This window comes from Rhizobium sp. BK399 (assembly GCF_014194695.1).
Lineage (GTDB): Bacteria > Pseudomonadota > Alphaproteobacteria > Rhizobiales > Rhizobiaceae > Rhizobium.
Window position 1 is genome coordinate 57,672 of record NZ_JACIAH010000017.1, and the last position, 57,346, is coordinate 115,017.

Consider the following 57,346-nt stretch of genomic DNA (forward strand, 5'->3'; position numbering starts at 1 on the left):
CGAATTCGTCTCCCTGGTTGGCGCGTCCGGGTGCGGCAAGAGCACGCTTCTTTCCATCGTCGCGGGCCTGCAGGGATTTGATAATGGCGTCCTTCTGACGGATGGCGCTCCGATTGTTGGCCCGGGGCTCGATCGTGGGGTCGTCTTTCAATCCTATACGCTCCTGCCATGGTTGACGGCGCAGCAGAACGTCGAATTCGCCCTGCAGGCGGCCGGGATGAGTTCCGCCGAATGCCGGGATGTCGCTCGCCATCACATCGAGCTGGTCAAGCTGGACAAGTTCGCCGATGCTTTTCCCTCGCAACTCTCGGGCGGGATGAAACAACGCGTCGCCATCGCGCGTGCCCTCTCCTACCGTCCGAAAATGCTGTTGATGGATGAGCCATTTGGCGCGCTTGACGCACTGACCCGTCACCAGATGCAGGAGCTTCTAACCCAGATCTGGGAGGAACACCGGCTGACCGTTCTCTTCGTTACCCATGATGTCGAAGAGGCCGTCTACCTCTCCGATCGCATTCTTGCGATGAGCATCAATCCCGGGCGCATCAGTACGACCTTCAACGTCGGGCTTGGACGCCCCCGAAATCAGGAGATGATTTCAACGACGGAATTCATCGCGCTCCAAAAGGAAGTGCTCGCTGCCATCCGTGCGGGCTCCCAGGGCGAACTGGAACATTGAACCCCACGGAGGCCGGCTCGCGGCATCGGCCTCCTTCGTCACTATTCACAACCAAACCTTCCCATCAAGTTCAGCATGATGCGTCCGACGTCGTTATCCTGCGACGGGTTTGGCAGCGCACCGATCCAGGCCACGGAGCCCGTCGAAAAGACAACGCCCCCGCCTTCATGCTGATAGATCGTCATGTCTGCCCGCCGAAGGGCAGTTCGCTCGGCTTCGCCGCCTGCGACCCAAAGATCGGGCCGCACCTGGAAGCTCTCGTCAAAGCCATCCGCAACGGCGAGGCGAACGAGATTCTTTGGTGTCTCCTCCGAGCGGATGACCGCATCGATCTCGTAGCCGGCAGCACCTCCAAGCACGCCGCCTTCGGCTCCGAAGGTATTGGATAAAACGCCGTCAAAGAGCCACGCATAGTTGCCATAGTGGCTTTCCTCGAGCCGCCGATAGGGTCGAGACTTGCCGAAGCTCATGATCACGTAGGTGACGCCGACAAGAGCTTGCGGATGATGAAGGCCGCGATCCTCCCAGTTTCCACCGGGCTCGCCGGTCATTGCGAGATGGATTTCGCCCGGTCTGCCCGACCAGATGTCGTTCTTCCCGCGCCGCAGCTCCATTTTGTCGCCCTGGAACGCTACGACCCAATAAAATCCGTTTCCACCGAGGTAAGCAAGGCTACCGCCGGAACTGAGATATTCCTTCAGCCCAGTCATCATGGCCGATGACCAGTATTCCGGATGACTGCCTGTCAAAAGCAGTCGATAAGGCGTGATGGCTGCTCTTCCTTCGTCATCGAGATCATGGTCAGTCAGGATGTCGACATCAATTCCATGGCGGCCGAGAAATTTCAGAAGCTGCAAATCGACCGGAAGGAGATGCGGCGAGTTCGAGAGGGGATAGTGATAGTCTGCGCGAAGGGTGGCGCGAGGCCGCCGACTGCTTGTGAGGCTGACCCCGCTCATGTCGCTGTGGACGTCGTAAAGGCTCAGGAAATTGTTGTCGATTGCGAAAAGGTGGGAACGATCGCTGCCATGCCACGGATACCGGTCCGGCGGCAGCTGTTCATCCGCGTATGCGAGATAGGTGGCGGTCGGCAGGAGCACGGCAACCGATGACGTAGGAGCTTGCGGGCGAACAAAGAATGGAAGCTGCTCAACCCCTCGGTCCGTCTCTATTGCGACGGCATAGACGCCCGGTCGTGCGTCCGCCGGCACCGATATGACGAGATCGGCTGCCCAGTCGAAGCCGGCAAAGTCGTCATCGTGCAGATGGATCGCGTCAAAATGATCGGCGTCGACACGCGGGTCGTGAATCTCGCCGGTAAATCGAGGTGAGGCAACCGCAAAAGTCGGAGCATTGCAAATGCGAAGGTCTGGCCCGCCACCATCCATAGGCTTGAGGCTCTCGACAGGGCCACGAACCGGGAAGCACCAACGCAATTTACCGGATGCGGTCTTAAGACTGATCCTCCCGATGCGTGCGTTGAGCGTCAGTTGCGCGTGTGAGGCCTCGGCGCCAATATGGATGGTGGCTGGTTTTGGCAGGCCAGATGTCCTGCTCTCCACTTCCCTTCCACCGTGATGGGGCGAAAGCCTTAAACACAGTTCCCCGGCATGGAACGAGAGGGATAGACCGTACCAGGTCTCATTGGCGATCGTCGCGACGTCCGTGCCATTGGCCTGTAACCGTCCATCACGATCGATGGTCAGCAAGAAGCCCGGCCAAGTGATGACGGGCTTCACGACATCATTGGAGGTGAACAGAATCTCGACATCAAGGACGAAATCCTGACCGACATCGAACATCGGAATTTCGACCCAGGAGCCGAGGTCGTATGCTTTTACCTCAAAAGACCGAGATGCCTTCCTGACTGTCCAATTCAGGTGCTCGTTCTTATCCCGGTCAATTGTCACGACCGTGGCCTGCGCCGTTGGGTCGGCACAGGAAACATGACACGCTACCCAGCCTCCTGCGCGCACGCTCCACGGCTCAACGTAGCCGACCGCAGGCATCGCGCTATGATTCAATCTTCGTCGCATCGCGTTCCCGTCTCTTCGTGACCGGCTCCTACCAAATCAGACGAGACCAATCCTGCACGAAATGCCTCAATGGCGAAATCAGCGCCTTCGGCATTGCCGGCGGTCAGTGGCTGCAGCTCACCGTACGGCGTGACGTCAGGCGTTTGCCGGAACCGTTCCGTCAGGTGTTAGGCTATCGACAGCTTCCGGAAGAGATTTCGATAGCCGTGAGATAATCTCGTCGCGGTCCAGTCCGGTCTTTCGTTGCAACTCTGCCAGTAGCTCCGGGCCCAGCGCCTGCACCAGCTCCGGGTGATCGATCGGCTGATTTGGACCTTGATTGACCCAGGAGCCCGCCACCTCTCCCTTGCCATTCTTCGAAAATTGATCAAGCAGACTGCCAAGCCCATCGCTCACGACTGATCCAACCGAGCCGCCCTTCAACAAATCTCCAACACCACCCGGCCTGAACAAGCCGCCCAGCAGTCCCCCCAATCCGTTATCAGCGCCGCTCGCCTCGGTGCCTCCGGCAGGTTGTCCCGCGGTTCCTTGCCCGCTGTCGACAAGCTTTCGCAGAATTTCCTGGATTTTGTCCCTGTTCTGGTACCCAGCCACAGCCAATACGCCCAAAAGGGCTGTCAAATTCCTGTTCATGGAGCGCTCCTTGTTTTGCCGCAGGTCCAAGACTTCGAGTCCGGAAATCGAAGTCGGTCCCATAATTCCTGCACTGCGGGTAAGTTCCGAAAATCCAGTCATTGCGGTGTGTTGCTCGACGAGGGCCTTTCGTCGTCTCGCGAAGCGAAGCTTCGATAGCCCAGCCGTTCGTGCGGCAAAGCCCGCCAATTTTCGGACATCAGAACGCGGTGCCGTTGTGCCGTCGACCTCGACCGTTGAGGGGTCGCACCGAACGTTCATCGCAGCTCAACGAATGGCCTACGATTGCCAACAGCGTATGACATGCTCCCCAATCGCGGAGATCGCCGTGAGGTACCGTTTCAGAGTCTTTGCTTGGTCGCTGCGCTCTTGCCGTCGGAACTCTTGGAACGCTCTTCGAAGCGATCGGCACCTTTTGCCAGATCCGACCCTTTCTGAGCTTCAACTTTTTTCTCTTCCTTGGCGGCGTTCTTCCGCAATCCGCGTGCGGAGTCTCTACCTTTTTCGGTCTTGGCTTCCTCGATACCCATTTTGGTCTCCTCTGCGTCTCTCGCAGATTAACGAGTGGCCATTGACTTCGTTCCTGCCCACATCCGCCGCATAGAGGCCAAATCAGAGGTGAATTTTCTCAGACCTGCGACAAGTTTGAAACTAGACGAAAACCGCATCGCCAAGACGGATTGCCCCTGGCTCATCCGGTCGGCAATAGACCCCCATATTGCGGTTCCCAAATTTCATCACGTTCCGGAGAATGTCGGGATCGTTTTCCAGACCATCCTGAGCGATGATCGTAAAACCGCATCGTTTGGTTGGCGCGATTACCGTCGCGGCGACATTTCCAAGACGAACAGGCGCGTCGATCCAGTGCAGTTCGGCAAACCCGGAAAGATCGGCCTCAGCCTCCAGATAAATGTTGGGTCGGAACCTACGTCGGTCAGGATTTCCACTGGGGTGGATCTCCTTCAGATGGTCGACCGAAGCGCTTGTCAGAAGATGCAAGGGTGATACCTCGTACCGGTCAGCCGCAAATAAAGCGTCGCCGGACGCGGACCCCGTTCTCTCATATGGTCTGACCGCCACCTCGAATTCAAAGAAGCTCGTGAGCGCCTCCAGCAGCCGCGGCGCAGTGATAGGAAACCAGTTGTGGCCGGGCACTTGGACTTCCACATCACCATCCGACGCGGTCCGCGACTTGACAAAGACCGCTCTTTGCCAGCGCTTTTCACGCTCGGGATATGCGACCACACCCGTCGCCGCATCGACCAGGGCAAACTGACGATCACCGACAAGGCCAGTCGCCGTAAGCCTACATTGTTCGATCTGTTCGCCCGTAGTTGAACTGACTGGATATCGCCACAGCTCACGGATCGTTCCGACCTTGCGCATCCATTGAATCCCCATTGCAGAGGCCCGAACCTGTGTCGGTGTCTGGCCAAAGATGCGCTTGAACGTGCGCGTGAAGTGAGAGGCATTCTCGTAGCCGACGTCAAGAGCAATTTCGATCAGCGACGTCTTCGATTGCACCAATAGCGCCCGCGCCCTCTCCATGCGCACGCGTGTGTAAGCCTGTGCGGGAGACTTCCAGCCTTGATCAGAAACAATCGCTCAAGTTGTCGCCGTGACAAACGAACCGAGGCTGCGAGCCTCGGGATCGTCATCCCACCCTCGATGTGCTGTTCCATCATGATCATCGCGGCTTTCACGCACTTGTCTTCATAGTCATCGTGCAAAGGGCGCCGGGCTGGATGTCGCCGGCGGAACGCGCCTTTTCGATCTGCAGGACTTCCAGGGCATTTCTCTCGGCCTCGCGACTGATATACCGGAGCACGAGGACGGCTGCGATATCGGCGGCGCTGCTTCCGCCGGCACAGGAACCGCGTTGCCGATCCAGGTTGAATATCCGATCCGATCGCACGGCAAGATCGGGAAAGCGTTCGCGAAATTCCTTGTAGTGCAGCCAGCTCACGCATGTCTCATGCTTCGTCATCAATCCAGCCTCGGCAAGGATGAATGAGTCGGTGCAGAGACCGATCAACGGGATCCTGGCCGCATCCGCACGCTTGGCGAAAGCGATCGTGTCGCGATCGACCGGATCCATGGCTGTCAGAAGTCCCCCAACAACAACAATGTCATCAAACTCGCCGGATCGACGAAATCCGGGGTCGGGGCCACCTGCACGCCGCAGCTGGAGGTGATCAGATGCCTGGTACTTCCAAGCACCTGCCAGTTTGCGGTCACGCGTCCCGAACGGTCGTGCTCGTCGCTCGCAGGCCTCAGCGTATCGACGAAGAGCGCAAACGCTGAAAGCGTAAAGGATCGAGCGAGCACGAATCCGACCTTCAGACGGCTGGCGGATTTGCCGACCGCGTCTCCCTGCCTGTAGTTGGTAGCTCATCGAGCTCACTCGCGCAGCGCGGTTTGCCTCCAGCTCGATGAAGCCTTCTCCAGCCATCTGGCGCATCAGTTCTCGCACCGGGGGGCGCGACAAGCCGAATTCTTCGCTCAGCGCTACCTCGTCAAGGACAGCACCCGGGGCAAGCTCCATGATCCGCATAGATCACGGCCACCGACGCGGCGGACCGAACCGGACCGATCTCGCGAGGGCGATTAGCTCAGTTGGTAGAGCGCCTCGTTTACACCGAGGATGTCGGGAGTTCGAGTCTCTCATCGCCCACCAGATTCCTCACAAATGTTTCAAAATAGATGCGTCGTATCACAGACGCGCCTCGCGATATCGTGTTTTCTCGTTCCGGTTGGCAAGGTATGCAGTGGCAAGGGGGACAGCCTGAGGAGGCTTAACCCGGAGAGGGTTTCGGCCTGCCATGAGCACCCTGTGACTGCAGTCATCGCGATCACTATGACGATGATTGTGAAGCCGGAGCCAGAAGACTTCTCGGGCCCCGCCCGAGCTTTTTACTCGACGTTCTCCTCGGTCATGGAAGCGATAGAAAGTTCAAGCTTCCATCGAGCTCCTTGCTGGAATGGACAAGGGCCACGCGCGCCTCTCGGCCTCTATCATGAACGGCGTCGTCGCCGCGCCGGTGGTGGTCGGTGACCTGTCGCATGGGTCCCCATAGATCAAGCAATGCATGATCGCGCTACATCACACGATTGATATGCATTCGAGACTTGAGTTGCATTGGCCGTCACGCTGCTTGGGCCGCGTGCTTGGATGCAAGGCTTGGGTCATGCATCCGATCCGCTCCCATCCCGGGGAAAAATCTGGCGCGAGCTCTACAATCCGAGGTCAGAAAGACCAGGATGGTCGACCGGTCGAGGGCCGCCACGGTCCCACCTGTACTTGCGCTCCTGTTCCTTGATCGGCAGATCGTTGATGGAGGCGTATCGGCGTCGCATCAGGCCGTTGGATGCAAATTCCCAATTTTCGTTACCATAGGATCTGAACCAGTTGCCCGAGTCGTCATGCCATTCGTATGCGAACCGCACTGCTATCCGGTTTTCGTGAGCCGACCATAGTTCCTTAATAAGTCGGAATTCCAGTTCGCGCGCCCACTTGCGCGTGAGGAAGCCAACGATTGCTTCGCGACCGGTGACAAACTCGGCGCGATTGCGCCATTGGCTGTCCTCGGTATACGCGAGCGAGACCTTATGGGGATCGCAGGTGTTCCATGCGTCTTCGGCACCCCTCACCTTCAAAACGGCACTTTCGATGATGCAAGGAGGGAACGGTGGGCGTTCTTCATGCATTTGCATACCCCTTCCGCTTCGATCGCCGATTTGCTGCAAATATATTGCCAATGAATTTTTGCAGGTCCTAGGTTCTCAGCCAAATATTGGTGCTTGGACCCCGCTGCAATGGGAACGGTGTTAGGGCTGCCAATCCCGATCGATGCGTGCCTCCTCTGTGAAAGGCTGTGAGCGGCCAACCATCCCTTCTGTGGACGCAGCAACACCATGCAGGCAGCAACTGTCAGGGGCGCAAAATCGAGATAAGAGGCGCCCAGAGCGGTGGATTGAACGAGCAGCCAGGTCCGTCCGCTTGCCACGTCCGGCCAAGGTCGTAACACAAAACTGGACGCTTGGAGGAAGGACGTTTCTGCCGAAACCCGTGTACATTGACCAACAGGCGTGGGAACGAGTATCACAGGTGTCGGCGACGCCTTTCGGGCGAAACAGCGCGCCCATCCATGAGCTCACGGGCGCGCCTCGAAGAGGAGCAAATGTTGACCGACAGCCTTACGAATTTTCGGGTAACGTTGGCCTCACGCCCTGTTGGCGAGCCGACCGAAGCGAATTTCAGGATTGATCGGCGGCCGGTGCCCGAGATTGCCGAAGGAGAGATCCTGCTTCAGGTCCTGTACCTGTCGCTCGACCCATATATGCGGGGTCGGATGGATGCCGCCAAGTCGTACGCCGCTCCCGTAGCCATTGGCGACGTCATGGAAGGTGGAACGGTCGCGCGCATATTGAAAAGCCGGAATCGCAGCTACACGCCTGGTGAGATCGTACTCTCTCATTCCGGTTGGCAAAGCTATGCAGTGGCAAATGGCGACGGCTTAAGGAAGCTCAACCCTGAGAGTGCGCCCATATCCACAGCTCTTGGGGTTCTGGGCATGCCGGGCTTTACGGCCTACGCCGGTCTTCGCAATATCGGCAAGCCGATGGCCGGGGAAACCGTTGTCGTGGCGGCGGCCAGCGGGGCAGTCGGATCCGCCGTCGGGCAGATAGCCAAGATCAATGGCGCGCGCGCCGTTGGGATTGCAGGCGGCAAGGAGAAATGCACATTCGTTCTCGACGAACTTGGTTTCGATGCTGTTATCGACCACACCAAGGCGGATTTTGCTGACGCGCTCGCCGCCAGCTGTTCCAATGGCATTGATGTCTATTTCGAGAACGTTGGCGGCCCGATCTGGGATGCGGTATTTCCCCTCCTCAACGATTTCGCCCGCGTACCCGTTTGCGGCCTGATTGCACACTACAACGGCGAGGTTTCTGCACGACCGGATCGGCTGACTGACGTCATGCGGACAATCCTTCGCAAGAGCCTGACCATTCGTGGCTTCATTCAGCGCGAATTTGCCGACCAGCGACCGGAATTCTACCAAGAGGCATCAAAATGGATTGCCGAAGGCCGCCTGAAATATCGTGAAGATATCGTGGATGGCCTGGAGAATGCGCCAAGGGCATTCATAGGCCTTCTGAAGGGTCGAAACTTTGGCAAGTTGATTGTCCGCGTAAGCGAGTGAGTGGACAGTCAGCTGTCAAGAGACCCTATGTCCGAGCCGGCCGCCTTATCGCCTTGGCCATTTACGACGAGTGGTCGCGACACAACAGATGGGAGTGGTCGACCAGCATATTCCGCCGTCGCTAGATTTGCCGCCCGCAAATCGGACTTTACCTGTGCCAGCAGAGCAGCCCACCAACTGACTGCGATCGGTACGCTCGGCCGCTCTCGGGCTTTTCGAAGCGGTCAGGCGGACCGCTCTACCTCCGGCAACACCTCGAAGAGATCGCCGACGAGACCGTAGTCGGCGACCTGGAAGATTGGCGCCTCCTCGTCCTTGTTGATGGCGACGATGACCTTCGAATCCTTCATGCCGGCGAGATGCTGGATGGCGCCTGATATGCCGCAGGCGATGTAAAGGTCAGGTGCCACGACCTTGCCGGTCTGCCCGACCTGCCAGTCGTTCGGGGCGTAGCCGGCATCGACGGCGGCGCGCGAGGCGCCGACGGCGGCCCCGAGCTTGTCGGCGACCGGCAGGATGACTTCCTTGAACTTCTCGGCCGAGCCCAGCGCCCGGCCACCCGAGATGATGATCTTCGCCGAGGTCAGTTCCGGACGCTCGGAGGCCGACAGCGCCTCCTTGACGAAGGTCGAGAGACGAGAAGAAAGGGCTGCCGTCGAGATCTCCTCGACGGCAGCAGTTGGGCCTTGGGGACCGGCCTGGGAGAACGAAGCGGTGCGCACGGTGATGACCTTCCTGGCGTCGGTCGCCTTCACCGTCTGGATGGCGTTGCCGGCATAGATCGGCCGCTTGAATGTGTCCGCCGAGACCACTTCGATGATCTCCGAGACCTGGGCGACGTCGAGCAGGGCGGCAACGCGCGGCATGACGTTCTTGCCGGTCGAGGTGGCGGCGGCAATGATCGTATCATAGCTTGCCGCGAGTGAAACGATCAGTTCGCCGAGCGGCTCGGCCAGATTGTTGGCAAGCGCGTCGCTTTCGGCGAGCAGCACCTTGGAGACACCGGAGAGCCCGGCAGCCGCATTGGCCGCTGGTTTGGCGCCCTTGCCGGCGACGAGCACGGTGACGTCGCTACCCTGCTCCTTGGCAATCATAGTTGCTGCCGTCAGCGCCTTGGCGGTCTGGTCGGAAAGGTGGCTGCCGTCGTGATCAGCCAGAAGAAGAATGGCCATGGATATGTCTCCCTTTCTCGAACCCTAGAGGACGCCGGCTTCGGTCTTCAGCTTCTCGACCAGCTCGGCGACCGACTTGACCTTGACGCCCGCCTTGCGGCCGGACGGCTCTTCGGTCTTCAAGACCTTCAGGCGCGGCGCGGTGGAGACGCCGAAATCGGCGGGGCTTTTCTTGTCGAGCGGCTTCTTCTTCGCCTTCATGATGTTCGGCAGCGAAGCGTAGCGTGGCTCGTTGAGGCGGAGATCAGTGGTGACGACGGCCGGGAGCTTGACGTCGATGGTCTGCAGGCCGCCGTCGACTTCCCGCGTCACGGTTGCCTTGCCATCACCGATTTCGATCTTCGAGGCGAAGGTTGCCTGCGCGGTGCCAAGCAGTGCCGCCAGCATCTGGCCGGTCTGGTTGGAGTCGTCGTCGATCGCCTGCTTGCCAACGATGATGAGGCCCGGCTGTTCGGCGTCGGCGACGCCCTTCAGGATCTTGGCAACGGCGAGTGGCTCGACGGCATCGTCGGTCTCGACCAGGATCGCCCGGTCCGCGCCCATGGCGAGTGCGGTGCGCAGCGTCTCTTCAGACTTGGCAGGACCGATCGACACGACAACGACTTCCTCGGCCTTGCCGGCTTCCTTCAGCCGCAACGCCTCCTCCACCGAGATCTCGTCGAACGGGTTCATCGACATCTTCACATTCGAAAGCTCGACGCCTGTGCCGTCCGGCTTCACGCGGATCTTCACGTTGTAATCAACCACCCGTTTCACGGGGACGAGAATTTTCATGAATGCACCTGTTCGTTAGAGTTTGGAAACGAGCCATCGCTTGTCTTCCCTGCGGTACCGAAAGATTCGACAAGTCGCATTCTTGGTCTACAGATCCTTTGCTATGCGCAGGCCATCGTAGATGGCCGCATGGGTATTGCGCGCCGCCACCGCGTCGCCGATCCGGAAGAGCTGGAAAAGTCCTTCCCTATTGCGGACCACCGACTGCGGCTTGCCTTCCAGGAGCTCGTCATAGGAGGTCTCTCCGAGATTGCTCGAAAGCGGCTTGAGGTCGAAGTAGAGCTGATCGAGCGGGATCGTCCCGTGGTTGACGACAATCTGGTCGACGATGCGCTGTTTCGACACACCGCCGTAATCGCTGCCGACCATGGCGACAATCTGGTTTCCCTTCCTTTCAGCGGATTCGAGGCGGAATGTAACTGTGAAGGTCACGTCCAGCTTCTGAAGAGATCGCATGTAAGGGACGAGGTTCATGGCCATGACCTCGGGGGCGAAAGAACGATCGGGCGTCATGATCTCGACCTTCGCGCCCGCCTTGGCCAGGAATTCGGCGGCCTGGAGACCAGCGTGGTCTCCGGCATCGTCGAAGACGAGGACATTCGTGCCGGGCTTCACATCTCCGGAAATGATATCCCAGGACGACACGACAAGATCGTTGCCCCTGGTCAGAACCTCGGTGTGAGGCAGGCCGCCTGTCGCGATGATGACGACGTCGGGTTTCTCCGCCGTGATCGTGTCTGTCTCTGCCCACGTATTGAAATGGAAAGTGACACCGAGTTTTTCGCACTGGGCCATGCGCCAATCGATGATGCTGATCATCTCGCGGCGGCGTTCGCTCTGGGCAGTCAGCCGGATCTGCCCACCCGGATTGCTTGCCGCTTCAAATACGACGACCTCGTGACCGCGCTCGGCGGCGACGCGAGCCGCTTCGAGACCAGCCGGCCCTGCGCCGACTACCACCACTTTCCTGGGGACATCGGTCTTCGGGATCACGTGGGGCATCGTTTGCTCGCGTCCGGTTGCCGCGTTGTGGATGCAGAACGCCATGCCACCCTGGTAGATCCGGTCCAGACAGTAGTTGGCACCAACGCACGGCCGGATGTCTTCTTCCCGTTTCTCGATGATCTTGCGGACGATATGGGGATCTGTCATGTGCGCGCGTGTCATGCCGACCATGTCGACCTTCCCGGCCGCAATGGCGTAACGCGCCGTGGCAACATCCGGGATCTTTGCCGCATGGAAGGTCGGAAAGTTTGTTGCCGCCCTGATTTCGCCGGCGAAGTCGAGATGGGGCGAGTTGGCCATTCCCTGGATCGGAATGACGTCAGTCAGACCCGGATCAGTATCGATATGCCCGCGAATGACGTTCAGGTAGTCGATGAGGCCGCTGTCGCGAAGTCTGCGGGAGATTTCAAGACCTTCCTCCTTGCCAGTGCCGCCGGGAAGGCGTTCGTCAGCGGTGTAGCGGACGCCGAGGATAAATTCGTTCCCGACCCTTTCTCGCATCGCCCTGAAGACGTCGAGACAGAAGCGCATGCGGTTTTCGAGTGACCCTCCGTACGGGCCATCGAGTTCGTTGGTCAGCGGCGATGCGAACTGATCGATCAGATGGCCGTAGGCCTCGAGCTCCACGCCATCCATGCCGCCAGCCTTCATGCGCTCGGCGGCGTCGGCAAAGTCCTTGATGATGCGCTCGATATCCCAATCTTCAAGCTTCTTCGGAAATGCCCGATGCGCGGCTTCACGATGATGGGATGGGGCAACGACCGGGAGCCAGTCCCCCTTATCCCAACGCGTTCGCCTGCCAAGGTGGGTGAGCTGGATCATGATCGCAGCACCCTGCTCGTGGACGGCGTCCGTCATCTCCCTCACCCAGGGTACGATCTCGTCCTTGTATGCCAGAAGATTGTTGAAGACAGGCGGGCTGTCCTTGGACACGGCTGCAGAGCCGGCCGTCATTGTCATCGCAACGCCACCCTTGGCGCGTTCGACCGTATAGGCCCGGTAGCGCTCTTTCGGCATGCCATCCTCTGGATAGGCTGGCTCATGGGATGTCACGATGATGCGATTGCGCAGTCTGAGGTGCTTGAGTTGGTACGGCTGCAGGAGGGGATCGTTCGACATCTGTCGTGCTCCGAATTAGCAATCGGTCAGGACGCTAGGTGGAATGTACATATGTGTCAACATTGAAAACATGAGGGTTAAATTTTATTGACAGTAATGTACATTTTAATTGTGTTGACCTTAACCATTTGCTAGGAGTTGCTCATGGACCAGAGTTTGAGCGACAGTGGCTGGCGTGGATCGCAGGAGGGATGGCTCGAGGCAGCCTATGACGTCCTGCTGGAGTCTGGCATTGATTCCGTGAAGATCCTGCCTCTGGCAAAGAAGCTCAACCTGTCTCGCACGAGCTTTTACTGGTTCTTCAAGGATCGTGAAGAACTTTTGGCCGGACTGGTTGCTCGCTGGCGCGACAAGAATACAGGGTCGATCGTAAAGCAGTCCGAAGCCTATGCGGAAACCCTGGCGGAAGCGATGCTGAATGTCTTCGACTGCTGGCTGGACAGCCGACTGTTCGACAGCAAGTTCGAGTTTGCCGTGCGCAGCTGGGCATTACAGTCCGACGAGATCCTGCGGGAGGTCCAAGAGGCGGATCGAGCACGGATGGATGCGCTTGCCATCATGTTCAAACGCTTTGGGCATTCCGAAATCAGCGCTGATGTTCGCGCCCGGACGACCTACCTTGTGCAGATTGGCTATATCTCGATGCAGTCAAACGAAAGCATCGCACTGCGCATGAAGCGCATCCCTGAATACATCGCGATCTACACGGGCGAAGTCCCTCAGCAGCGAGAGCTTGACCGGTTCTTCGCCAGACACGGCTACAAACCAGGCTAGGGAACGAGATGAGCGGAAAGGTTAGGATCGGGATCATTGGCGGCGCCGGATGGCTTGGCGGTTCCATCGCAGAAGCGATCCTAGCCGCCGGCCTCGCCGATCCCGATGATCTGACACTGTCTTATCGCCGCTCGCAGCCAGATCGCTTTTCCGCGTCGCACTGGACACAAGACAATCAACGTCTCGCGGACAGCTCGGATGTCTTGATCCTGTCGGTACGTCCGCAGGACTGGGGCTCCGTCCCTGTCACAATGCGAGGGAAACTTCTGATTTCGGTCATGGCCGGCATCCCCCTCTGCGCGCTTTCAGAACGGCATGCGACCGAACGGGTTGTCCGAGCCCTCCCCAATGCCGCTGCCGAAGTCTCCCTATCCTATACGCCCTGGATCGCCTCAGCTGGCGTCGATGCCGTTGATCGCAGCCTCGTGCGCAAAATCTTTGGCGCGTGCGGCGTCGAAGATGAAATGAAAAGCGAGAGCGACCTTGACTACCTCACGGGCATGTCGGGCACCGGACCGGCTTTCCCTGCGCTTCTTGCCGCAGCCATGATGGGGCATGCGATTGATCAAGGTTTGCCAGCGGATGTTGCTCGAAGAGCCGTCCTGACGATGCTGATTGGCACGGGGCGCCTGCTGGAACGACGGCAGGACTGTCCGACCGAAATCGTCAGCCGCTTTCTAGAATACCGCGGGGTGACCGCTGCTGGCATCGACGAGATGCGAGCATCAGGATTCGACCAGGCTGTGTTCAATGGACTGGCCGCAGCCTTCAGGAAATCGGTGAGTATGGGAGACGCTTCCTAACGACCGTTGAGGTGGGTTCGCGGCGCCCCGCCCAAAGATAAACGCCGCTAAAAAAGGGAACGATAATGAACAAGTTATTGGCTTCTACGTGCATGGTATTCGGGCTGCTGGGAGCGGCCTCCTACGCAAATGCGGCGGACTGTGGCAGCGTTACGATCGCGAGCATGAATTGGCAGAGCGCGGAAGTTCTGTCGAACCTCGATAAGATCATCCTGAACGAGGGATATGGTTGCAGCGCAGAAATCACCGTTGGCGACACCGTTCCGACCATCACCTCAATGGCCGAAAAAGGCGAGCCAGACATTGCTCCCGAAGCCTGGATCGATCTTCTTCCGGATGTCGTGAAGAAGGGCACGGATGAAGGGCGCATCGTCAAGGTCGGCTCGCCACTTCCCGATGGCGGCATTCAGGGTTGGTGGATCCCGAAATATCTGGCAGACGCCCATCCGGATCTGAAGACGATCCCCGACATGCTGAAGCACCCGGAACTGTTCCCGGACGCCGAGGATGCGTCGAAGGGAGCAATTTACAACGGACCGCAGGGCTGGGGCGGCACAGTGGTCACCTCTCAGCTCTACAAGGCGTTTGATGCTGAAAAAGCAGGCTTCAAGCTTGTCGACACCGGTTCTGGTGCCGGTCTCGATGGCTCGATCGCAAAGGCCTACGAGCGCAAGCAGGGTTGGGTCGGCTATTACTGGGCCCCGACTGCGTTGCTTGGCAAGTACGAAATGGTGAAGCTCGACGCCGGTGTTCCAGCCGATGCCGCCGAGTGGAAACGCTGCAACACCGTTGCAGACTGCGGCGATCCGAAGCCGAACGCTTGGCCGGTCGACACGATTGTCACGCTGGTTGCAAAGCCCTTCTCCGAAAAGGCGGGACCTGATGTGATGTCCTACCTCGAGAAGCGTTCGTGGAGCAATGATACGGTCAACAAGCTCATGGCCTGGATGACCGACAATCAGGCGAGCGGGGAGGACGGCGCCAAGCACTTCCTGAAGGAAAACAAGGACATCTGGACAAAGTGGGTGTCGGAAGACGCTGCGAAAAAAATCGAAGCCTCGCTTTGATTGGTTGAATGGGCGGCGCGTTTGGACACGCGCCGCCACTTCACAAGCCGGAAAGTAACCAGGAGACTTGTCACGGCTCTTTCAGAGAAAAGGGGAACCGCATGGAATGGTTTTACAAATTTCCGCACATGAACGACGATAGTCTTCGTGACCTCAAAAAGATGATCGACGACGGATTTCGAGGTTTCACGAGGGCATATGGCGACTCCATCGAGACCTTCTTTTCTCCGTTGCAGCACTTTCTGATCGCTGTTGACCGGTTCATGACCCAGACGCCGTGGCCGATCATAACACTGATGGTCCTCGTGATCGCATGGCTGGGAAGCCGCAGCCTGAAGATTGTGCTCGGCTGTCTCGTAACGCTGCTGCTCATCGGCTACTTCGACATGTGGGACGACACCATGCGGACCGTCTCGATGATCTTCGTCTGTACGGTCCTGTCGATCGCACTTGGCCTGCCGATCGGCATTCTGATGGCACGATCGGACCGGTTCCAGCGCGTTGTCCATCCAATCCTCGACGTGATGCAGACAATGCCGAGCTTCGTCTACCTGATTCCTGTTGTCATGCTGCTCGGGATCGGACGCGTGCCGGGTCTCATCGCTGTCGTGATCTATGCGATCCCGCCGATGATCCGATTAACTGACCTCGGCATCCGGCTGGTCGACAAGGACGTCCTTGAGGCCGCCGATGCCTTTGGCGTTTCGAATTCCCAGAAGCTCTTCAAGGTGCAGATGCCGCTGGCCCTCCCCACCATCATGGCCGGGATCAATCAGACCATCATGATGGCGCTGGCGATGGTCGTGGTGGCCTCGATGATCGGCGTCCAGGGCCTTGGACAACCGGTGCTGAAGGCGATTGCCAATCAGTACTTCACCCTCGGCATTTTCAACGGCCTTGCCATTGTCGGCATCGCAATCATCTTTGATCGAGTCAGCCAGGCATACGGCAAGCGGCTCCAGAAGCATCGGGAGATCGTCCATGGCTGATCATGTTTTTGGCGGCATCAGGATCCGCCATCTGTTCAAGATCTTCGGTCCGAACGCGCGGTCCCATATTGAGGCGGTTCAGAAAGGCCTGACCAAGACCGAATTGAACCGGAAATACGGCCACGTGCTCGGCCTGCGCGACATCAATATCGAAATGCCGTCGGGCTCGATCCAGGTCATCATGGGCCTTTCCGGTTCGGGAAAGTCGACGCTCATTCGGCATATCAACCGGCTGATCGATCCGACCGCCGGCGAAGTGCTCGTCGACGGTGTCGACGTGGTCAAGATGGATGAATCCGAACTCCGGACGTTCCGCCGGCACCAGACGGCTATGGTGTTTCAGAAGTTCGCGCTCCTGCCGCATCGCAACGTCCTCGACAATACGCTCTTTGGTCTCGAGGTCCAGGGTGTAGAGCGTTCGAAGGCCGTCGACGTCGCCATGCGATGGCTGGAGCGTGTGGGTCTGAAGGGCTTTGAGGAGAAGTACCCGAACCAGCTTTCAGGTGGCATGCAGCAGCGCGTCGGCTTGGCTCGCGCCCTTTCGAATGACGCGCCGGTGCTCTTGATGGATGAAGCCTATTCGGCACTCGACCCGCTGATCCGCACGGATATGCAGACTGTTCTCATCGACATCCAGCAAGAGATAAAGAAAACCATCGTCTTCATCACACATGATCTCGATGAGGCACTGAGGTTGGGGGATCAGATCGCCATTCTGCGCGATGGCGAAATCATCCAGCAAGGCACAAGCCAGGACATCGTGTTGCGGCCGGCCGATGAGTATGTCGCCAATTTTGTGAAGGAGGTGAACCGCGGCCGCGTCGTCCAGGTGAGTGCCATCATGAGCCCCTTGCGGGCCGGTGCTCCCATCGGTGGCTACACCATCGACGCCTCGACGACCGTTGAGGAGGCCGTTCGCCAGCTTGCGTCGGTTCCCGAAGGCGATGTGACCGTCATCGGTGAAGGATCCCGTCCTGTTGGCGTTGTCACGTTCCGCCAACTTGCAACTGCAATGGTCAACTCGGACACTGCCCAACCGCACGAGGGTGTCATTGCCCTCGTCCGGTGAGGCTATAGCAAAATATCTGACCCTCGTGCTCGCCGAACGCGAGCATGAGGTCTCGTGACCGGTCAATTTCAGTGGATCGCGGTTTTGCGATCGAGATCCCTGGAAGCAAGTTCTCCTGAAAGGCGTTCTGGGTGTGCTCCACCAGGCTCCCATCTCCCTGCCCTCTAGCCCGTTGACACCCAAGACCCCTCGTTTAACCCAAGCAGTGACCTGCCTCCGGGAGTGGCTATGCCCGAAACATTTCCCCGCCTCTTCAGCCCGCTTCAGATTCGTGGGCATACGCTTCGCAATCGGATTGTCTTTGGCGCCCATACAGCCAACATGGCCTTCGATGGGCTGCCGACGGAGCGCCATGTCTCCTACTACGCTGAACGTGCAATCGGCGGCGCTGCAATGATCGTCGTCGAACCGATGCCGGTCCATGCGTCAGCCGTTCTGACCCGAGGAAACTTCCGGCACTCTGATGACAGTGTCATCCCGCATTTCGAGAAGGTTGTCAGCGCCATAAAGGACAATGGCGCAGTGGCGATCCAGCAGCTCTATCACGTCGGAGCGCACGGTGATTCCGACAACTCCTTCCACCCGCACTGGTCGCCATCAGGTCTGCCGAGCTACCACGACAGTGACGGCTCGCATCCGATGACCGAGGCCGAGATCCTCGAGACGATCGACGGCTTCGTCCAGGCCGCACGACGATGCCACGAGGCCGGCTTCGATGGTGTCGAGGTCTGGGCAGCCTATCTTGGCATGGTCGACCAGTTCTGGACGCCCTGGAGCAATCGACGCGACGACCAGTGGGGAGGTTCGCTCGAAAACCGAACGCGCATGTCTCGCGAGATTCTTGCGCGGATCAGGGAGACCTGCGGACCGGACTTCATCATAGGCATTGCAGTCAGCGACGAGCCGGATGTCAAGGCGGCCCTCCAGCGAGACGAGCTTGCGGAGATTGTGAAGCTTCACGACGATCTCGGTCTTATCGACTACGTCACGTGTGGATCGGGCGGCTACCTCGATTTCTACAAGCTGATGCCGACGTTCATCTATCCCGAAAAGCTCGGCGCCGATCTTGCCGCATATCTCAAGAAGGTTGTCAAAAACGCCGTCGTCATCGCCGAAAGCCATATCCGGACCCCTGAAAATGCCGAGACCGTCCTTGGCGAAGGCGCATCCGACCTTGTCTCACTCGTTCGTGGGCAGATCGCCGATCCCCATTTGGCGCGCAAGGCAAGCGAAGGGCGTGCCGACGACATCCGGGGCTGCATATCCTGCAATCAGATGTGCTGGGGGCGCCGGTCGAGGGACTACTGGATAAGCTGTCTGATCAACCCTTCAGCGGGGCGTGAATTCGAATGGAACGGCGATCGCTTTAGCAGGACATCAGACCCAAAACGCGTCCTTGTCATCGGTGGCGGGCCGGCAGGTCTTGAGGCCGCAAGAGTTGCGGCGGAACGCGGCCACAAGGTCGTCCTCTCCGAAGCCGGAACGCGTCTGGGTGGCAACTTTCTGCTTGCAGGACTGCAGCCGAGGCGCGCGCAGATCCTTGATCTGCTCGCCTGGTATGAACGCCAACTGGAAAAGCTCGGTGTTGAGGTCAGGCTGAATACCTATGTGGAAGCCGATGACATCGACCCATCAAAGGTGGACGTCGTCATCGTTGCGACCGGGTCCTATTCGCCGGAGACCGGATTTCAGAAAGCCTTACCAACGATGGAAAGGATGCCCGGCTTCGACAAGAGTGGCGTTTTCACCGTCGAAGCCGTCATGGCCAGACAGGCAAGGCCAGGCAAACAGGTGCTTCTGCTGGATGAGGCCGGTGGTTGGCGCGGCTGCGGAACGGCCTGGAAGCTTGCGGAGGACGGCCATCGCGTTACCATCGTCACACCCGATCCGCTTGTCGGGAAAGAGCTTCAGAGAACGGCTGCCGATGTGCCGATGCGACAAGCCCTGAAAAAGCTTGGGGTTCAATGGACTACCGAAGTCAGCATCGTCGAATGGCACGGAAACGGCGCGACTGTTCTGGACCACAACAGCGGTGAACACAGCTTCATGGAAGCGGACGCACTTGTTATCGCGACGACCAATCACGCAATGGACTGGCTGATACCTGGCCTGACAAAACTGGGCGTCGTCGTCAGACAGATCGGCGATTGCGCGGCACCGCGGCAGGCTCCCTATGCGTTCTACGAAGGCAGGAAGACGGGATTGGAAATCTGACATGTCCGACGACGTCGTGCTCAAACGAAGGGATGCCGAGGAACTCGCCATGAAGGCTTGCCTGGCCTCCGGCGCAGACAAGTCGAGCGCACGTTCGCTCGTGAAAGCCACACTGTCGGCGGCGAGTTACGGGCCGCCAACGCTCGGCTTTCCACACCTCGTGGACTATCTCAATGGTTTCCGTCAAGGACGGATAAATTGCAACCCCACACCACGGCTGGACCGCGCCTTTCCTGCCTTCCTCGTTTCAGACGCAGATCGCGGCATCGCGCAGCTGGGCTTCGATCTCGCTTTTCCAGATCTGCTCGACGCGGCCCGTAAATTCGGGATTGCCGTCTTGACGCAGACGAACAGCTATACCGCTGGCGAACTCGGGTACTATGTCCGAAGGCTTTGCGATGAAGGCATTATCGGACTGGCCGCGACAAACGCAAATGCCATGATGGTGGCCAAGGTCGGGGGCAAAGTGGTCTACAGCACAAATCCGATGGCATTCGGATTTCCGCTCGGCGACCACACGCCGCCGCTCATTATTGACCAGGCATCCAGCGCGACCGCTTTCGTCAACATTATAAGAGCTGCCGAAGAAGGAAAAGCGATCCCCGAGGGCTGGGCAGTGGACGAAGACGGTCACCCGACCGATGAAGCCTCAAAGGCGCTGATGGGAGCCCTGTTGCCGTTCGGCGGGCGCAAGGGCGCCAATGTCGCGCTTCTGGTGGAGATGCTGGCGGCTGGTCTGTCGGGCGGCCCCTGGTCGCTGGACACGCCAGATTTCAGGTCGGGAGCTCAGTCCCCTGGGGTTGGTTTGACCGTGATCGCAATTATGCCAAGGGAAAATGCAGAAACGCAAATTGAGCGTGTCCGCGCCCAGGTTCGTCGTCTCCAGGATTACGGTGTGTTCGTCCCGGGAGTGAGCGGGAGGGACCCCGCACCGCTTCCATTGGAACTCACCATCCCTCATAATGTCTTCGAAAAGATCGGGGCCATCATCGCCACTTAGAGGAACGTTAACGCCAGCATCGAGTGGCTCGTCATGGATTGGTCCGGGTTGGTTTGCCATTCGCCGCATTTGCCTCAATTGGTAAACCCGGCTCTCCACGTGCCTTAAGCGGAGGACGAGGCACTGGATCCGATCAGGTTTTTCAGTCCGCTATGCATCAGAGAAGCGGGGGTATCAGCGACACCCGCGAAAATTTCCCGCAGCAAATCAGCCAGGAGGTTCACCACCAGTGGCGAGTGACGCTGTTTGGGTTTCAAGAGCCAAAGGTCAACTTGCCCGGCTGGCTGCAATGGCTTTCGAACCGCCCTCGAACTGTCGAGATCTAGCCCGACATACCATTGCGTGGCCCCCATTGAACAGAAGGTCATTATGTTCGACAGCTCCATGCATGATGTGAGCCTTCCTGATGCGCTTAACCATTGGTGTTTTCTCTTCGTTGGTGATCAATGAATTGTTTCGGGCGATCTCCCCGAGCTATAAGCGGCAAGCCGACCGAGTTGCCGTTAACCGCGTGTCGCTGACGAGTAAATCAACCTCCTTTCACAACAGGCGGCGTCGAATGTGCGAAGGCCTTTGCTAGCCTTGAACTCGACCAGGAATGGAGGCCGGACCCGTGAAGTCTGCGAGAAGCTGGAAGCCGTGCGCGGATGGCGAGGCATGGTTGGCTTGGTACGCGGAAGAAGATCTTCCTGCGCGCGCCACTATTGGCGTCGCTGACCTCGGTGATGCTCGCCGGTTGGTCGAAATCACGGCAAGTGCGGCCGTAAAGGAGGCCTAGCCTCGGAATCACCAGGTATCTTCCGCCCGGAGCATGCTTGCGGGGCCACTCACCTGTTCGAGGTGTGCCCCTCACCATTAGTATTAGCGGCTCTGGAAACAATTCCCTGCGACACCAAATGACATCAGGCGCTCGGCCATCGACCCCCCGATGACCAGCGCAGGTCGGCTCGCACAGCAGCATTAGCCCCGGCACGCGAGCCGGCCACCCCCTCAACCAAAGCGCGCTGATAGAGCAGAAGCCCAGGTACTCTTCCTGCAAGAGTCGCCGCTACTCCATCAGTCTTCAAAAGAGCTTCGGTCCTGCGTACGCGCTTTCCGAGCGGTACTTCCTTTCTCACTCTGCCGGTTTTAACTATTAGTGATTTGTAAAATACCACATAAAGACGAACTATCGGATTTTAACGCGTTCAGGTTTCGGAGCCGACCCCAGCCCCTCCGAAACCAAACAAGCGTACGGCTTGGGCCTAGGCGAATTGCTCCAGCCGTACGCTCCTCTGGCCTTGTGGCAGCTTAATCGAAAGGCGAACTCGCCAATAGCTGGCAATACTGCTAGGTTTGATATAGCCGCAACGTCGACGTGTTAGGGGGAGGCATGGCAAGCATCTCTACCACACCGGATTTCGTCTCCGAACTCGTTCGGGCCCTAGACCAAATCCACCTGCTCACTCCCAGCGAGCGAAAAGATCTGGTCGTCCGCGGCGTTGCCAGCATCCGCGAGCTGCAACATACACTTGATGCCAGTGGAGTGGATACACCGATGGCATCCCGCACATTGCGCGATGTGGAGACGTTGATTGCCGAGATGGACGATACTCCCAACGAACTCGTTGCCGCCGCTTTCGTCGTTTTATGTGACCAAATAAACAGGCTCCTGAGGATCTGTGAGACCACATCTGCGAACGAAGACGGTGAAGTGCCTGCCTAAGCGGTTTTTTCGTTGTGGCATTTCAAATCTCCTTTCATCTCCGCGCGCCCTGGTCGCACTCAAAATCCTGAGAGCTCGCGCTATCGCCATCCAAAAACCGGCATCACGACATGCCTGATACCTAATAGGCAAGGTCCCGCCAGACCTGATGCGCGGGAGCCTCACGCTGTCTTTCAGTGTCTACAGATAAGTGTTCGATCAAGGTCGCACTCAGGCGTTCATGTCGTTTAGTAATACGCATCGAGGTGGCGATATGCGAGATTTTGAAAACAAACGCGAAAACGACGAAACGCCAACGCCTGCACCGCTGCCTGAGGGCGAGGAGTTCTTCGACCCTTGGGAGGAAGAATTCCGCAAGAGCTTCTCCAAGGACGATAAGGACTTCGATCTTTTCTAATCCCGCTATTTCTGTCCAACGATCCGGGACAAATCGATCCTCATCCCGGCCCCGGCGGCGTTTTGCCGCTCGGCAGCTTGTGAAGCGTCGGGTATCCATGCAGGTGGAGCGACGAAGCTAAGGGAAGATTGGATGTTGATGCCTCCAATGCTTCCCAGAAGGTCGCCATCCGCCGGCATGTGGGAACGACTCGCGTCATCCGGGATTTAGAGTGAGCAAGCATCATCCACCCAGCATCGTTGGTTGCGGTCGTAGAAGGGTTAAAGCGATGGAAGTCCACACGAAACTTCTTCCGAAAAGTGAGTGGGTGCCGAATAATTCGCTGCTGCCTCTCATCGTCTACAAGTCAGCAGTCGATCCAACGGGCGACGCCGCGCAACGGTTCGAGGCCTTGTTTCAGGAAAATGGCTGGACTGGAATCTGGCGGAACGGGATATTCGATTATCAACATTACCATGTACACGCGCATGAGGTCCTGGGGATTGCGAGGGGGAAAGCTTCCGTCCAGCTCGGTGGACCTGCAGGGATCAGTTATGCTGTAAATGCCGGGGATTGCCTGGTCTTGCCCGCTGGGACGGGGCACTGCCTTGTCGCGGCAAGCGACGATTTCCTGGTGGTTGGTGCTTATCCGCCTGGCCAACATGCGGATATCAAGAGGTCAAGCGCAACTGAGGAGGAGCTCACGGCTATAAAAAACTTGCCTCTTCCCCCAACCGATCCCCTGACGGGCCATCCCGGGCCCTTGCTGAAGCACTGGCGATCACCGAACGCGGATCAGATCTGAGGCAAGGCCCGGTTCGCTTTCCCCAGTGCGTGCAGGTTCAGTCATTCCCGAGAGATTTGCTTGATGAACGTCAGTGGTTCAGGAAAGAAGACTGTCGATGCGAATTGGCAACTGCCTGACACGCTTTCCTGTCGCGTGAAACACGGCGCTCGCGACCGCTGCAGCGGTACCGACATTGCCAAGCTCACCTAGCCCCTTCACGCCAGCGGGGTTGACGTCGTTGTCGGTCTCGGGGACCAGGATGACCTTAACCTCCCCGATGTCGGCGTTCACTGGTACGAGATAATCCTGCAGGTCGCGATTGACGACACGCGCGCTCCTATGATCGAATTCGGTCGCCTCGTGGAGGGCTGACGAGATGCCCCAGATCATGCCTCCCATCAGCTGGCTGCGTGCGGTTCTGGTATTCATGATCCTTCCGCCCGCAAAGGCACCAACAATGCGCGGGACTCGGATTTCGCGCGTGCGACGATGGATGCGCACCTCGACGAATTCGGCCCCAAAGGCATATTTAATCATCTCGCCCTTCTCACCGCTCACCATCTCCATATTGCCCTTGTAGAGCTTGGAGACGGCCTCCGGAGAAGCTGTGTCCGGACGAAATTCCGTGTATTGCTCGATAACGCCGCTTCCGAGATTTTTGAAGGCATCCCTCAGGTCCTGCGAGGCGTTGCCGGCAATCAACCTGCCTCCCTTGAAGCCTATCGATCGCGGATCGCTTCCTGCCAGGGGTCCGTCGTTTGCCGTGACTACGGCTCGTGTGAGCTTGTCGCGGATTTCGCCACATGCCTTGATGATGGCTGACGATACGCTTGCAGTCGTATTGGATCCGCCAGCGACCGGGGCAGGCGGTAGGCGTGTGTCACCCATTTCCACCTCGACCACGACTGGATCGAGACCCAACTGCTCGGCGACAAGCTGAGCCGCGACTGTGCGGATGCCCGTTCCAATCTCGTGAGACGCCGTCTGTATCCGCGCGTGACCGTCATCGGTCAGCGTGATCCGGACCGCGCATGGGGCGACGTTGGAGGGATAAACTGCCGTGGCGCAACCCATGCCAATCAGCCAGTCACCATCCTGCGTGCTGCCGACCTGCGGATTTCGAGTGGACCAGCCAAATTCGCGTGCTGCCTGATCGTAGCACTCCATTAGGGACCGGCTTGAAAATGGCTTGCCCTCGATCGCATCCCTGCTCGCATCGTTAATCCGGCGAAATTCGACCGGATCCATGTCGAGAGCGACCGCCATTTCGTCCATCGCACTTTCCAGCGCGTAGACGTAAGGGGTCTCCGGTGGCGATCGCATGTAACTTGGTGTCGGTCGGTCGGCCTTCACCAGGAAGACCTTGGTCAGGACCGAGCCGTAGTTATAAATGCGTCCAGTGGTTTTCGTGCCGCCGACGACATAAGGATCGGGACGCGATGTCACCTCCCACCCCTCGTGCTGAAAGGCCAAAATCCGGCCGTCGCGCGCAGCGCCCATCCTGACATGATGACGGGTCTCGGCGCGATATGTTTGGGTCGTGAATGCCTGCGGCCGCGTCACGACGCAGCGTACCGGCCTGCCCAATCTTCGCGCCGCCAGCGCGACGATTGCCGTGCGCGGCGTGATCGGTCCCTTTGAACCGAAGGCTCCACCAATATAAGGGCTAACCACTCGCACGCGGTCGGGTTCGATCCTCAGCTGCCGGGCTATTTCGACCTTCCAGCCGTAGACATTCTGCGACGGCTCGTAGACGGTCAAATTATCACCCTGCCAATAGGCGGTCGTGGAAAACAGCTCGATCGGATTGTGGTGGTGCGTCGCCATGCCGTATTCGGCATCGATCTTTACATCCGCCTTGGCAAAATTGGCCTCGAAATCGCCGGCCTTTACGTCTTTGCCGAATTCCTCGCTTGCCTGCGCTGCAGCAACCGTTTCCGTTCCGTCCGACCCGAAACCTGTACTTGGTTGCTCTTCCTCGTAGTCGGCGTTGATGCGCATTGCCGCTTCGCGGGCGACCTCGACCGTCTCGGCCACCACAAGAGCGATAATCTGGCCGTCATGCCAAATCTTCGTATCGTGCAATGGACCGATCGATGTCGATCCGGAGGTTCCAAATTCCGGCGGCTCCAGCTCCTTGCCCACGTCCTCGTGCGTTAGCACGTCGAGCACGCCGGGAATGGCACGTGCGTCTTCGAGGTGAAGCCCCTTGATCCGGCCACAAGCGATAGCGCTCGTGACGAGATACCCATGAGCGATATTGTTGAGCGGGATGTCGGCGGGATAGGATGCCTTGCCCATGACCTTGAGCCGGCCGTCCACGCGCGCAAGTGGCGCTCCCATGTTTTCGCCTGGCGTTGGCGCAGCTTCACTCTTGCTCATAAGCTCATCTCCCGGACTTCCATCAGAGCGCGCACCAGCGTCTGCTTTCCCAATTCGACCTTGAATGAATTGTGTTCCCGAGGCTTTGCTTCCGCAAAGGCCGCATCCGCCGCGGCATTTGCGGCTTCCTCGGTCAGCGGTCGCCCCCGCAGCACGTCTTCGGCTGTTACCGCACGCCAGGGCACGGTCGCCAGTCCTCCGAGACCGATGCGCACGTCACGCACGTTTTTACCATCGAGATCGAGAGCGACCGCGGTCGAGGCCAATGCAAATGCATAGGATTGGCGATCACGGACCTTCAGATATGTGGACCTTGAAGCCCATTGAGGAATTTGGACGATGATGGCGGTAATCATCTCGTCGGGCCGCAGGACCGTTTCAATGTCAGGCCGGTCCTCCGGCAGACGATGCAGTTCAGAAATCGGGAGGCGACGGTTGGCATCCCGGCCCTGGATCTCGATCGAGGCGTCCAGCGCGATCAGGGCTTGTGCGAAATCGCCATGATATGTTGCAATGCAAGAATCGCTTACACCCAGGATCGCATGCTGCCGGTTGAAGCCGTCTATCGCCGAGCAGCCGGAACCTGGAAGGCGCTTGTTGCAGGGCCAGGAGATTTCGCGAAAATACTCGCACCGCGTCCTCTGCAGCAGGTTGCCGCCGAGCGTCGCCATGTTTCGGATCTGGCGACTTGCTGCAAGCTTCAGGCTCTCGCTCAGCATCGGGCATCGCCGGTTGATTTCGGCGTGGTCCTCCGCCTCACTCATCCGCACCAGGGCGCCAAGCCGGAGTTCCGAACCCTCGAGTGCGATCGTACGCATGGCGGTTTCCTGGATCGGGTTGATGTCCACAAGTCGAGAGGGACGATTGACTCCGAGCCGCATGTAGTCGGACATGTTCGTACCGCCAGCAATAAATTGCGACGGGGCATCGGTTGGGGGCTGCTGATTGACCTCTTCCATTGCTGAAAGAGCTTCGTGCAGCGTGTCGGCCCTCTCGTAGATGAAGGGTAGCATCAGACCTTCTCCATCTCTTCACGGGCCTGTTTTACGGCTTCAACGATGTTGGGATAGGCAGCGCACCGACAGATGTTACCGCTCATGTATTCCCGGATGTCTGCGTCGCTGTCTGCATGACCCTCCTTAACGCAGGCAACACCAGAGATGATCTGGCCGGGGGTACAGTAGCCACACTGAAAGGCATCGCAGTCGATGAACGCCTGTTGCATCGGGTGCAGCGTTCCGTCGGCAGAACAAAGACTTTCGATGGTCGTGATCTCGCGACCCTGGTTCATCGCGGCAAAGCTTATGCAGGATAACGTCCGCTCACCATCCGTCAGAACAGTGCAAGCGCCGCATTGTCCGTGATCGCAGCCTTTCTTCGTGCCGGTCAGGCCCGCGTGGTCGCGAAGGAGGTCCAGAAGCGAGGTGCGGCTGTCGACATTGAATTGATACGACTGCCCATTTATCCGCATGGATATCGCCACAGCCTCGTCTGCATTGCGCCTCTCGGATTCCTGGGCTTGCCCTGAAGCTGCGGTGGCTCCTTTGAGCGGGATGGCTGCAGCGGCAACCGTGATTGTGCCTGTCATGAGGGTTCGCCTGGTAAGGCCGGCACTTCCGGCGTGCGTGGGTGAAGGCATGCGGTCGTCCAACGTTCTTCAGATTTCGTTTGCCCGCCCCAGCCAACGAGGCTTGTCGACCGTGCGCTAACCTCTCCTCGGCGAAAGAGTTCCAAGGCGCGGTTGGTTTTTCCTGGCTTGCTTGCCCTGGCCCGAAGCCAATTTCGCTGAGTTTGCGATCTCCCGATCTGAAAACATTCTCAAGACCGACAGCGGGCGATGCCGATTGCACCTGTGCCGGCCCGATACCACGAACTCTCCACCACTTAGAGTGAGGCTTTGTGAGTTTCGATTACTATCGAGACGTAAGGCGATCAAGCGGACGGCAGCCGCGTCGGGTTCGCGGCGTCAGCTGGTCTTGCAGCTTGCGTGCTTCTACATCAGTCTTCGCAGAAGTGCGCGCAAGCCCGGCTGGCCCGCTTCGACCGCGGCATCGTTAATTGGAAACCATCTGGTTATCCGTGTCGCCTGCTCAGGGAAAGTATCGGCGACCGACGTCACATGGATGATGTGCGAGGTCACCTTGTATCGCTGCCGGTTGGTGTCCTTGACATAGGTGAAAGCACCGAACGGTCGGACTGCCACCCGACCGCGTATTCCGGCCTCTTCGAACGCTTCCCGCTCAGCGGCCGCATGGGTCGTTTCGGTACCTTCGATATGACCTTTCGGCAGACCCCAGCGCCCATTTCGCTTGCTGCCGACAAGCAGAATCTCAACGCCTTCTTCAGTGCGCCTGAGACAGACCGCACCCGCCTGTTGAATGTCCGGGACCCGGTGCGACAAAATGGATTGATACTCCGGGGTGCTCTCTAACATAGCATCGCCTCAGCTTGGCAATCACCGGCGTCCGGGGACCCTCTAGACCGGTCGGGGCTGGAGTGTCCACTGAAATGGGTTCATAGTTCAAGCGATGAAAAGTTGAATTGTTTGCCGACTAAAAACGTTCCAGGTTTACGCTGGAAAGGAGCGGGTCATGGCGGAAGTTGAACCAAAGCTCGAGCTGGTGACCTCGGACAGAGACAAATTGCTTGCCTGCGATCTCCTCGGCAAGCCGGATGAGACAATTACCCAGAACGCGGTCTAAAAACTCGAAAGTCGAAGCCGTGCTCGACCGGGGAGATGTGTCCGCCGGCGAGCACCGAAAGCTGCCTTCAGCGCTTCCAAGACCAGTGCTTCTGCCTTGATCTCCTCAAGCCTGGCTTCCAGCTCCGCCAGCTTCCCTTCAATTCCTCGACGACCGACACCATGCCAGACCAACTCCATCGACAGGGCTGGAGGTAACAATTTTCGCGGTCTGAATCTTGCGGCTTTTGCTACCTGGAAAAAACTGCGCAACGGCTGCGTTTGGTCGCGGATAGTCTCCCCGTATTCAGGATCAACTCATCTGGTCCATCCTGGACGGTCTATCATCGTGTCGTGTCACGTTGCTGTGTAACGAAAATTAAACTTAACGATTTCTTAATTAGTTATCTCTAATATTCTGATCGGAACTTCTCCCAGTTCCATGTGGCGAGACTGGCCCGCCTCGGCGGGCCTCTTTTACGCGGCTGCTGCCGTTAGATGCGGAGACCTTTGAAGCACTTCGATGCGTTGATCCGGGAGCCGACCCCAGCCCTCTTTGGATCAACGAGCATCTGGCCGGAGACCAAAGCGGAACCTCCGGCCAGATGTTTCAGGCAAATGCGGGTTCGGCTCCTCCCTGTCGTCATTGCGAAAATCATCGTCACTTTTGGCTGAAACGACGCAACAGGATCTTGGGCAGTGCGCTCCTGCGCGAGCTGCGCTCGCTCGTGTGTCTGGCTACTCGACCTAGCCCCGCGGTTGCGGGGCTCTTCGTTTGTCCGGGCTATGTGGTGACCGGGGCGTTCTGTACCACTTCTTTGAGAAGCAGCGGTCAGGGAAACAGCTCCTTTTTGGGAGCCTGCACGCCGTGCGTGCCATCATATCCATTGACCTGCGATGGCACCCAACCCTGCGGCAGGCTCGACGGTCGATAGACCTCGACTTCGAGGGGATAGCACGCCGCGGCATCCGACGAATGTTCGGACGAGCAATCGCCCCCGGGACATGCTGACATGCAAGCGAGAAGATCGATTTCTGCGAAGAACTCCAGGTAATCGCCCGGGCGCACCGGGCTCGCCTTCATGAAGTACTGCCCCGTATCCCGGGTAAAGCCCGTGCACATGAATACGTTCAGGACGTCGTGGATGTGTGTCGACGCTTCGTCCAGCGGCATTCCGGTTTCCTCTGCAAAGGCCCGTGTGAGGTTCGAATGACAGCAGTGATGATACTGTCCTCCATGGCTCAGGAGGTTATGCGTGTAGGGATCGCAACGTGTTCCTATGACGTCGTGTACTGAGCCTCCAAACGCGTCGAAGCCATACCAGTCAAGCGTATCATGGGTGATCGTCGCGATGGGCCGCAGATAAGGCAGGTTCGAGAATAGCTGGTCGCCAAGCCCGACATGAGTTCCGTTCAAGGCACGGGTTTTGCCCGTATAGAGGCGCTCGATAATGTTGTTGGCGTTGAACAGATTGAGATCGCCGACCTGCGGACCCTCGCCGCAGAGAATGCGACAAAAGTAGCCTGTCGGCACCGTCCAGCATGCGGCATCTCGCGCTGGAACAGTCACGCGCTTCACAAGCGTGAGGTCCGCGCGCAAGGCGCGGTAGGCCTTAAGATCGGGACGTGGCAGGCTTTGCACCGGATAGCAAATCACAGGAGCGATTGCCCTGCGCGCTGATGCATCTTGCGGGGCTTCAGTGACGGGTGGGGGCTTCATCCCTCGTCCTCTCCATGCTGCATATTGGGACTGCCTATTGAAGGCAGGTCAGTTTGCTCAAAATCTAGCCATGTTCGCAGAACCGATGGAGGTTTCAACAGGTTCTTTTGCCGCAGCGTTGAATTCATAGACTTATTGAATTGTCGCGAGTTCGGCGCCGAGGCCAAGAACGGCATCGATCTTGGCAATGTGACGAATACGGCCGGATCTCGGCGCGGCGATCCGCGTTTCCATTTTCATCGCCTCGACGATTGCAACGATATCGCCTTCAACCACTTCGGCACCATCCTCGACAAGCCATTGACGCAACGTTCCGGGAATGGGAGTTGTAACCGCTCCTTCGCTTGCGCGAGGCGTTTCGCCAGCGGGTTTAATGGCAGCGGCGCCAGAAACCGAGAACAGGCCAGCTGGCAGGGCGAGTTCATGTCGTCTGCCGTCGATCTCGATGAAACTGCGAACGAGACCGCTTTCGACAAGATCGACACGTGGTGCGGGCAGGATCCCTGAAAACTGCGTCTCTATCCAGTTTGTGAAGACCCCGAACCTATCCTGGCCGATAAAGTCAGGCTCGTTCACCACGGCGCGGTGGAACGGCAGGACCGAGGCGACGCCGTCGATCCGGAACTCGGCCAATGCCCGGCGTGCACGCTCAAGGGCGTGGGTGCGCGATGATCCCGTGACAATCAGCTTCGCCATCATGGAATCGTAAAGGTCCGGAATGTCAGAGCCCGTTTCGACGCCCGTATCGAGGCGAATGCCTATTCCCGACGGGGCGCGAAAGCGCGTAATCAGCCCCGGCGTCGGAAGAAAGCCTCTTCCAGGGTCCTCGGCATTGATGCGAAATTCGAAGGCGTGTCCGCGCGGTTCCGGGGTTTCCATGACTGATAGCGCCAGGCCGTCGGCGATGCGCAACTGTTCGACCACGATGTCGATGCCCGTGGTTTCCTCGGTGACGGGATGTTCGACCTGAAGGCGGGTGTTGACCTCGAGAAATGAAATGACGCCATCTTGCGACAACAGGAACTCGACAGTCCCGGCCCCGCAGTATCCGACCTCCGCGCAGATCGCTTTCGCCGCCTCATGGATGCGGTTGCGCTGCTCTTCGCTGATGAAGGGCGCTGGCGCCTCCTCGACAAGCTTCTGGTTGCGGCGCTGCAGCGAGCAGTCCCGTGTCCCGAGGACAACCGTGTTGCCATGGCTGTCGGCGATCACCTGCGCCTCGATGTGGCGCGGCTTTTCCAGGAACTGCTCGCCGTAACATTCACCCCGGCCAAACGCTTCAGTTGCCTCGCGCACGGCTGAATTGAAGAGCTCGCCAACCTCCTCCAGCCGTCGGGCGACTTTCATGCCACGACCGCCACCCCCAAACGCTGCCTTGATGGCAAGAGGCAGGCCGACCTCGCGGGCAAAGGCAACCGCGTCTGCCGCTGTAGAAATCGGGCCATTCGATCCCTTGACAAGCGGCGCTCCCACCTTTTCGGCAACGCGACGTGCCTCGACCTTGTCGCCAAGAGCCGCAATGACGTCAGGCGAAGGCCCCACCCATATCAGCCCGGCCTCAATCACGGCACTCGCGAACTCGGATCGCTCGGACAAAAATCCATAGCCCGGATGAACGGCATCGGCGCCTGAGCGTCGCGCAATCTCAAGAATCCCGCCGATATTCAGATAAGTCTCTGAAGGACGGCCCGGTCCGAGGCCATAGGCCTCGTCAGCAAGCTCTGCATGCAATGCGTTTGCATCGGCATCAGAGTAGATGGCAACCGATGAGACGCCGTAGTCGCGCGCGGCGCGGATGATGCGAACGGCGATTTCGCCACGATTGGCGATCAGCAGCTTTTTCATCAGTCAGTCTTCCTGTGTGATAGCAGCGGCCGGGACAAGTGGTTCAGCCTGCCTCTCCTGCGGATCGAAGGCGGCAATCAGATTGAAGCGGATGCGTGCGCCGATCGGGATCTGGCCAGCAAGATCGAGATGGTGGCTGGCGACAACACCGATCACGGGATAACCACCGGTCAGCGGATGGTCGGCCAAAAAAAGAACGGGTTGGCCCTCGGCAGGAACCTGGATTGCGCCATGTGCGGTCCCTTCGGAGGGAAGCTCCCCATGAACACTTCTTTCGATCGGAGCGTTCCCGGACAGGCGCATGCCGATGCGGCTCGATTGTGGTGTGACGTCCCATTCCTGTGTGCGCAGCGTTTCAATACCGGTCTGCGTGAACCAATCGGTTCGCGGCCCGGGAATGACATCAAGTGTTACAATCTCGCCCGCACGAGGCAGCCTACCAGCTTCTTGCGGGCTTTCGTCGACAGCGCAGGCAGGCTTTGAAGCAGGGACCAGCAGACTGCCTGTCTGAATGGTCTCGGGACCAACCTTCGCCAAGGTATCGGTGGCTGCCGAGCCAAGCATCGGCTCGACGAGAAAACCGCCACGTAAGGCAAGATAGCTGCGCATTCCGGCCGACGGGATGCCCAGGGTCACCTCGTCTCCCGCGTCGAGCGCAAAGGCCCGGGCAAAGGGCGCTTTGATCTCGCTACCATTGGGCGTTCGGATCGTCATGGAACAGGGAGCACCGGTCACGGCAACAGTCACCGCCCGGTCCGCCTGAAAGGCAAATCCGCCGAAGGTCACTTCGATGACAGCGCTCTCGCGAGGATTACCCAGAAGCAGATTGGCAGCCTGCATTGCGCCGCGATCGAGCGCGCCGGACTCCGAGACGCCCTGGCTCGAGCGGCCTTTCCGACCGAGATCCTGATAAAGGGCCGGCCGGTCCGACCTGGTCACCAGAAGGCCTTCCGTTACGGGCGCTGAGGCCGGTGTCTTACCCTTGACTGAAGTCACTGGAATGGCCGGGCGCTGCGCCAGATTGCGAAAGCAAACACGATCGCCTGGCGCCAGAAGAGCCGGCCGTTCACGCGCAGTGTCCCACATTTTGAGAGGGGTCGATCCGAGTAACTGCCAGCCGCCGGGACTGTCCGAGGGGTAGATTCCGCCAAACTTTCCGGCCAATGCCACCGACCCGGCAGGGACCTTCACGCGCGGACTCCTTCGTCGTGGAACGTCGAAGCCCTCATCATCGCAGGTCATGTAGGCAAAGCCCGGCGCAAAACCGGTAAAGGCGACCGTATACGTCGCCTCGGTGTGCCGGCGGATAAGTTCTTCCACCGACCAGCCAAGCAGCTTCGCCACCTCCTCGAGGTCAGCACCATCATAAGTTACCGGGATTTCAAACAGATCGCCCTGACGGACACTGCGCTTCGACAGATCCATCCGCGCAATCGAATTCGTCAGTGTTTGACGGTCCGTCAGATAGGGATCGAACTTTATCATCACGGTCCGCGCAGCGGGGATTGCTTCCACCACACCGGGAAGCGGCGTGGCAAGAAGCGCATCGAGAAGCGTCAAGGTCGTTTCGAGATCCTTGAGCTCGACGAGGAAGCCATCACTCCCGGCAGGAAGGAAGCGAAGCAGCTCACACATGTGAGGGGCCGACAAAGGACTTCAGGTCGATACCGCGTTTTTCAAAGGTTTCACGCAACGTACGTGCGATCCCAACTGCCGCCGGCGTGTCGCCGTGAACGCAGATCGATTCTGCCTCAAGCGGAATATCGATACCGTCGATGGTCGTGACCCGCTGCTCATTCACCATCTTGAGCATGCGCTCGGCAATGACTTCCGGATCATGAATAACCGAGCCTGGTAGTCTACGGCTGACGAGACTTCCGTCGGCATTGTATGCCCGGTCGGCAAAAGCTTCGGATACGACCGTCAAACCAGCGTCGCGTGCTTGCTTCACGACAGGGGCACCTGCAAGTGCCAGGAATACCAAGGCGGGATCGATCGCCTTTATGGCCGCAATGACATCCGCTGCCTGTCGCGTATCGTTGGCGATGGTGTTGTAAAGCGCCCCATGTGGCTTGACGTATCGCACCGATGTTCCGGCCGCCCGGGCGAGACCCTGCAATGCACCGATCTGATAGATCGTATCGCCGACGAGCTCATCACTCGACGGATCCATGTTGCGGCGACCAAAGCCAGCGAGATCGCGATAGCCGACATGTGCACCGACCACCACTCCGCGGTGGGCCGCTTCCCGCAAAACGCTCAATATACCGGCGGGATCGCCGGCGTGGAAACCGCAAGCGATGTTGGCGCTTGTGACGATCTGAAGCACGGCGGCATCGTCGCCCATTCTCCACGGTCCGAAACTTTCGCCGAGGTCGCTGTTAAGGTCGATACTTGCCATGTCGCACACCATTGGAGAATGAGGATTCGAGATTATTGGTCTATAACTTCTCAGGGATCAACGTCGACAAATATGATCTGACCTGCGGGCGTGGAGAGCCCGGTTGCAACGGATGTCCCGAGTTCCAAGCTCTCGAAGAGCCAGCCTCATCGAAGCCCGCTTAGCCCGCGACGTCTCGGCGCCGGTTATGTCCTTGAGGAACCGGACCCGCCTGGAGATCAGACAGCGAGGAGGCGTCCGACCCAATAGCCGACCTGGTGCTTGAAATAATCAGCCTGCTCTGTGGTTTCCCGCCAAGCCATACGGCTGTACAGCCCTCGGCACGCGATCTGGTCGACCACAGAGAGGAAAGCTATGAGGCCAACGATGAAAATCAAACCGCGCATGCCCAGACATTAGCAGAGCAGCATTTAGAAACCTCTAACGCATCCCGCAGCACGGCTTTCCCGCTCGCGTTCGCACTCAATGAAGTTGATGATCCAAGTCGAGGCAATTCAACGATCGGCCGAAAGGATTGACTTGAGCAATTGAGTGCTTCCGAAGACCTCGCCGTCAGTCCGGCAAGGTAAGTCTAATCGGTGAGGTTCGGATTCGCGGGGCAGCGGCCAAACCCCACCCTCCCTGGACTATCCGTTCTTCGATGACAGATGAGAGAGTATGTCGTGCTCGAAAAAAGAGAAAATCAGACCAAAGTCGTGCAGGCCCGCGACAGCCGATGTTGGATGTTGATCGCGTCATCCTCATAAGACCTTCATAACGGACGCCTTATACATACCATGGAAATTCCGGTTTCCGATTCTTTTTCCCTTGAAGAGTGGCCCATTCTTCGAGGGCCGTCGTATCGGCGCATGAATGTGAACAAAGATCGGTCTCCGACTCTCGAGGCGACGACCGACATGACGCGCTCCCGTCCACACCTTCGCTACAAGGTCGTATGCGTGGCGGCTGGCGACTTCTGCTCGTTTATCGATGACGCGCATGGCCATCGTAAGCACGCCAGTGATGTCTCAGAGGACCGCGGCGTATCTGGCACGTTTGAGCCGAAGTGCCGTTTGGACCGGTGCAGTCACCACCTCATAGAACCGGAACGCACCGTTAGGCATCCCGCCATCGTCCCAGAGGCGAAGATACCGAGATCCGCCACCTCACCCGGTAAGCAAACCTGACACAGACAGGCCAGCCTCAACCAGACGAGCGTATCCGCTGTGACCAAGGACCGAAAGTGCGACCAAAAGCAGGCAGGCAAGCCCTATAAAGGCAGTAACGCCAATTGCCTTTGACTGTTTGTGTTCCATACCGGTCAATATGGGAATAGCGTCACACAACGCCAGTGCGACGTCTGGACGCGCTTTGCAGCATGCGGGACCATCCGGTTGGCCGACCATCGGGTCCGACGACAAAATGGAAGTCGCCTTGATTTGGATCAACGACATCATCTACGGCGTTCAGATAGCCTCCACAGAACTTGGTCCCAGGGACCGACCTATCGACAAGGAGGCATACAGGATGGATCAATCGGTCACTCGCCAAAGAACATCGTCAATGTCCCCGGTGAAAGGTCCACCGATCACCGCCGTTGGCAGAGGTGGTGCCGACATCTTGCTCGAGCGGGCGGACGACGACCACTGGATCGTGACGATGCTTTCTCGTACAGCGCTCGAATGGGCGACAAGTGAACTCTGCTGTCCTCTTCGTGCCTGCTTCGCCGGAAGCATGAAACTGGACATCCTGAGCACCAACCGGCTGTTGAAACAGGCAAACAGTCAGGGATTCAGGACGGAATTTATCGGTCTAGGTGGTAGAGACGTCTTTTGACGCTGCTCGAGGTCGGCGGGCGGCCTTGAAGACGAAACGCGGCGACAAAGCCGATCCCGAAGATCGACGAATTGAGAGGCATCGCGCTCGGTCACCATAAGCAAACCTCATATGGGCATGACGGCTACTTATTTGCGAGGCGGAAGGCAACTGGCTATGCCCATTTTTTAAACCCGGACCTCGCTTGACACTTTTTTAGCCCCTCCATATGGTTTTGAACCAAACGGTAAAAAAAGGGGAACAATCATGACAAAAGACCTTCTCATGTCACGTCGCGCGCTCATGGCCTCAGGCATTGCACTTGGCGTCAGCGGGCTGGCCCCGATCGCGCGCGCTGCTGCCCCATTGAAGGTGGCGGGCATCCATGCCTCGCCCGTCGAGAACGCCTGGAATTCTTGTCTTCACAAGGCCTTGCAGGACGCCGCCAAGGAGGGCGTAATTGAATATGTATTTTCAGAAGGTGTTTCCGGGACCGACTATCCCCGCGCCATGCGCGAATATGCCGAGCAAGGAAACAAGCTGATTATCGGCGAAGCCTATGCCGTCGAAAAGGAAGCGCGCCAGGTGGCGGCCGATTACCCCGACACCGCGTTTGTTCTCGGATCGAGCGGCAAGGAAGAAGGCAGCAATTTCGGCGTCTTCGGCACCTGGAATTACGACGGCGCCTATCTCGCGGGGATGCTGGCAGGCAAGATGACCAAGTCGAACATGGTCGGCTCCGTTGGCGCCATGCCTATTCCCGAGGTCAACATGCTGATCAACGCCTTCGCCGAAGGTGTCAAGTCGGTCAATCCCGACTGCAAGCATCTCGTGGCCTTCATTGGCACGTTCTTCGATCCGCCGAAGGCGCGCGAGGCAGGCCTTGCCCAGATCGATGCTGGTGCCGACATCCTGTTTGGCGAGCGCATCGGAACTGCCGATGCGGCCAAGGAACGCAAGATCAAGGCTGTCGGATCATTGATCGACTATACCCCACGCTATCCCGACACCGTCTTTGCAAATGCCCTGTGGGGTTTCAGGCCCATTCTGAACGCGGCGATTGCCGATGTCGCTGCGGGCAAGCCCGTCGGCCGCAACTACACCGCCTTCGGGCTGATGAAGGAAGGTGGAAGCGACATCGTCTTTGTGAAGGGCGTGGCGCCCGCAGACGCGGAAGCGGCCATGGAAGCCAAGCGCGCCGACATCAAGGCCGGCAAGTTCGAGGTGCCGCAGAACATGGAACAGCCAAAGTAAGTTCGGCCGATTCATGCCCGGCAAACGGCCAGTCGACGCCACCGACGTTTCGGAACTGATCCGTTCCGGCCAACTGACTGCAACGGAGGCGATGCGGCAGTCTCTGGCCGCTGCCACCCGGCTTTCCAGTCTTGGTGCCATTACTCATCTTGATGGCCCAATGGGGATGGCGACCGCCCAGGCAGCCGACGACGAGCGTCGGGCCGCCCCGACGCGTTTCTCGGCGCGTGCGTTTGGTGGTGTGCCGACGCTTGCCAAGGATCTTGGCGGCCCGTTCAAGGGTCTGCCGGTTGCAGCCGGTTCGCGCCTTTTCAAGCGAGATTCCGGCAATGCCGATTCCGAGCTTGCAGCCCGGTTTCGCGCGGCTGGCTTTTGCCTGTTTGGCCTGACCACGAGCCCCGAACTCGGCCTGTCGCTTGCAAGTGAGCCGGCAATTGGGCCGGTCTGTCGTAATCCGCATGACCCATCCCGAACCGCTGGCGGTTCATCGGGTGGTGCGGCCGCAGCTGTCGCCGCCGGCATCGTTTCAATAGCACATGCGACCGACGCTGGCGGCTCCATTCGCGTTCCCGCCGCCTGCTGCGGCCTGGTTGGGCTGAAGCCCAGCCGGGGCGCCATGCCAGCAGGTCCTTCGTTCGGCAATCACCTCGGTGGCATCGCAAGCGAATTCGTCGTGGCACGCTCAGTCCGGGACACGCAGCTCGCTCTGATCTCGTTGAGCGGTAAAGCGCGTGGCCCATTTCCTGATGTGGCCATGGAGGCATCTTCTTCGTCCCGCCTGAAGATCGGCCTCCTGATGGATACCGGTGCGCGGTTTCCAACCGCCGCCGACCGGCTGGATGCAGTCGAGGCGGCGGCGACTGCGCTCGAGACAGACGGCCACGAGATCGTCCGACTTGAGTGGAGCGATTTTGAAACCGCCGCAGGATATAGCGCGCGTGTTTTCGAGGACATTGTCGCCGTCAACCTGTTCAATCTGGCAGAGGACCTTGGGCTCGACCTGGCAATGGCCGAGCGCCTGACACAGGCAGTCGCCGAACAGGGCAGCGCGATGCCTGCCGCCGCCCTTTGGGCATCGCTGAACAGGGCTGTTCTCGTCAGCCATCATATGTGGGGTCTCTTCGACAGGGTTGATTGCGTTCTGTCCCCAATGCTGTCGTCGGCACCCCTTGCCGTCGGCTCGTTCCCATCCGATCATGCCGACACCGAGCTGCATTTCGATCGCATGGCTGCCTTCGCGCCGCTCGCGCCACTCGCCAATGTCTCGGGGGTTCCTGCCTTGACGCTTCCTTTCGGATCAGATGCTGCCGGCTTGCCGCTGCCGATCCAGCTGATGGCACCAATCGGCCGCGATCTGCAGCTCCTGTCGCTCGCCTTGCGACTGGAAGCCGAAGGCCGTTGGCAACATCCCTTCGAAATCGCGGGCGCGCCCGCATGACCACCGTGCTCGATATTTCCCGTGTCTCGAAGCGGTTCGGCGACAACCTTGCCAACGATGATATTTCGCTGTCACTCAAGGAAGGAGAGATTATCGCACTCCTTGGCGAAAACGGTGCCGGCAAGACAACGTTGATGAGCATCCTCTTCGGTCACTATGTGCCTGACTCCGGTCGCATAATGATCCATGGCCGCGAGCTGTCGCCGGGCAGGCCCCGCGAGGCAATCCGGGCTGGCGTTGGCATGGTGCACCAGCATTTCTCGCTCGCGGCAAATCTCACGGTCATCGAGAACATCATGACCGGGACGCAAAAACTCTGGGCGTCGCGCTCGAACACGAACGCCGCGCGCAGGAAGCTCCTTTCGATTTCGGATCGTTTCGGGCTCAAGGTCGACCCTGACGCACGTCTCGGTGATCTGTCGGTCGGGGAGCAACAACGCGTCGAGCTTCTCAAGGCGCTCTTCAACGACGCTCGAATCCTGATCCTCGACGAGCCAACCGCCGTTCTCACCAATATCGAGGCCGAACGGCTGTTCTCGACGTTGAAGGAGATGGCCCGCCAGGGATTGTCGGTGATCTTTATCTCCCACAAGCTGGATGAGGTCATGGCCGCCGCCGACAGGATTGTCGTGCTGCGCGGGGGCAAGATGGTCGCCGAGCGTCTTCAGTCGGAAACCAGCAAGGCCGAACTCGCTGAACTGATGGTCGGTCACCGGGTCAGCCGCCCCGTACGCGAACCGTCGACACCCGGCACCGTTGTCCTGGAAGGCGTTGGGATCACCGCCAGGATTGGCGGGGTCGACAGGCTGAAGAGCATCAACTTCCACCTCAGTGAAGGCGAGGTGCTCGGTATCATCGGCGTTTCCGGAAACGGGCAGGCGCCCTTGGCAGCCTTGTTGTCCGGCATGCTGTCGCGCACGGCGGGTGATCTCGTCCTGTTCGGAAAAAATGTCGGCAATCTCGACGTGGCGGACGTCGTCGCAGCTGACATCGGCCGCATTCCCGAAGACCGAAACAAGGAAGGGGCGATCGGCGAAATGGCAATATGGGAAAACGTCGTGCTCGAGCGTCTTCCCGCCTTCTCCCGGGCCGGAATGGTCGACCGCAAGGCAGGCATGACGTTTGCCCGGGAGATCATTGATGCCTTCGACGTGAGAGGTGGTGCGCCGCGCAGCCGTACCCGCCTCCTGTCCGGTGGGAACATGCAAAAGCTTATCCTCGGCAGGAATCTGCAGCAGCGCCCCCGTATTCTGATCGCCGCGCAGCCGGCACGCGGTCTCGACGAGGGCGCTGTGGCCGCCGTCCACGCCCGGATCCTGGACGCCCGCAGGCAGGGCACGGCGGTTTTGTTGATCTCCGAGGATCTTGATGAAGTGATCGCGCTTGCGGACCGGATCCAGGCGATCGTCGGTGGCAGCCTGTCGCCGCCTGTCGACTCGGGAGACATCGATGCACGCCGGCTTGGCCTGATGATGGCGGGCGACTGGAGTGAGACCCCCACGGAGATCAGACATGCGCCTTGAACGCCGCGAGCATCGGCCGGTCTATCTCCTGGTCGGTTCGCCGATCGCTGCCGTCGTCTCAGCACTTCTGCTTGCCGGCATTCTGATCGCAATCGCCGGCGCGCCAGTCCTGGAGGCCTATCGCCGCATCCTGATTGGCGCCTTCGGCTCACGTCTCTCGGCGACCGAGACCTTGACCCGGGCGACGCCCCTTATCCTGACCGGTCTTGCAGCCGCGACGGCCTTTAGGGCAAGGCTTTGGAATATCGGCGCGGAAGGCCAGTTCTACGTCGGCGCTATCGCAGTCGCCGCCTGCGGCTCCAAACTGCTGGCTGGCCTGCCGGGCCCGATCCTCATTCCATCCTTGCTATTGATCGGTGCTGTCGCGGGCATGGTGCTGATCCTCGTCCCGCTGTGGCTCAGATTGCGCTTCTCTGTTGACGAGGTGGTGACCAGTCTCCTGGTCAACTTCATCGCGCTGCTTTTTGTCTCCATGCTGATCAACGGTGTGCTGAAGGATCCAATGGCCTTTGGGTGGCCACAGTCGCAGTCCGTGGTCGACGATGCCATGCTGCCGAAGCTGGTTGCCCGCTCGCGCCTCCATATCGGCCTCCTGATTGCGATCGTCCTTGCGGTCATCATTCATTTCCTGCAGACGAGGACGGTCTTTGGCATGCAGTCACGCGCTGCTGGCCTCAGTCCGCAGGGCGCGGCGTTTGCCGGCGTGCCTCTGACGCGGACCCTGGTCAAGGTTGCCTGTCTTTCCGGAGGACTTGCGGGACTTGCCGGCGCGATCGAAGTCCTCGGCGTCAAGGGCTATGTCACCACGGATCTGTCCCCTGGCTTCGGCTATTCCGGTATCGTCGTCGCCATGCTCGCCAACCTGAACCCGCTCGGTGTCGTGCTTGCGGCGCTGTTCACGGCAACCATGTTCGTCGGTGCCGACGGCATGAGCCGCAGCCTGGCCATACCGACCTACATCGCTGACGTAACCGTAGCGCTGTCGCTCCTGACGATGCTCGTTGCCCTGTTCTTCACCCAATACAGGATCCGGCGATGAACATTATTGTCGACATCATCTCATCGGCCGGCCTGTGGGCGGCAATCCTTCGCATTGCCACACCCCTGATCTTTGGCACCCTTGGCGCCCTTCTGTCAGAACGCGCCGGCGTTCTCAACCTCGGCATCGAGGGCATCATGACCTTCGGCGCGATGATCGGGTGGCTTGCGGTCTATCACGGCGCCGACCTTTGGACCGGTCTCTTTGTGGCCGCACTGGCAGGCATGGTGTTCGGTTTCCTGCACGCCGTGATGACTGTTACGCTCGGCCTGTCCCAGCATGTCTCCGGTCTTGGCGTGACGCTGTTTGCCTCAAGCTTCAGTTACTATATTTTCCGTCTGATCGTACCTGTGGCCGGCACACCGCCAACGATCGTCCCCTTCCAGCCAATCAGCATCCCTGGCCTTTCCACCATGCCATTTGTTGGACCGGCCTTTTTCACGCAAACAGCGCCAACCTATCTCGCCATCCTCACCGCGCTCCTTCTTGCCTACGTCGTCTTTCACACGCCACTTGGTCTTGCGCTTCGCATGACCGGTGAAAACCCGCATGCAGCAGAAGCCCAGGGCGTCGATCCGATCCGGATACGCTATGGTGCGGTGATCGTCGGCAGCGCGTTAATGGGCATGGGCGGCGCGTTCCTGACGCTGTCAGCCTTCAACAGCTTCTTCCCGACCATGGTCCAGGGTCGTGGGTGGATCTGCATTGCGCTTGTCGTCTTCGCATCCTGGAGACCCGGGCGTGCACTTTTTGGAGCGCTTCTCTTCGCCTTCTTTGACGCCTTCCAGCTTCGCCTGCAGACCGTCGTCCAGGGCATTCCCTATCAGATTTTTCTGATGACCCCGTATATCCTGTCGATCCTGGCGCTTGCCGTCATGGCACGCCGTGCGCGCGTTCCTCAGGCCCTGATGCAATCTTATCGCCGTGGCGAACGGTAAAAGGAGACCCAATGTTCGAGCTGATCATCAGAAAAGCGAACCTTCCCGATGGCCGCAACGGGATCGACATTGCGGTGGAGAACGGAAAGATTGCTGCGATCGAGCAGCAGATCGAGGCTTCTGCCGGAACGGAAATCGATGCAACCGGGCGGCTCGTAACACCTCCCTTCGTTGATCCCCATTTCCACATGGATGCCACGCTGTCACTCGGCCTGCCGCGAATGAACATCTCGGGCACGCTTCTCGAAGGCATCTCGCTCTGGGGTGAGCTTCGTCCGTCATTGACACAGGAGGCGCTGGTCGGTCGCGCCCTGCGCTACTGCGACCTTGCCGTAAGCCAAGGCCTTCTTTCCATCAGAAGCCACGTCGATACGTCCGATCCACGTCTCATAACCGCCGAGGCTCTGATCGAGGTTCGAAAACGGGTAAAGCCCTACATCGACTTGCAACTCGTTGCCTTTCCGCAGGATGGCTATTACCGGGCGGAAGGCGGTGTCGACTCGCTGAAGCGTGCCCTCGACATGGGGATCGACATTGTCGGCGGTATTCCGCATTTCGAGCGAACGATGGAAGACGGGCGCGCGTCTGTCGAGGCGCTGTGCAGGATCGCCGCTGATCGCGGACTTCCGGTCGACATGCATTGCGACGAGACGGACGATCCGATGTCGCGTCACATTGAAACGCTGGCGGCCCAGACAGTGCGTTTCGGGCTCCAGGGACGTGTTGCCGGTTCCCACCTCACCTCGATGCATTCGATGGACAACTACTATGTCTCGAAGCTCATCCCGCTGATGGCCGAAGCTGAAATCAATGTCATCCCCAACCCCCTGATCAACATCATGCTACAGGGCAGGCACGATACCTATCCCAAGCGCCGCGGCATGACACGCGTGCGTGAACTGATGGATGCCGGGCTTAACGTCTCCTTCGGGCACGACTGCGTCATGGATCCCTGGTATTCGATGGGCTCAGGCGACATGCTGGAAGTCGGACATATGGCGATCCATGTGGCGCAGATGGCCGGGATCGATGACAAGAGAAAGATCTTCGACGCCCTTACAGTGAACTCTGCAAAGACGATGGGTCTCGAAGGTTATGGGATGATGAAAGGCTGCAACGCGGACTTTGTTGTCCTGCAGGCAGCCGACCCGATTGAGGCATTGCGGCTCAAGCCGACACGGCTTTGCGTCGTCCGCCGGGGCAGGATTATCGCTCAATCAAAGCCACGGATCGCCGAGTTGTCTCTCGATGGCCGGCCCACGACGATCGATAGCGGTCTAGATTACGTGCCAATGACGCCGTCGTGAGGGCCAAAATGCGCTCCTGCCCCGCGCCGCTCAAGACCCGATAAACTGACCATCGTTCAAGGAGGGAAGTCCATGGATATCAGAATGGTCATGTGTGTCTTTGGTGTGGAGCGCTGGAACCAGGACTTCCGCGGGCCATGAAGGAACAGTGACGACGCCTTCGGAGGCACGTTCACTCGTCGCTCCCTCTATTGCGCTAGATGAGCGCTCGAAGTGCGTTCAGGACAACCTCAATGTCAATTGCCTCCTGTATCAGTGCGCCTGGACCGGAGGCAAAAAGCCGACGCCGGCGACTATCATCGCAATGATGGATAGACGATCCCGACCCCAACGCAAAAAGCCCAGAGCCCGGGAACAGGCGGTGGCGGAGCCGGCGACGAGAGCTTCAACCTCACCCGGTCCCTCACGCCGAGGTGCCGCGCAGCGTACAGCCGGCTGCCAGCATGGCGTCGATCGCGCGAGAGGGCGGTGGTTTAACGCATGGAGGCTAGTGGATCGTGATGGCAGTCGAGGACGTGACAAGCGTTGCCGCGAGGCCCGGGTATCGCTCAATCAAAATGGAAGCCAGCTCTTCCTGCGTTCGGTGGCCCTGGTTGAACAGGTCAATCGCTGCACCACAGAGTGTCTCCGAGGCCCGCAGGTCGGGTGCCGCTTGAAAGTGCTTGTACCAAGTCTGAACGGAACGTGAGAGCAATGCCATTTCTGCGTCAAGGATCGGTCTGAAAATCATGCCCGCCTCCCGGTTCTAAGAAACAGGGCGGATAGTAGTGACCTGACATCAAAGGTCAATGCGTATATTAGAAATCAATAAATGATATGATACGGCATCACACATTTGTCGTTTCAAAATGTCGAACTTCTGCAGTCTAGACAAGGAGTTCACGTCAAGCGTCGAAATTTCGCGTGCGACCTAAAACCGCAAGGAGGTGACGTGTTGGATCGGCACGGCGCCATGCCTTCGCGCGGAAATCATTGAAAAAATTATAAGTCGATCTGCGTCGCTGCCCGGCCGGTGACGTCATTCATGTAAATGGCGTAAAAAAGATGCGGGGAAGCATGGGATGGCGGGACGGCATCCGGCTTCAGAGAACCTATCTCCCACCAATCCCTGTGCTTCTGGAGCAGCGACCAGGCGTGCAATCTCTCTTCGTGCCAGGTGTCGTTGTCCGGCAATTCCTGGAATTTGCCGTCGAGGATCACGCTTCTCCAGCTGCCCTTTAATTGCCGTTCCTCGACTTGCAGACAAACTCGCGGGTTTTCGCGCATCCACTCGACCTTGCGCCCCGGCATCGAAAAGCTGTAGGCGACCCTGGCATCGAAAACGAAGTACACTGGCACAATATAAGGCTGTCCCTCGTTGCAACATGCCAGGTGGCCATAGTGCCCGGCATTCAGCATCTCCACACATTCATGATGCGTCATAGTCCTGATTGCCATTGTCATTGTCTCCACCCCTATCTTCCAGGGCGACCCTCGGCGGATCGCTGCAGATGAAACTCCCGTCGGGTAAGATCGCCGCCCGGCCGGTCGAAAAGAACGCTGAAGATCGTTGCAATCATTACCGCGATGACCAGCAGCAAGGCATGTTCGAACACCATCCAGCGGAACCATCTGTAGCAGTGCTCGGTACGCATCCTCTGCTCCTGGGCGGCGACAATTTGATCATTGCGGCGGGTTCGTCAGCACGCGACAGATAAGATCCGACGGATTTGCCTTTGATGCATTGCGCTTGATCAAACATCGGAGACTTGGCTCTCCATGCGAACGCTGAAAAGAGTGGTGAACGCGGCCCGAGATGAGACGACGACGACAGAAAGCTGGATGACGGCATATCGGAATAACCGAAACAACAGTGTCCTAGTTTGATGGGGATCAAAGCAGCGCGCCGGTCGGCGTGCTTTGATAGCATTGCTCAATGTCGAGCAAGACAACGAGATCCAGTCGGGATCTGCTTGACAAACAGGAGATGGCCATGCCCGACACATTCCCCGTGAAGACCGAACAGAAAACCATGACGCCAGCTCAGAGCGGGATCTGGCCACCTTTCGAGTCACTTCGTTCGGAAATCGACCGACTGTTCGAGGATTTCGGACCGTCTTGGCGCGCCGCACGGCGCCCGATGCTCCCCCGCGGCTTCGGGACCCAGAATGGCTTGGTCATGTCGCCAGCTGTCGATGTGGTGGAAAAGAACGATGCATTTGAAATTACCGCAGAGGTTCCGGGGCTCGACGAAAAGAACATCGAAGTGAAGCTCGCGAACGGCATATTGACCATACGGGGCGAGAAGAGCGAAGAGACAGAAGAAAAAGACAAGGCCTATCATGTTTCCGAGCGCCACTATGGCGCCTTTCAGCGCTCGTTTCAGCTTCCCGACTACGTCGATGTCGACGCCGTGAACGCGTCTTTTGCAAAAGGCGTCCTGAAAGTGGTCCTTCCAAAAACGTCCAACGCCAAAAAGAATGATCGGAAGATAGAGATTACAGCGGGATAGACGTCGGGGAACCTGACGGCCTAACCTAGTCTGAAAGACGCGCCGCAGCGTCGAACGACTGCGATCGCGTGGGTCACGTTCAGGACCTTACTCAGCCCCGCCCAGTTCGGGGCTTTTTTCGCGGAACACACGCTCCTCGAACGTGGTCTGTACGGCGGTCGCGATGCCGGAAACCTCCTTCTCTAAAATTGCCGCTCACTTTGATTGAACGCAATGTAGACCGGATCAGGAGCTCTATTCTGACCGTGCGGTTAATGCGCCGGTCGGAGGGCAAAATGGGCGGGATTGGTTGGCGGGATCCGATCATGGTGACACTCGGAACCGTGATATTCGCGAGCCCGTGGGTCTTGCCGTCAAGTTTCGGGGATCCGTTGGCTGGCGATGCAACAGCGTGGGCACTCGTCCTCACGGGCGCAGTGACGACGGGAACGGCAGTCGTCGGCATCGTGCTTCCGGAAAGATGGGAGGCCTTGATCGAATTCGCACTCGGCGGCTGGGTCATAATCTTGCCGTGGGTCATGCTCCCGCTTCACGAGTCGACCGCAGTCACCTGGGCGGCCGTCATCATCGGCAGTATCATCATCGTCATTTCCGCCGTCCCGGCATTCCTAGAGGCGGAACCCAAGCGGAGGATTGAAATGGTCATGATCAATCATGGATCACGTACGACAGAAGCCCTGCTTTCAGCAGCGGGATGCCTATCAAAGGGAGATGACAGAATGGGTGTTAGGGTGCTTCCGAAGTCAGACTGGTCGGCCTACTTTTCGGAACTTCATAAAGAGGTCGAAGGAAAAGAAATCAAAATTGAAGTAATCGGCGAAACGCTTGGCGATCAGGTGCTTATAAGGTCTTCAACGCTCATCGGAGCAACGTACGAGCCAAAAGAGGATGCTCTCGAAATCTCGGTCAAAGGCATGACCCATGTTGTCGACCGTCCGCAGAAGATCTCCGTACTCGACGAAAATGGAACGGTATGCGCGATCGACGTGATTGATATCGGGGCCAGGCACCAGCTCATGACATTTGCGTAGTCGTGGGCGCGGTTTTTCACATCCTGCCGGGGATGCGTAAAACAGGCGGCCCAATCCGCACGATTGCCAGCGGCTCAATTCTCAAGGGCATCTCGAAGAGCGGGAGATGCGATCCGATAAGATTGACGCGATGCCGCGGAAGCTCTCGGGCTCCATCAAAGATGGGACGTGGCCACCAGGCGTTTTTGGTCCTGTTGCCCGTTCTTCTTTTGCCGTGGGAATTCTGCCGCTCGAGGTTCAGCGCCGGATCGGCAATGGCCAACGCAGGGAACTGGCCTCAATACAATCCTGTACTTCGTACTGGCCTATCTGGCGCTCGCGCCCACCGAAGGCGGGATCAAGCTTGTCCTGAATGTTTATCGTCGCTGGATCGGTGAGGTGGCGATCCGTTGGCTTCGAATGGTGGTCATCGAGCAAGGGAGAACAACCCCGAGGATCCGGCGACCCTGGCCGAAGGCGTCGAAATGTCGATTGTGCTTGCCGAAGCCGAACCGGTCGGTGGATATGTGGGTCCGGCATTTCAGAACCTATCCTGAAGGCAGGCATTCTCCTTGCGGTTGGCGGATCGCGGGCCTCAACAAGGTTCCGATCCCTGGCGCGCTTTTGATTGGTATCGCGATCTGCGGGTCACCCAGGTGAAATACGGATTGATCCCGATGCGAGCGCTCTTGGTCCAAAGCCAACTAAGCGCCGCTCAGGACTAAAGCCGGAGCAGACGCCGACAAAGGGCAACAGGAAAACGAGGACGCTTCACTCAGGCTAGACGATCGTTCGCGCGGCAATATCATCCAGCGTCGCATCAGTCTGATCGCGGATGCTTTGTGCAGCCTGCGACGTCATGGTCGAGGCGATCATGAGAATGTCGCTCGCTTCAGTCGCGAAATCGATTTTTGCTACCCGGACAAAATCGCCGATGACATCAAGGGCATCGTTGTACTCCGCGCTGTCAGCTAGGGCGCCAATCAATTTTGCCTGCTGCTGCGAACGTCGAAAGAAAAAATCGATGGCCGCCATCTGCGCCTGGAAGGTCGCATTCAGCACCTGATACTGAAAATCGACGCCCGCCCCCAGGATTTTCTCTGCGGCGGTAACGCCCGGAAGGTTCGGACGCATGGAGAAGCCAAGATCGTTGTTCGGAGTCATATCTTCTTCCTTCGCTGTTAGGCGTCTATTCAGTCAGCGTTAAACGAGTACGGGGATCTGTGGACGAGAGAGAACCTTGTTCGTAAGACTGCCGAGCAGAAGTCCGGCCACCCCTCCGCGGCCGTGCGATGCGATCAGGTCACATCCGTTGACCAGGGCCGTTTTGACTATGGCTTCATGCACCTGATCGCTTCGCTCCTTGACCGTGTAGCTTGCTATCCCCTGATCCCGTGCCCGCCGTTCGGCCGCGGCCAGGAACGTGACCGCTTGATGATCTGACGATGGTTCATAGTCCTCTCGGTTCGCGGTCAGCTTGTCGGTGTCTAGCGTGAAAATCCGAAAAGGCTCGACCACGTGGACGAAAACGACTGACGCGTTTGCGTCTCTGGCAAAGGACACCGCGTTCTGGGCGGCCTGGTCCGCTAGCTTTGAACCGTCCGTCGGCACAAGAGTTTTTGTAAACATGAGGCACATCCTTCCGCCACCAAAGTAACGACACGGTGGCAACGATCCTTGATCCTCATCAATCTGGTAGAAGCTTGGCGTCGTTTGTCATCCTGGGTGATGCTTTCACGGCCTGCCAACACTCCACGCATGCGAGACGTCACTCCCTTGATCTCAGTCCATGCATGTGTCGCAGAAACGAGGAGTGTATCGACTGGCGTGCTTCCGCGCAAAAGTAGGGCGCAGAATTCCTTGCAGAGAGTTCGGGTCAGGAGAGGCAAAAGATGCTGGTCGAAACCGAAATGACGTCGTGCCGTGAAAGCGTCCTGCACGGGCTTGGAGGCTGCAAAGTCATGCATGCCAATCGGATCATCCGAGCTCTCCAAGCAGGACTAATGTACGATATCGTACCCACTTAGCCCGGGCCTTTACGAAGTCCTTAAAACGCAGTCAAGTCAGGTGATCACTGGTATCTCGGTGGCGACCAGGCTGACTCGGAATATGGGCAGATTCACATGAACAGTGTCCAACACGGGTGGTTGCTTCTTCAAGTGAAGTGTCCCTCACTTCGATCGGTGCCCAAGGCGCGCAGCGACATCCGCGAACTCTGCGAGGACTACAGCCTCCTCATCCGCCACATTGACCTTCTTCGTCGTAACAATACTCAAGTTTCGCTGATAGCCGAGTATGAAGAGCTTGCTCGCTTCGTTGAGGACGATGTCGCCAAGCATCTCGGAATAGCCGACAAATGCGCGCCAAACAGTACCTGGCCGCAATTTCTCGTTCTTTCCCGAGTATCGGCCGCGGCTATGTGGGTGCGCAAGCTCCGATTTGCTTCGAAGGAACCCGCGACCTCCAACAAGATCCAAAAGGAGCGACGCAGGATTGACCGCTGACCTGGTTCCCAAGCCTTTCGCACAGCGGATGCGTGTGGTGGCGGTCGGCTCGGAGCAAGCCGCGCGCCAGGCGATTGTGTGGCTGCACTGAAATAGCAAACGCAGCGGGGAGCCCGTGTTGGCTCAACCCGCCGCGCGCACCACCGTCGCTGGAAGAGGGCAGCGCCGGGTGATACCGATGTTTGGTGAGTTGCCGGCCCAAACTCGCGCGGACTAGCGCAGACCTAGACGTGGTGATGCTGGCGGGCGATTTCCAGAGGCGCATCGAACCAACGTGGGCGGACAAGCACATAGCCGAAGGCAAAGTTTACGGTCGCCGACTAGAATTTTGGGTCGAATGATTTATTTGATTGCCAGCTAATATTCGCTTCAGTAGCGTCTTCGTCGGGAGGACCACCATGCAACACATTGATTCGACTGCTGCTGAGCCGATCGCAGCAATGAAAGTTTGGAGCGTCGCTGAGTTTTGCTTACTCCATCGCCTGGACGACAAGGAAGAAGCGAAGCTCCTTGCCCTGTTTGGCCAGTTCGCCTCTACCAGCGAACTCGTCCACAATGTGACGCGCCGCATGCGGTCAAGATAGGAATACGGCCCTGGCCTCTGGCAGTCAGTGGCTACTCAACATCAAGCTCGGAAACGACGAGTCGAACGCCGACATTATTGGGCCTCTGCGGTAGAGTGGCAGGACAGATGTGTCTTCGGTGCTCGCTTTCTTCGCCATTCGTCGCTGAAAGATCCGATGTGCAAGCGACCGCCGATGCCCGGCAGCAACCGACGGCGTTTGGTCAGCGAACGGTCGAAGTCTTTGGCTCAGGGAGGAGCGATTCGGTCAGTCGACCGAGCATCGCGCAAGCCTCCGCGTGCCGTTCAGGTTCCCGTCTACTCACCAGCCGAGAACCGCTGCCGATAAAGCGTGACGATGCGATCATAGTGGTCCTTCCCGGAGGGACCCAGGGTCAATCTGTCGGGACCGACCCATTGCATCATCGACATTTCGACGAGCAAGGCCGCAGATGATCGGTCGAAGGCCATCACCGCCCCCTCGCGTCGGGCCTCTAGGAGGAACCACAGGGCATTCGGCGGTAGATCCATTCGGGTGGGGCAATCCTATGCGGGCATCCAAACTCCGGAAGTTCGCTACTGGAGACAGGAACAAAGCTGTCACTGAATTGTTCGGAATTTTTCTAATTAAAGTCGGGATGAGTGCCGTGGCCACACTGACAAAGCCTGATAGGCTTGAGCTTTTTCCTTCAACGGATGCGGGTCTTTTTCACATCGTGGATGCGGGGCGCTTTGTTGGATCAATTGCTCGGGACGACCGCAATCGGACTTCCGGAAGGCCTTGGGCCTGGCGTCTTGTCGCATCCGATGGTACGACCCTCAATCTGACTGGCAGGTGCGTCGACCTCGATACTGCGCTCGCAGATGCAGAGCATGCCTACGTCACTCACCTCATCCAAATGACGAAGCACAAGAAAATTCAGAAGGTCGTCGACTCACGCTGATCGGTGCGCAGCCCTCCCCTGCCGACGTGCCGGCTTCGGCCGTCGATGTCAGGCTGTTGTTCATCGTGCTGCAGCATGGTCGCTCAATGCGGAGAGCAATCGGCGACCATGCCGTTTTCCTCATCTGTCGACAAAATTTGTTGAAACGACTCTTCTCTCCGTCCGCCGTCTCATCCTGATCGAGGAAAGCAAGCTTGCGTCGGTCGAATATCTCAGAGAAATCGCGCCATGAAATCTCCTCGGGACTTTCCTCGGGATCGCCGGTCCCGAGCAAACCTCCGTCTCTTCCTCCGTTGACGCGTGACGGTCGTCCGCTCCGTGTTTGCACCCAGTTGCGGATTTCATCGTGATTGGTGGTGGTCGTCGTTCACTCATTGGTAGGCTCGTGGCGGCTCCCTGGTTGAAACGTCGACCGAAAACCCGATCGAACATCAGCGCCCGCCGCGGAATAGCGTTTCGGCGGGCAGAGTTCCCGAACAGCACCGGCGAACCAGACGGAAGAACACCGCACGCACGAGAGCCGCCTTAAAATCCGGACTGTAAGCAGGATTATGGGATTCTATGCCGATCACATCGTTTCTTGAACCGCTCTATAGTTCCGACCACGGCGTCGGGTTGTGCTGAACCTCGTCCGACAAAGCGCTTAAGGAAGCGCCGTCGGTTAAGCTACGGCGCCAGCCAATCTCGATCTTCGTTTGGTACACCACTCTGGAGGAGCGCAGAGATGTCAACTTTGATTGCGATTGTTTATCCGACCGAAGCCAAGGCAGAGGAAGTTCGTCAGCGCTTGTTAGAAATGCAGAAGGAGTATCTCATCAAGATGGGAGACGCCGTCATCGCGACCAAGACCGACGGCGGCAAGGTCAAGCTGAGCCAGCTGGTCAATACCACGGCTGCGGGCGCCGCATCTGGTAGCTTCTGGGGCCTTCTGATCGGTGTGCTCTTCCTCAATCCACTCCTTGGAGTAGCGGTCGGTGCAGCATCCGGTGCTATTGGCGGGGCGTTGACAGATGTCGGAATCAATGACGATTTCATGAAACAGCTTTCCGCTAACCTTGACCCGGGCAACGCGGCGTTGTTCGTCCTCATCCAGGAGATGACGGAAGACAAGGTCCTAAAGCAGATATCGGCCTTCGGGGGTGTCGTTTTGAAGACCTCGCTTGATGAAACCAAGGAACATGTCTTGCGGGAGGCATTGCAGGGGGCGGCTACAGCCAGCTAGAGCCCGTCATGTTTTGACGGAGGCGTAGCCGGCGTTGAGAAGTAGTTGGCGCATTCTTCTGGCTTGTGGTGTCGGCAAGCAGCCCCAGATGTCGCCAAGTTTCCTCAATGTTTCGCACTTGGGCGCATCCAGTGCTTGATCTTGGCACACTCTCGTTGATGAAGACGAAGCCGCTTCGGATCGAAGCGCTCTGCCAGGCCTCCCAACGGGCTCTGCGCCGGGCAAATGTCGGCGCGGTCCTGCTCACTGGCGAATGGCGTTTTTTGATGGACGCCGCAGCCCGTGCGAAGGCAGCCTAGCCGTGATGCGAACTCGCCGGGACAGCACAACTGCAAAACTTGATCTGCGATGACCGACGGCGCGAGGAGTTGTGCCGCGCTCATGCATGGCGCCGCGATCAGCGGCAACAAGTCCGGCGCGGAAGGTAGGAAATGGGCCCAACTACCCTGCAGCGGCGAGAGTTGCCGATGTTGCATCTGACGGTTGAGAATCCCGGTCGGAAAGGCTAGATTGCTGGAGGGAGAACTCATTACCTTTCGGCTTGCGGTCTTTTAGACCGAGCATGCGGATCCTACGACCGCGTGACGTCTTTTATGCCCAGCAGATTACAAACCATTCGATTGCATCATTCCGACGTTACCCCGCCCATTCCATGGGCTAAGGAGGAAAGTACGAATGAAGTGCACTTTCCCGGAGCGCGACAGGCCTCGCGAGAACGTTCTGATGCTTGATCGCGAAGCGGAGAACGGAATATTGGTGGGCGGCCCAAGATCGTCCTTACCTTCCTATCATTTATCCACCGCCGGCCTTTGCCGGGGCGAGCAGTTTGATCTATGGCATGACAATTTCGCACCAATGCTGGATCTCGCTGATATCACTCCGGGAACGTCAACCTTCACCGGCCGGCAAAAGCTATGGGACCTCGGCAGCCTGGTGCTTGCCGAAATCAACACGGATAGCCACGCGTTCTCCAGCCTTCCGGGCCGTGTTCGACGTGATCCCGTCGATCACTGGACAATGACCGTCCTGTTGAAAGGGAAAATTCGCACTAAAACGAAGAGATACGCGTTCGGCGGCGGGCTCGGTGAGGTTCAGATCCATTCTCTCGGCCGCTCTTTTGAGGGCATGGTCGCCGAAGAGAGCAAAATGCTGATGCTCTTTGTGCCCAGGGACCTTTCTGTTGAGACTGCGGCGACGCTTAGTTCGGCGGAGTTTTCGACTCTCGCCACAGGAATGGGACGCCTGTTTTCGGATTATCTGGTGGATGTCGCTCGCCGCCTGCCCATGCTGGCGCAAGCCGATCTTCCAAGCCTCACTGCTGCTACCCGAGCCATGATTCTTGCTTGCGTTTCGCCATCCACTGGTCATGTGGAGGCGGCTGAGGGCCCCATTGCGAACTTGCTCCTCGAACGAGCCCGCCGATTGATTAACAACCAGCTGCTCGACCCGAGACTCGGCAGCGAGATGGTGCGCAAGGAACTTGGCGTTTCGCGAACGCGCCTCTACAACCTGTTCGAGCCGTTTGGCGGCGTCATGCACTACATCCAGCATCGTCGACTGCTCAGCGCTTACGCAGCATTGACAGATCCAAGCGATCGGCGTCTCATTTTTCAGATTGGCGAAGAGCGCGGATTCGGCGACGGCGCCGAGTTCGGCCGGGCGTTCAAGCGGACCTTCGGCTGCAGTCCGAGCGAGGTGAGGAATCGAGATGGCGGTGGCATTCGCGTGCGCTCCGACCTCGCGGACTGCCCCTCCGTGGAACGGTTAGGGGTTCTCCTGCGACGCTTACAGGGTTAGCCCGCGCGTCTTCTTATCACGCAGTCATCGAGCCTGCGCGATGTCGATGGTAATGGTAGCACACTGCGATAGGCCCTTGCCGGGACCAGCACGGTGCTGTTCTCAGCTCGGCTTCAATTTGCTTGCCTTTGGCCGCAAGTCGCACTTGTTCTTTTACCACTTGCACGGCGAGCCTCCCACCATTTTCTAGCGCACCATCCAGGAAGGATTTCGTCCCAGCGGAATGATCGAACAATGTAAGACAACGCTTACAGAATATCTGCAACGCAGAACGCATTTCGTCTTCAAGCTCTTCGCAAGGTCGCTCATACTCCACAAGCAAAGACTGATCTTCGCTTCCGGCTCGAAGCCTGTCGCGGAGCCTGACAGCGTCGCCATAGTTTTCTATGGCCTCATTCCACACGTGCGCGGGTGCGGAAATCGCTTCCGTCTATAAGGCTTTGGCACGCTCACTTTTATCCATGAGACGTCGACAAACATCATCCGACAAACCGGTGCCAGGCTGCTGTTCCTACCGGCCTATTCGCCTGACGTGTCTCGCAACGACCAACCGGAGCGTTTTGTCAGCCTTGTTTCAATCCAAGTCTGGAATAACTCGACATTCATTGGTGCGTTAAATGCGACAAGCTTTAGAGCCAGCGAATCGCCTAAAAAAATAGTCGAGCATTGGGAACCTGCCATGCCCCCGGGAGTTGGGCCCGGAAAATGCGAGCCTCACTGATCGGCGCGTGTTTTCACCCAGTGTCCAAACTCAGCCTCAGCCCCGCCTATGCGGGGCCTTTTTTTGGTCCTCACACCGTTACGGCAGTCACGTGCCTTTCGGATCCTGGAAGTTTTTCGGCCTTTTGGCTCTTGTGGAAACGGACATTGTCGGCAATGACGATGTCGCCCTTGGGTAGAGTTGGGACGAGTTGCTAACGATCCATGGCGCGACCATGGAATGCGATCTGAGGCCAGCGATAAACGTCTGCGTCATGGCTGGCTTGCGCCTTTCGATCCATGGACTTCTCGCCCGAGCGATTTCCGGACGAAGCTGCTCGCTTCCCATGAGATGCATTGCAGTCATGCTCACGTCCGGCCGGGCTGCCTCCAGAGGCGTTCACGAAGCTCCTCAAAGAGTTCCCTGATGTCATCCAGCGCGCGTTCATATCGGGATCTTTGGGGCACTACCCTGGCGCCACCAATTGCGAACGAAAGCGCGGCTGTTACGACAGCGACAGCGACGAGACTTGACACCGGGTAGAGCTTTACGGTTGCTTCCGTCTGTCTGGCAGCCTGGCGTGCGCTTCCCTTGGCCGCCTGCAAGGCCTCAGTTACCTGCTCGCGAAGACCTTCCAACTGCTTGCGCAAGGCGCCGAGCTCTTCCTCGGCATCGAAGTCTGAACCGGGCGGAATTCCGACCGATGCCGTGTTGGTATCGATGATACCGGTTGGCACGGGTTCACCAATCTTGGCGCTTTCTTGCCCGAGCGGCGAAGTCTCAGTTCGTTTGCGAGGTGGCATCTGCTTCTCCGTTATGAACGTCATCACAAACAACTGGAGCAGTTCTGGATTGAAACAAGCCACGACGGAAGCGTTCAGCCAAATCTGCAGGTGCAACCGCCCTCACTCTCGACGGATCACCAATCGAAGCCGCGAGGCCGGTTTCACTTGACATTGACATCCCGGCGTCGATTTGCATTAGTTATGTCTAAATTGCGTGACTTGGCTTAAACGAGCCTCGCGGAGACCATGGCGAGGCCCCGAGCATCGAGGGAATCATGGGCATATTTGACAATGTCATTTCCAGCTTGTCCGAGCTCGAGGCAAGCATTGCTGCAATCAATGCGAAGCCGCTTGAAGCAAGATCAGAACCAATATCGCGCACATCTGCAAAATCCCCTGCGCTGACGAAATCCAAGAGCGTCATACGCCATCGAGCAAAGAAGACGAAACCCGGGTCCAAAATTTTTCGTACCAACTAAATTTCATCACCCTGCGACCACGGGCTCGAATGCCGCCGCCCAGATGGGCATGGTTCCCATCATGTCCTATGGTCTGCTATTAGGCAGCTCGTGGCGCTGTTTTTGGTCGCTAGTCAGCAACATTGTCATCCCGGCGGCGACAGCAGCGATGAGTGCTACCGCGAGATATATTCCTTCAAAACTTTGGGTAGAAGTCTTTATTAGGCCGCCGAAGATGTTGCCCGAGGCGCCGCCGAGTCCCTGAAGCACGGTACATATACCCATGACTGTTACGGCGATACGTGGTCCGGCGCGATGCGAGACATACGCGGGGAGGAGACCGTAGATCGGATAAAAACCGAGCGAAAAAGACACGACAGAAATGACGGAGAGCTCCAACGGTGCTTGGATATGCATCAAAAGGCCGGCCAAAACAAAGCACAGATAACACACAAGCATCGCCAGTCGCGATCCAAATCGCGACGCTATACTGCCCAAGACAAACCCGGCCGCTATGCCAACGGTACCGATCGTCGCCCAGAGCAATGAGACAGTACCAACCGTATAACCTCGTTCCTCGCGCAGAAGCGGCGACAGATAGGTGAGATATGGGAACGGCATGACGCCGTTAATAAATCCCAGGACAAAGACGAGGAAAACCCACGGCACCATCGCACGCAGACTTGGCCGCCTCTCCGCGAAGCCATCGACTTGCGGGCCTTGAGCGAGACTTGAAAGCCCCGCTCGCTTGAATAGGATAGATGTGGTGATGGTCAACAAAACGGAAATCGCTCCGGTTATGTACCAGACAATTTGCCAACGGTCACTGCCGGCGAAGGCCGCCACCAGGGCGCTGTTTCCGAGTACCCCATAGGACGGTGCACTGGAAATCAGGCTCATGGCCAAGCCACGGCGCCTGATGCTCACGACCCGGGAGGCGAGATCGATCATTGGCACGAAAGTTGACGCTCCAGTCGAGCCGGCAATCATCAACAGACCTGCGAGGACATAAACATTCTCCGCAAGCGGGACAGTCGACAGTGACAACCCACAAAGGCCGACGGATCCCACCACCGTTCGGGCGGCACCGATACGATGAACGAGCCAGGTGCTGATCAATGCTGAGGCGACTGACGCAAGTTG

The 57,346-nt window shown here is 58.4% G+C and carries 52 protein-coding genes, 1 tRNA gene and 1 pseudogene (2 of these 54 only partly in view); 27 read left to right on the forward strand and 27 right to left on the reverse strand.

Annotated features, from left to right (window positions below):
* Positions 1–679: the 3' portion of an ABC transporter ATP-binding protein gene (locus FHT97_RS25515; protein ID WP_183758007.1), read on the forward strand. It extends 104 nt beyond the left edge of the window; only the last 679 of its 783 coding nucleotides appear in the window; its start codon lies beyond the left edge, outside the window; it ends in the stop codon at positions 677–679.
* A gap of 41 nt (positions 680–720) precedes the next feature.
* On the opposite strand, the gene FHT97_RS25520 is transcribed toward FHT97_RS25515, so the two are convergent.
* The 5 genes and pseudogenes from FHT97_RS25520 to FHT97_RS25540 all read right to left on the reverse strand — a co-directional run.
* Positions 721–2,481 carry a N,N-dimethylformamidase beta subunit family domain-containing protein gene (locus FHT97_RS25520; protein ID WP_246712771.1) on the reverse strand — a complete coding sequence of 587 codons (1,761 nt, stop codon included), beginning with the start codon at positions 2,479–2,481 and terminating at the stop codon, positions 721–723.
* Between the two features lie 369 nt (positions 2,482–2,850).
* Positions 2,851–3,450, reverse strand: a complete 600-nt coding sequence (locus FHT97_RS25525) for a YidB family protein (protein ID WP_246712772.1) — start codon at positions 3,448–3,450, stop codon at positions 2,851–2,853.
* 239 nt (positions 3,451–3,689) lie between these two features.
* A complete protein-coding gene (locus tag FHT97_RS25530) occupies positions 3,690–3,878 on the reverse strand; it encodes a hypothetical protein (RefSeq protein ID WP_183758011.1) in 189 nt (62 codons plus the stop codon).
* Positions 3,879–3,999: 121 nt separating this feature from the next.
* Positions 4,000–4,749, reverse strand: coding sequence for an MOSC N-terminal beta barrel domain-containing protein (locus FHT97_RS31100; protein WP_348649646.1), 750 nt, complete (start codon positions 4,747–4,749; stop codon positions 4,000–4,002).
* Positions 4,750–5,691: pseudogene (locus FHT97_RS25540) on the reverse strand (helix-turn-helix domain-containing protein); the annotation flags it as partial. It abuts the gene before it with no gap.
* Positions 5,692–5,949: 258 nt separating this feature from the next.
* Between FHT97_RS25540 and FHT97_RS25550 the strand changes: the two are divergent.
* Positions 5,950–6,025: transfer RNA gene (locus tag FHT97_RS25550), tRNA-Val, on the forward strand.
* Between the two features lie 557 nt (positions 6,026–6,582).
* Here the strand turns inward: FHT97_RS25550 and FHT97_RS25555 are convergent.
* The gene (locus FHT97_RS25555; RefSeq protein ID WP_183758013.1) at positions 6,583–7,056 is read right to left on the reverse strand and encodes a nuclear transport factor 2 family protein; all 474 of its coding nucleotides are present in this window, start codon (positions 7,054–7,056) and stop codon (positions 6,583–6,585) included.
* 473 nt (positions 7,057–7,529) lie between these two features.
* On the opposite strand from FHT97_RS25555, the gene FHT97_RS25560 reads away from it, so the two are divergent.
* Positions 7,530–8,555, forward strand: coding sequence for an NADP-dependent oxidoreductase (locus FHT97_RS25560; RefSeq protein WP_183758015.1), 1,026 nt, complete (start codon positions 7,530–7,532; stop codon positions 8,553–8,555).
* A 224-nt stretch (positions 8,556–8,779) separates the two neighbouring features.
* On the opposite strand, the gene FHT97_RS25565 is transcribed toward FHT97_RS25560, so the two are convergent.
* The 3 genes from FHT97_RS25565 to FHT97_RS25575 all read right to left on the reverse strand — a co-directional run bounded on the left by FHT97_RS25565 (position 8,780) and on the right by FHT97_RS25575 (position 12,625).
* On the reverse strand, positions 8,780–9,727 hold the full coding sequence (locus FHT97_RS25565) for an electron transfer flavoprotein subunit alpha/FixB family protein (protein WP_183864652.1): 948 nt from the start codon (positions 9,725–9,727) through the stop codon (positions 8,780–8,782).
* A 24-nt stretch (positions 9,728–9,751) separates the two neighbouring features.
* The gene (locus tag FHT97_RS25570; protein WP_183758019.1) at positions 9,752–10,501 is read right to left on the reverse strand and encodes an electron transfer flavoprotein subunit beta/FixA family protein; all 750 of its coding nucleotides are present in this window, start codon (positions 10,499–10,501) and stop codon (positions 9,752–9,754) included.
* Between the two features lie 87 nt (positions 10,502–10,588).
* Positions 10,589–12,625, reverse strand: coding sequence for an NADH:flavin oxidoreductase (locus FHT97_RS25575; RefSeq protein WP_183758021.1), 2,037 nt, complete (start codon positions 12,623–12,625; stop codon positions 10,589–10,591).
* Positions 12,626–12,769: 144 nt separating this feature from the next.
* On the opposite strand from FHT97_RS25575, the gene FHT97_RS25580 reads away from it, so the two are divergent.
* The 10 genes from FHT97_RS25580 (at position 12,770) to FHT97_RS25625 (ending at position 23,427) form a co-directional block, all read left to right on the forward strand.
* Positions 12,770–13,399, forward strand: a complete 630-nt coding sequence (locus tag FHT97_RS25580) for a TetR/AcrR family transcriptional regulator (protein WP_183864653.1) — start codon at positions 12,770–12,772, stop codon at positions 13,397–13,399.
* A gap of 8 nt (positions 13,400–13,407) precedes the next feature.
* Positions 13,408–14,202, forward strand: coding sequence for a pyrroline-5-carboxylate reductase dimerization domain-containing protein (locus tag FHT97_RS25585; RefSeq protein ID WP_183864654.1), 795 nt, complete (start codon positions 13,408–13,410; stop codon positions 14,200–14,202).
* Between the two features lie 65 nt (positions 14,203–14,267).
* Positions 14,268–15,269 (forward strand): ABC transporter substrate-binding protein, encoded by a 1,002-nt coding sequence (locus FHT97_RS25590; RefSeq protein WP_183864655.1) that lies wholly within the window; start codon positions 14,268–14,270, stop codon positions 15,267–15,269.
* A 101-nt stretch (positions 15,270–15,370) separates the two neighbouring features.
* A complete protein-coding gene (locus FHT97_RS25595) occupies positions 15,371–16,258 on the forward strand; it encodes a proline/glycine betaine ABC transporter permease (protein WP_183758029.1) in 888 nt (295 codons plus the stop codon).
* Positions 16,251–17,327: a glycine betaine/L-proline ABC transporter ATP-binding protein gene (locus FHT97_RS25600; RefSeq protein WP_183864656.1), complete on the forward strand. Its 1,077-nt coding sequence runs from the start codon at positions 16,251–16,253 to the stop codon at positions 17,325–17,327. Before FHT97_RS25595 ends, FHT97_RS25600 begins: the two co-directional genes overlap by 8 nt.
* Positions 17,328–17,555: 228 nt before the next feature.
* Positions 17,556–19,541, forward strand: coding sequence for an FAD-dependent oxidoreductase (locus tag FHT97_RS25605; RefSeq protein WP_183864657.1), 1,986 nt, complete (start codon positions 17,556–17,558; stop codon positions 19,539–19,541).
* Position 19,542: 1 nt separating this feature from the next.
* The gene (locus FHT97_RS25610; protein WP_183864658.1) at positions 19,543–20,541 is read left to right on the forward strand and encodes an Ldh family oxidoreductase; all 999 of its coding nucleotides are present in this window, start codon (positions 19,543–19,545) and stop codon (positions 20,539–20,541) included.
* A 1,372-nt stretch (positions 20,542–21,913) separates the two neighbouring features.
* Complete coding sequence (locus FHT97_RS25615; RefSeq protein ID WP_183758037.1) at positions 21,914–22,246, forward strand: hypothetical protein; 333 nt, start codon at positions 21,914–21,916, stop codon at positions 22,244–22,246.
* A gap of 253 nt (positions 22,247–22,499) precedes the next feature.
* Complete coding sequence (locus FHT97_RS25620) at positions 22,500–22,643, forward strand: hypothetical protein (protein WP_183758039.1); 144 nt, start codon at positions 22,500–22,502, stop codon at positions 22,641–22,643.
* Between the two features lie 268 nt (positions 22,644–22,911).
* Complete coding sequence (locus tag FHT97_RS25625) at positions 22,912–23,427, forward strand: cupin domain-containing protein (RefSeq protein ID WP_183758041.1); 516 nt, start codon at positions 22,912–22,914, stop codon at positions 23,425–23,427.
* Between the two features lie 78 nt (positions 23,428–23,505).
* On the opposite strand, the gene FHT97_RS25630 is transcribed toward FHT97_RS25625, so the two are convergent.
* The 8 genes from FHT97_RS25630 to FHT97_RS25665 form a co-directional block, all read right to left on the reverse strand.
* Positions 23,506–25,791 carry a xanthine dehydrogenase family protein molybdopterin-binding subunit gene (locus FHT97_RS25630; protein WP_183758043.1) on the reverse strand — a complete coding sequence of 762 codons (2,286 nt, stop codon included), beginning with the start codon at positions 25,789–25,791 and terminating at the stop codon, positions 23,506–23,508.
* A complete protein-coding gene (locus FHT97_RS25635; protein ID WP_183864659.1) occupies positions 25,788–26,804 on the reverse strand; it encodes a xanthine dehydrogenase family protein subunit M in 1,017 nt (338 codons plus the stop codon). The genes FHT97_RS25630 and FHT97_RS25635 overlap by 4 nt, the downstream gene beginning before the upstream one ends.
* The gene (locus FHT97_RS25640; RefSeq protein ID WP_183864660.1) at positions 26,804–27,379 is read right to left on the reverse strand and encodes a (2Fe-2S)-binding protein; all 576 of its coding nucleotides are present in this window, start codon (positions 27,377–27,379) and stop codon (positions 26,804–26,806) included. Before FHT97_RS25640 ends, FHT97_RS25635 begins: the two co-directional genes overlap by 1 nt.
* 405 nt (positions 27,380–27,784) lie before the next feature.
* Complete coding sequence (locus FHT97_RS25645; protein ID WP_183758049.1) at positions 27,785–28,225, reverse strand: NUDIX domain-containing protein; 441 nt, start codon at positions 28,223–28,225, stop codon at positions 27,785–27,787.
* 1,078 nt (positions 28,226–29,303) lie between these two features.
* Positions 29,304–30,191, reverse strand: a complete 888-nt coding sequence (locus FHT97_RS25650; protein ID WP_183864661.1) for a DUF1989 domain-containing protein — start codon at positions 30,189–30,191, stop codon at positions 29,304–29,306.
* A 132-nt stretch (positions 30,192–30,323) separates the two neighbouring features.
* Positions 30,324–32,036 carry a biotin carboxylase N-terminal domain-containing protein gene (locus FHT97_RS25655; RefSeq protein ID WP_183864662.1) on the reverse strand — a complete coding sequence of 571 codons (1,713 nt, stop codon included), beginning with the start codon at positions 32,034–32,036 and terminating at the stop codon, positions 30,324–30,326.
* Between the two features lie 3 nt (positions 32,037–32,039).
* Complete coding sequence (locus tag FHT97_RS25660; RefSeq protein WP_183756186.1) at positions 32,040–33,671, reverse strand: urea amidolyase family protein; 1,632 nt, start codon at positions 33,669–33,671, stop codon at positions 32,040–32,042.
* Positions 33,664–34,437, reverse strand: coding sequence for a 5-oxoprolinase subunit PxpA (locus FHT97_RS25665; RefSeq protein ID WP_183756185.1), 774 nt, complete (start codon positions 34,435–34,437; stop codon positions 33,664–33,666). Before FHT97_RS25665 ends, FHT97_RS25660 begins: the two co-directional genes overlap by 8 nt.
* A 257-nt stretch (positions 34,438–34,694) precedes the next feature.
* On the opposite strand from FHT97_RS25665, the gene FHT97_RS25670 reads away from it, so the two are divergent.
* The 8 genes from FHT97_RS25670 to FHT97_RS25705 all read left to right on the forward strand — a co-directional run bounded on the left by FHT97_RS25670 (position 34,695) and on the right by FHT97_RS25705 (position 43,730).
* On the forward strand, positions 34,695–34,955 hold the full coding sequence (locus FHT97_RS25670) for a hypothetical protein (protein WP_183756184.1): 261 nt from the start codon (positions 34,695–34,697) through the stop codon (positions 34,953–34,955).
* A 988-nt stretch (positions 34,956–35,943) separates the two neighbouring features.
* Positions 35,944–36,252: a hypothetical protein gene (locus FHT97_RS25675; protein ID WP_183864663.1), complete on the forward strand. Its 309-nt coding sequence runs from the start codon at positions 35,944–35,946 to the stop codon at positions 36,250–36,252.
* A gap of 246 nt (positions 36,253–36,498) precedes the next feature.
* A complete protein-coding gene (locus FHT97_RS25680) occupies positions 36,499–37,485 on the forward strand; it encodes a BMP family protein (RefSeq protein WP_183756182.1) in 987 nt (328 codons plus the stop codon).
* Positions 37,486–37,498: 13 nt separating this feature from the next.
* Positions 37,499–38,923 carry an amidase gene (locus FHT97_RS25685; RefSeq protein ID WP_183756181.1) on the forward strand — a complete coding sequence of 475 codons (1,425 nt, stop codon included), beginning with the start codon at positions 37,499–37,501 and terminating at the stop codon, positions 38,921–38,923.
* On the forward strand, positions 38,920–40,446 hold the full coding sequence (locus FHT97_RS25690; RefSeq protein ID WP_183756180.1) for an ABC transporter ATP-binding protein: 1,527 nt from the start codon (positions 38,920–38,922) through the stop codon (positions 40,444–40,446). The genes FHT97_RS25685 and FHT97_RS25690 overlap by 4 nt, the downstream gene beginning before the upstream one ends.
* Positions 40,436–41,485: an ABC transporter permease gene (locus FHT97_RS25695; RefSeq protein ID WP_183756179.1), complete on the forward strand. Its 1,050-nt coding sequence runs from the start codon at positions 40,436–40,438 to the stop codon at positions 41,483–41,485. The genes FHT97_RS25690 and FHT97_RS25695 overlap by 11 nt, the downstream gene beginning before the upstream one ends.
* Positions 41,482–42,423, forward strand: a complete 942-nt coding sequence (locus FHT97_RS25700) for an ABC transporter permease (RefSeq protein WP_183864664.1) — start codon at positions 41,482–41,484, stop codon at positions 42,421–42,423. Before FHT97_RS25695 ends, FHT97_RS25700 begins: the two co-directional genes overlap by 4 nt.
* Before the next feature lie 11 nt (positions 42,424–42,434).
* The gene (locus FHT97_RS25705) at positions 42,435–43,730 is read left to right on the forward strand and encodes an amidohydrolase family protein (RefSeq protein WP_183756177.1); all 1,296 of its coding nucleotides are present in this window, start codon (positions 42,435–42,437) and stop codon (positions 43,728–43,730) included.
* 487 nt (positions 43,731–44,217) lie between these two features.
* Here the strand turns inward: FHT97_RS25705 and FHT97_RS25710 are convergent, their stop codons facing one another.
* The 3 genes from FHT97_RS25710 to FHT97_RS25720 form a co-directional block, all read right to left on the reverse strand.
* Positions 44,218–44,460: a hypothetical protein gene (locus FHT97_RS25710; protein WP_183756176.1), complete on the reverse strand. Its 243-nt coding sequence runs from the start codon at positions 44,458–44,460 to the stop codon at positions 44,218–44,220.
* 251 nt (positions 44,461–44,711) lie between these two features.
* Positions 44,712–45,167, reverse strand: coding sequence for a pyridoxamine 5'-phosphate oxidase family protein (locus FHT97_RS25715; RefSeq protein WP_312859757.1), 456 nt, complete (start codon positions 45,165–45,167; stop codon positions 44,712–44,714).
* Positions 45,168–45,184: 17 nt separating this feature from the next.
* Positions 45,185–45,364 (reverse strand): hypothetical protein, encoded by a 180-nt coding sequence (locus tag FHT97_RS25720; protein ID WP_183756174.1) that lies wholly within the window; start codon positions 45,362–45,364, stop codon positions 45,185–45,187.
* Between the two features lie 338 nt (positions 45,365–45,702).
* Between FHT97_RS25720 and FHT97_RS25725 the strand changes: the two genes are divergently transcribed.
* The gene (locus FHT97_RS25725) at positions 45,703–46,221 is read left to right on the forward strand and encodes an Hsp20/alpha crystallin family protein (protein ID WP_183756173.1); all 519 of its coding nucleotides are present in this window, start codon (positions 45,703–45,705) and stop codon (positions 46,219–46,221) included.
* A gap of 305 nt (positions 46,222–46,526) precedes the next feature.
* Positions 46,527–47,252, forward strand: a complete 726-nt coding sequence (locus FHT97_RS31110) for a DUF5335 family protein (RefSeq protein WP_246712773.1) — start codon at positions 46,527–46,529, stop codon at positions 47,250–47,252.
* A gap of 759 nt (positions 47,253–48,011) precedes the next feature.
* On the opposite strand, the gene FHT97_RS25735 is transcribed toward FHT97_RS31110, so the two are convergent.
* From FHT97_RS25735 to FHT97_RS25745, 3 genes are all read right to left on the reverse strand, one after another.
* Complete coding sequence (locus FHT97_RS25735; protein ID WP_183756172.1) at positions 48,012–48,395, reverse strand: hypothetical protein; 384 nt, start codon at positions 48,393–48,395, stop codon at positions 48,012–48,014.
* A 39-nt stretch (positions 48,396–48,434) separates the two neighbouring features.
* Complete coding sequence (locus FHT97_RS25740) at positions 48,435–48,860, reverse strand: universal stress protein (RefSeq protein WP_183864665.1); 426 nt, start codon at positions 48,858–48,860, stop codon at positions 48,435–48,437.
* A gap of 542 nt (positions 48,861–49,402) precedes the next feature.
* A complete protein-coding gene (locus FHT97_RS25745) occupies positions 49,403–49,615 on the reverse strand; it encodes a hypothetical protein (protein WP_183864666.1) in 213 nt (70 codons plus the stop codon).
* Between the two features lie 518 nt (positions 49,616–50,133).
* Here FHT97_RS25745 and FHT97_RS25750 point away from each other — a divergent pair.
* Positions 50,134–50,319 carry a hypothetical protein gene (locus FHT97_RS25750; RefSeq protein WP_183756169.1) on the forward strand — a complete coding sequence of 62 codons (186 nt, stop codon included), beginning with the start codon at positions 50,134–50,136 and terminating at the stop codon, positions 50,317–50,319.
* Between the two features lie 296 nt (positions 50,320–50,615).
* Here FHT97_RS25750 and FHT97_RS25755 read toward each other — a convergent pair whose 3' ends face one another.
* Complete coding sequence (locus FHT97_RS25755) at positions 50,616–50,828, reverse strand: hypothetical protein (RefSeq protein ID WP_183756168.1); 213 nt, start codon at positions 50,826–50,828, stop codon at positions 50,616–50,618.
* A 1,137-nt stretch (positions 50,829–51,965) separates the two neighbouring features.
* Here FHT97_RS25755 and FHT97_RS25760 point away from each other — a divergent pair.
* The 3 genes from FHT97_RS25760 to FHT97_RS25770 all read left to right on the forward strand — a co-directional run bounded on the left by FHT97_RS25760 (position 51,966) and on the right by FHT97_RS25770 (position 54,260).
* Positions 51,966–52,463, forward strand: a complete 498-nt coding sequence (locus FHT97_RS25760) for a DUF1269 domain-containing protein (RefSeq protein WP_183756167.1) — start codon at positions 51,966–51,968, stop codon at positions 52,461–52,463.
* Between the two features lie 107 nt (positions 52,464–52,570).
* Positions 52,571–52,762, forward strand: coding sequence for a hypothetical protein (locus FHT97_RS25765; RefSeq protein ID WP_183864667.1), 192 nt, complete (start codon positions 52,571–52,573; stop codon positions 52,760–52,762).
* Between the two features lie 376 nt (positions 52,763–53,138).
* Entirely contained in the window at positions 53,139–54,260 is a 1,122-nt protein-coding gene (locus tag FHT97_RS25770) for a helix-turn-helix domain-containing protein (RefSeq protein ID WP_246712774.1), read from the forward strand.
* 1,068 nt (positions 54,261–55,328) lie between these two features.
* Here FHT97_RS25770 and FHT97_RS25775 read toward each other — a convergent pair.
* The 3 genes from FHT97_RS25775 to FHT97_RS25785 form a co-directional block, all read right to left on the reverse strand.
* Positions 55,329–55,763 (reverse strand): hypothetical protein, encoded by a 435-nt coding sequence (locus FHT97_RS25775; RefSeq protein ID WP_183756164.1) that lies wholly within the window; start codon positions 55,761–55,763, stop codon positions 55,329–55,331.
* A 187-nt stretch (positions 55,764–55,950) separates the two neighbouring features.
* A complete protein-coding gene (locus FHT97_RS25780; protein WP_183756163.1) occupies positions 55,951–56,220 on the reverse strand; it encodes a hypothetical protein in 270 nt (89 codons plus the stop codon).
* 70 nt (positions 56,221–56,290) lie between these two features.
* Positions 56,291–57,346: the 3' portion of an MFS transporter gene (locus FHT97_RS25785; RefSeq protein ID WP_183756162.1), read on the reverse strand. Its footprint extends 162 nt past the window's final position; only the last 1,056 of its 1,218 coding nucleotides appear in the window; the start codon falls outside the window, past its right edge; it ends in the stop codon at positions 56,291–56,293.

Bases quoted from the DNA above. Each gene is read 5' to 3' on its own strand.
- FHT97_RS31110 (WP_246712773.1), top strand. From the start codon at position 46,527: ATGGTGACACTCGGAACCGTGATATTCGCGAGCCCGTGGGTCTTGCCG.
- FHT97_RS25775 (WP_183756164.1), bottom strand. From the start codon at position 55,763: ATGCCACCTCGCAAACGAACTGAGACTTCGCCGCTCGGGCAAGAAAGC.
- FHT97_RS25705 (WP_183756177.1), top strand. From the start codon at position 42,435: ATGTTCGAGCTGATCATCAGAAAAGCGAACCTTCCCGATGGCCGCAAC.
- FHT97_RS25665 (WP_183756185.1), bottom strand. From the start codon at position 34,437: ATGGCAAGTATCGACCTTAACAGCGACCTCGGCGAAAGTTTCGGACCG.
- FHT97_RS25720 (WP_183756174.1), bottom strand. From the start codon at position 45,364: ATGCGTACCGAGCACTGCTACAGATGGTTCCGCTGGATGGTGTTCGAA.
- FHT97_RS25600 (WP_183864656.1), top strand. From the start codon at position 16,251: ATGGCTGATCATGTTTTTGGCGGCATCAGGATCCGCCATCTGTTCAAG.
- FHT97_RS25590 (WP_183864655.1), top strand. From the start codon at position 14,268: ATGAACAAGTTATTGGCTTCTACGTGCATGGTATTCGGGCTGCTGGGA.
- FHT97_RS31100 (WP_348649646.1), bottom strand. From the start codon at position 4,749: ATGGGGATTCAATGGATGCGCAAGGTCGGAACGATCCGTGAGCTGTGG.
- FHT97_RS25735 (WP_183756172.1), bottom strand. From the start codon at position 48,395: ATGACTCCGAACAACGATCTTGGCTTCTCCATGCGTCCGAACCTTCCG.
- FHT97_RS25760 (WP_183756167.1), top strand. From the start codon at position 51,966: ATGTCAACTTTGATTGCGATTGTTTATCCGACCGAAGCCAAGGCAGAG.
- FHT97_RS25565 (WP_183864652.1), bottom strand. From the start codon at position 9,727: ATGGCCATTCTTCTTCTGGCTGATCACGACGGCAGCCACCTTTCCGAC.
- FHT97_RS25555 (WP_183758013.1), bottom strand. From the start codon at position 7,056: ATGCATGAAGAACGCCCACCGTTCCCTCCTTGCATCATCGAAAGTGCC.
- FHT97_RS25615 (WP_183758037.1), top strand. From the start codon at position 21,914: ATGGCAAGCATCTCTACCACACCGGATTTCGTCTCCGAACTCGTTCGG.
- FHT97_RS25575 (WP_183758021.1), bottom strand. From the start codon at position 12,625: ATGTCGAACGATCCCCTCCTGCAGCCGTACCAACTCAAGCACCTCAGA.
- FHT97_RS25580 (WP_183864653.1), top strand. From the start codon at position 12,770: ATGGACCAGAGTTTGAGCGACAGTGGCTGGCGTGGATCGCAGGAGGGA.
- FHT97_RS25690 (WP_183756180.1), top strand. From the start codon at position 38,920: ATGACCACCGTGCTCGATATTTCCCGTGTCTCGAAGCGGTTCGGCGAC.
- FHT97_RS25650 (WP_183864661.1), bottom strand. From the start codon at position 30,191: ATGAAGCCCCCACCCGTCACTGAAGCCCCGCAAGATGCATCAGCGCGC.
- FHT97_RS25635 (WP_183864659.1), bottom strand. From the start codon at position 26,804: ATGCTACCCTTCATCTACGAGAGGGCCGACACGCTGCACGAAGCTCTT.
- FHT97_RS25675 (WP_183864663.1), top strand. From the start codon at position 35,944: ATGGATCAATCGGTCACTCGCCAAAGAACATCGTCAATGTCCCCGGTG.
- FHT97_RS25645 (WP_183758049.1), bottom strand. From the start codon at position 28,225: ATGTTAGAGAGCACCCCGGAGTATCAATCCATTTTGTCGCACCGGGTC.
- FHT97_RS25685 (WP_183756181.1), top strand. From the start codon at position 37,499: ATGCCCGGCAAACGGCCAGTCGACGCCACCGACGTTTCGGAACTGATC.
- FHT97_RS25660 (WP_183756186.1), bottom strand. From the start codon at position 33,671: ATGTGTGAGCTGCTTCGCTTCCTTCCTGCCGGGAGTGATGGCTTCCTC.
- FHT97_RS25655 (WP_183864662.1), bottom strand. From the start codon at position 32,036: ATGAAAAAGCTGCTGATCGCCAATCGTGGCGAAATCGCCGTTCGCATC.
- FHT97_RS25620 (WP_183758039.1), top strand. From the start codon at position 22,500: ATGCGAGATTTTGAAAACAAACGCGAAAACGACGAAACGCCAACGCCT.
- FHT97_RS25605 (WP_183864657.1), top strand. From the start codon at position 17,556: ATGCCCGAAACATTTCCCCGCCTCTTCAGCCCGCTTCAGATTCGTGGG.
- FHT97_RS25610 (WP_183864658.1), top strand. From the start codon at position 19,543: ATGTCCGACGACGTCGTGCTCAAACGAAGGGATGCCGAGGAACTCGCC.
- FHT97_RS25740 (WP_183864665.1), bottom strand. From the start codon at position 48,860: ATGTTTACAAAAACTCTTGTGCCGACGGACGGTTCAAAGCTAGCGGAC.
- FHT97_RS25595 (WP_183758029.1), top strand. From the start codon at position 15,371: ATGGAATGGTTTTACAAATTTCCGCACATGAACGACGATAGTCTTCGT.
- FHT97_RS25700 (WP_183864664.1), top strand. From the start codon at position 41,482: ATGAACATTATTGTCGACATCATCTCATCGGCCGGCCTGTGGGCGGCA.
- FHT97_RS25680 (WP_183756182.1), top strand. From the start codon at position 36,499: ATGACAAAAGACCTTCTCATGTCACGTCGCGCGCTCATGGCCTCAGGC.
- FHT97_RS25765 (WP_183864667.1), top strand. From the start codon at position 52,571: ATGTTTCGCACTTGGGCGCATCCAGTGCTTGATCTTGGCACACTCTCG.
- FHT97_RS25625 (WP_183758041.1), top strand. From the start codon at position 22,912: ATGGAAGTCCACACGAAACTTCTTCCGAAAAGTGAGTGGGTGCCGAAT.
- FHT97_RS25770 (WP_246712774.1), top strand. From the start codon at position 53,139: ATGAAGTGCACTTTCCCGGAGCGCGACAGGCCTCGCGAGAACGTTCTG.
- FHT97_RS25710 (WP_183756176.1), bottom strand. From the start codon at position 44,460: ATGATTTTCAGACCGATCCTTGACGCAGAAATGGCATTGCTCTCACGT.
- FHT97_RS25750 (WP_183756169.1), top strand. From the start codon at position 50,134: ATGCAACACATTGATTCGACTGCTGCTGAGCCGATCGCAGCAATGAAA.
- FHT97_RS25695 (WP_183756179.1), top strand. From the start codon at position 40,436: ATGCGCCTTGAACGCCGCGAGCATCGGCCGGTCTATCTCCTGGTCGGT.
- FHT97_RS25755 (WP_183756168.1), bottom strand. From the start codon at position 50,828: ATGGATCTACCGCCGAATGCCCTGTGGTTCCTCCTAGAGGCCCGACGC.
- FHT97_RS25725 (WP_183756173.1), top strand. From the start codon at position 45,703: ATGCCCGACACATTCCCCGTGAAGACCGAACAGAAAACCATGACGCCA.
- FHT97_RS25715 (WP_312859757.1), bottom strand. From the start codon at position 45,167: ATGGCAATCAGGACTATGACGCATCATGAATGTGTGGAGATGCTGAAT.
- FHT97_RS25585 (WP_183864654.1), top strand. From the start codon at position 13,408: ATGAGCGGAAAGGTTAGGATCGGGATCATTGGCGGCGCCGGATGGCTT.
- FHT97_RS25560 (WP_183758015.1), top strand. From the start codon at position 7,530: ATGTTGACCGACAGCCTTACGAATTTTCGGGTAACGTTGGCCTCACGC.
- FHT97_RS25570 (WP_183758019.1), bottom strand. From the start codon at position 10,501: ATGAAAATTCTCGTCCCCGTGAAACGGGTGGTTGATTACAACGTGAAG.
- FHT97_RS25530 (WP_183758011.1), bottom strand. From the start codon at position 3,878: ATGGGTATCGAGGAAGCCAAGACCGAAAAAGGTAGAGACTCCGCACGC.
- FHT97_RS25520 (WP_246712771.1), bottom strand. From the start codon at position 2,481: ATGTTCGATGTCGGTCAGGATTTCGTCCTTGATGTCGAGATTCTGTTC.
- FHT97_RS25640 (WP_183864660.1), bottom strand. From the start codon at position 27,379: ATGACAGGCACAATCACGGTTGCCGCTGCAGCCATCCCGCTCAAAGGA.
- FHT97_RS25525 (WP_246712772.1), bottom strand. From the start codon at position 3,450: ATGACTGGATTTTCGGAACTTACCCGCAGTGCAGGAATTATGGGACCG.
- FHT97_RS25630 (WP_183758043.1), bottom strand. From the start codon at position 25,791: ATGAGCAAGAGTGAAGCTGCGCCAACGCCAGGCGAAAACATGGGAGCG.